Origin of the sequence: Methyloglobulus morosus KoM1 (assembly GCF_000496735.2) — a bacterium.
Lineage (GTDB): Bacteria > Pseudomonadota > Gammaproteobacteria > Methylococcales > Methylomonadaceae > Methyloglobulus > Methyloglobulus morosus.
This window is the reverse complement of record NZ_AYLO01000089.1, coordinates 1-57,671: the sequence shown is the minus strand read 5'-3', so window position 1 is coordinate 57,671 and position 57,671 is coordinate 1. Positions and strand designations below refer to the sequence as shown.

Here is a 57,671-nt window from a genome sequence, read left to right as displayed (position 1 = left end):
AGATCACGCAGGTCTTCAACTAGCATTATCTAATACTGTGGTTTACAGTTGGAAATTTAATTCAGGTCAACCACGTTCAGAAAGATATAAAATAGCAAATTGTGATTTATTAAAAGATGTTTTATTGCCCGCAAAAAAATTAGCTATACCACTGGCAAGAACTGAGCAAATTTTATTTGATAACATTCAAATTATTGGTCATTTTCCAGATATTTATGCTGATAAATACGCTTTTGAACAAGTATTTTTTAATTTAATATCTAATTCGATTAAATATAGAAATAAACAAATAAACGAAAGTTTTACCGTTATTATAAAAGGCTATATTTTAGGTGATTATGAAATAAATAATAATACTGATAATAATCTTTCAATTTCAAGGGGCTATATTATAACTATATCTGATTATGGAATCGGTATTAAAGAGTCTGATAAAAGAAAAATATTTTTATTAGGCTATCGGGGTAAAGAGATAGAAAAATATGATGTAAAAGGATTGGGCATTGGTTTAAATGTTGTATTAAAAATACTAACTGATTTCAATTGTAAGATATGGGTTTCTCACGTTAATTCTCCAACTGAATTTAAAATTTTTATACCAGAAGAATTAACTCAAGATATATACACAAAAGATGAAAAATGGAACTTATTTTAATAACTGGAGACAATAAATGATACTTTGGCTAGATGATGATAACGATAGTTCCCTTATGGGATATTTAGATGAAATTCGTGACAATAATTATTTAGTTAAACGAAGTCAAACTCCAGATGAATTTTTCAATGACTTAAACAAAAATTATAGAAATGTTCAGTTGATTATCATGGATATAATGATTCCAACTGGTAATAAAATAACTCCAGAAGAATCAAAAAGTGGGTTAATTACTGGTCAATGTGTAATCAATAAAATAAAACAAGATAATCTTACAACTAATATACCAATACTTATTTTAACAGTTGTCGAAAGACAAGAGGCAAATACTTGGGCCACTGAAAGAAATATACCGTACCTTATAAAAAGCAAAACTTTTGTAGATGAATTATTAACACAAATTAAACGCATTATTGAAGGGTAGTAAAATGGATAATATATGTACTGCCTTTCTTAACATAGGGATTTCAGATATAACTTCATTATTGGGAGTGCTTGGCACAATAGTTACAGTAATTGGCTTTGCGTTTGGTTGTTATTTTGCAGTATTAGCTATCGATGCGTATAGCCATGTTAAAGCTATCAAAAACATAAAAAATGATGCAGATAACGCATCTAAATCAGCTCAAGATTCTTTGTCTAGTATTATAACATATGAAAAAAGAATCAAAGATGATGAAGTTATTTTAAATGCAATAAAATGTGACATATGTACTGAAATTGATGAAATATTTAGCATTCATATAGGATTGTTTTCGGATTTTAACTTTGCCAATCTTGATGATATATCAAAATTTAGAAAAAGCTTATACAGACGTCGATCACTTCAAGCATTAAAAAATGCGAAAATCATTGATTCAAAGCTATTAAACTCTAGGATATTAGAAATGTATCAATATGGAATTAAGGATGATATCGTAATTTTGGAAGAATTACTTTCTTCAAACTATTTAAATGAAGAAACACGAGTAATTCTTAAGCAAGTAAAGGAATCTATATTAAGTAACGGTGATGTATAACAATATTGCTCATTTATTTTTTTATCAAATATGAAGAATTGTTATACTATTAGTTGTATATAAATTAAGACCATAAGATGCGAATAAGTGTTATTGTAAGAAGGGATGTGTCACATTTCCTCATCTTGAGGTATATTATCTCTTCACTCACTCATAGTCGATTTGGATGTTTTTAAGCCACTTTGCAAGCAGATTAATGCGATCTACGATTTTTTTTCCGAAACGTTTCTCCAAAGCAATATTTGTTGGATGTCCACCAACCTGATTCTGCACAAATTCGGCAAACAAAAATATTAAAATCCCCGGTAGTGGCCAATTTAGAAATGATCGGGAGGTGCTATGGGCTTTTGGTATCCGGGATATGACATCTATTCCATTAATTCGCTGTGTCTGCCTGCTTTGACTACATCATTTAAACTTTAGCCACTACAAAGTGCCCTTTTATATAACATTCACAGCAGGCAACGCCGCCCAACTCGTCGTATAAGCCGGACTTTTCATATTTTGCCGCATCCGCCACTTTGCGCTTAAGTTTTCACTGGCATAGCGAATGGTATGCCTGCCGTGTATCCGGTTGATGTTGTCTATCATCGACATTAATTGGCCGTGTTTGGCATCCATTTCAGGCTCATCGGAAAATAACGACAATTGCTGTGTGCCTGATGGTACTAGATCAGGTAACAGGACACCGGCGCGCTGATAGTGATAACCCGGTTTAAATATTCTTGCTAAGCCAGACAACGCGCAATGGATTAACCAGCCGGTATCTTGGCTGGGTTGGTCGAAACGGATAGTCACCGCATTGGAGTACGCCGGTTTTGATGAGTCAAAGGGACTGGTATGGATAAACACACAAATCGACAGGGCGCAGAGGTTTTGCGTCCTTAACTTTTCGGCAGAACGGGAAGCAAATACCGATACCGCCGCCCGTAGATCCAAAAGCTGAGTCAAGCGTTCCCCAAAGCTGCGAGAGGTCAGGGTTTGCTTGCGTGCTGGCGCAATCATTTCCATCGGAATACATGGCGTTCCGTTGAGTTCCCTGACGATGCGTTCCAGCACCACGCCAAAATGCTGGCGTATCCACTTGGGGTCAGTCTGTTTTAAATCATAAGTATTAGCGATACCCAGTTTGGCTAACCGACTTCCCCAGCCTGATGAAATGCCCCAAACATCCTTGACTGGAAAGTGTTGAAGTACGGCGTTAGTATCTGTCAGCGTGTTCCAGTCCAATACTTGCCGATGACCCGCGATGCCTTTCTTGGCGAGTTTGTTGGCCAATTTCGCCAAGGTCTTCGTCGGTGCGATGCCGATGGATACCGGAATACCCGTGCCTTGCTTGATGGTTTTGGCTATCGTGCTGCCGTAAGCGGTCAAATCTTGGGCAAAGCCGGATAAATCCAGGAATGATTCATCTATCGAGTAGATTTCCATCGTCGGGGTAAATCGTGATAGCACCTGCATGACTCGTCGGGACATATCGGCGTATAAGGCGTAGTTAGAGGACAGTATTTGGATATTATGCTGTTTGATCAGGTCAGGAATCTTGAAATAAGGTGTTCCCATGGCCACCCCGAGTTTTTTTATTTCCTCGCTACGGGCAATAATACAACCGTCATTGTTACTCAAAATCCCGACTGGCTTGCCTTCCAGTTTCGGATTAAACGCTCGTTCGCAACTGACGTAAAAGTTATTGCAATCGACCAGTGCGATCATCCGTTAGCGTTCATCCGGTGGATGGCATGGATGACCACGCCCCAAACATACAATTCAGAACCTTCCTTAATTTGAATGGGCCTATAATCCGGGTTTGCAGGGAGCAACCAAGGCTTACCGTGTTGCACACATAAGCGTTTGACGGTCAGTTCACCACCCACCGCTGCAATCACAATGTCGTTATGCTTGGCTGTTAGGGAACGGTCTACAATCAACAAGTCCTTATCGAATATTCCGGCCTCTAACATGGAGTCGCCCTTTGCCCGGACAAAGAAGGTTTCTGACGGATGGTCGATGAGATATTCATTCAAGTCCAGCTCCGATTCCAGATGATCGTCTGCAGGGGATGGAAAACCAGCGGGAACTTGGCTACCAAACAAGGGTAGTTTTAAGTGAGTGTTGAAGAGTGGCGTAATAAAATGTGGCATAATCGGTCAACGCATTTTACGATGGGAAAATTACTATAACCGACATTGTTCTTTATTTGTTCTGTTTTTTATCGCCCTCATTCAAAGGCCATGATTTAACGAGAATTATTTTTTTATGTGCGGACGCTTTGCCTTATACACTGACCCTTTAGCCCTGGCGAAACGCTTCCAGACCGACAATGTGCCGGATATTAAAGCCAGTTATAACGTCGCACCTTCACAAACCATCTCCATCGTCAGGCAGGAAAACAGCAAACGACATTTTGCTTTCGCCCGTTGGGGCTTGATCCCCTCCTGGGCAAAGGAAATCAATACCGGCTACAGCACCATCAATGCACGGGCAGAAACGGTTGCAGAAAAACCAACCTTCCGGTCAGCGTTCAAGCACAGACGCGCTCTTGTAATTTGCGATGGCTATTTTGAATGGCAGGAACAAGCTAATAACAAAGTCAAACAACCTTGGTTTATCACACTTAAAGATAAACAACCTATGGCCTTGGCAGGACTTTGGGAGCAATGGCGGGGCAGCGATGGCAGTGAAATTGAATCGTGTTCTATCATTGTCACCTCAGGAAATGAGTTAATGCAAAACATTCACGACCGGATGCCGGTGATTTTGCCAAATCAACATTGGGAATCATGGCTTGCGACTGATAATACCGATACGAATGGCTTGCAAACCTTGTTAACCCAATACCCGTCTGAACAAATGACCGCTTGGCCGGTCAGTACGGTGGTGAATAGTCCGAGGCATAATACAGAAGAGTGTATTAAACCTGTTTCCAGCTAAGCAACATCAACTTTTCATAGCCTTGGTACACGAAATTTATATATCAGCCTGAATTCGTGCCAAAATAACAGTAATAAATTAACATCAAGAGGTGGAATATGAACGCAGTCGCTATAAGCAACATGAGCCTGGAAGAAAAGATCGCAACTATGGAACAAATCTGGGACGTCATCTGCCAACACCAAAATGTTAAATCGCCCGACTGGCATGGCGAAGTTTTGCTTAAAAGGGAAGAAAGCCGGTTAGCTGGACACGACCAGCCAATGGATTGGCAAAATGCCAAAAAAGCTATCCGTCAACGGAAGCAATGAATATTTAATCAACGGCTACCATTTTTACTAAGGGCAATCGCCGGGGTTAGGCAGTTATTTTTTGGATTCGTTATTCTCGGATATCGATTCTTTGCTTATCTACTACTGCATCAAATGATTCGTCAAATCCACAAACAGTAACTATTATTCTAAGATCTATAAAACTGATATGTGTATGCGGGTTATGAATGTTAAATCTGCAAAAGTCTGTAACAATAATGAAACCATTAAAGTACATGATTAGAAAATCTCCTATTTCTTAGCCGAATCAGTCCAAAATGAATATTTATTGTGCTTCTTAATTGTGAATACAGAACAACACACCCGTAAAAACATTATCGATAAAGCTCTTGAGTCAGCCGGATGGAAAGTTGATGATCCAACTCAAGTGATAATTGAATTTGACATTTCGGTTCCATTGCCTGATGACATTCGAGAACCTCAAACCCCATTCCAAGGCCACCAATTCAGTGATTATGTACTCTTAGGTCGCGATGCAAAGCCAATAGCGGTAGTTGAAGCAAAAAAAACCAGTAAAGATGCGGCGTTAGGGCGAGAACAAGCCAAACAATATTGCTACAACTTACACAATGATAAAGGAGGCGAGCTTCCTTTTTGCTTTTACACTAATGGCCTTGAAATCTACTTTTGGGATTTGAATAATTACCCACCTCGTAAAATTGTTGGATTTCCAACACTTGATGATTTAGAACGTTTTCGATACATCCGGCGTAATAAAAAACACCTTACACAAGAACTTATTAATACGGATATTGCGGGAAGAGATTATCAAATTAGAGCTATTCGCGCCGTTCTGGAAGCGATTGAACGCAAACAGCGGGATTTTCTATTAGTAATGGCTACAGGTACAGGAAAAACCCGTACTTGTATAGCCTTGGTTGACACTTTGATGCGGGCTAGCCATGTTGAGCGGGTTTTGTTTCTGGTTGATCGTATTGCATTACGCGAACAAGGATTGGCCGCCTTTAAAGAACACCTTCCCAACGAACCGCGCTGGCCAAAGATCGGAGAAAAATTAATTGCCAAAGATAGGCGAATCTATATCTCTACCTATCCAACCATGCTTAACGTCATTCGTGATGAAACCAAACCGTTGTCGCCACATTTCTTTGACTTGATAGTCATTGATGAAAGCCATCGTTCCATATACAACACGTATGGAGAAGTTATCGATTATTTCAAAACGATTAACGTAGGGTTAACGGCAACACCTACCGATGTTATCGATCACAATACCTTCAAGTTGTTTCATTGTGAAGATGGTTTGCCTACATTTGCCTATACATTCGAAGAAGCGGTAAACAACGCACCGCCTTTCTTATGTAATTTTCAAGTCATCAAAATACAAACTAAATTCCAGAAAGAGGGAATTAGTAAACGCACTATAAGCCTGGATGATCAGAAAAAGCTCATACTGGAAGGCAAAGATATTGAAGAAATTAATTTTGAAGGCAGCCAGTTAGAAAAGCAGGTTATTAACAAAGGCACAAATACCCTAATAGTTAAAGAATTCATGGAAGAATCCATTAAAGATGCTAACGGTGTTCTCCCTGGGAAAACCATTTTCTTCTGTGCATCCAAAGCACATGCTCGTCGTATCGAAGAAATCTTTGACAAACTGTTTCCGCAATATCATGGTGAACTGGCTAAAGTATTGGTTTCGGATGATCCAAGAGTGTATGGGAAAGGCGGATTGTTAGACCAATTTACTCACAATGATATGCCTCGCATCGCCATCAGTGTGGACATGTTGGATACCGGAATTGATGTTCGTGAGATTGTTAACTTGGTTTTTGCCAAGCCAGTTTATTCCTATACAAAATTCTGGCAAATGATCGGTCGAGGTACACGCTTACTTGAATCAAAAAAAATAAAACCGTGGTGTACCGAGAAAGATATGTTTCTGATCCTCGATTGTTGGGATAATTTCGAATACTTCAAAGTTACCCCAAAGGGCAAAGAACTTAAAGCACAATTACCTTTGCCAGTTCGATTTGTCGCTATTCGCTTAGATAAAATAGAAAAAGCAATTGAACTTAACCATGACGAAATTGCAGCGAAGGAAATCGACAAATTACGACAGCAGATAAACGAATTACCCAAAAACTCTGTTGTTATCATAGAGGCTGCAACGGCACTTAACAGCATTGCAGATGACAATTATTGGAATACAATCACGACACAAAAATTCGAATTCTTGCGTAATGAGATCAAACCTTTATTTCGTACCGTTTCTCAGGCCGATTTTAAGGCCATGCGTTTTAGTAAAGATGTCTTGGAAATTTCTTTGGCTTTGTTAAATAAAGAAACAGGCATAAAAGAAGAAATAGAAAAATTCGATACCCTAAAAGAAGGGTTGATCGAACAAATCAGTGAACTGCCACTTGCTGTCCCGATGGTGGCAAGAGAAGAGAGCTTGATTACAACCGCCCAAAAAAATAACTATTGGGCAAATTGTACGGATGCAGCACTTGACGAACTGGCTGAAAAACTTGCGCCATTAATGAAATTTCGGGAACAGCAAAATCTAGGTGAAGGAACAATCAAACTAGACCTAACCGATGTCTTGCACAATAAGGAAAAAGTAGAATTCGGCCCACAACACGAAGCAGTCAGCATTACCCGTTATCGTGAAATGGTTGAAGAATTGGTGCTGGAGCTGACCAATAGCAATCCCATATTGCAAAAAATCAAAAATGGCAACGACATCACTGACGAAGAAGCCGATGACTTGGGAAATTTATTGAATGAAGAACATCCCCATATTACTGAAGATTTGCTTCGGAAAGTTTACAAAAATCGCAAAGCAAGGATTATCCAGTTCGTCAGGCACATTCTTGGCATTGAAATTCTGGCCAGTTTTCCAGATACAGTAAGTAAAGCCTTCGATCAGTTTATTGCCCAACACAGCAACCTAAACAGCCGCCAATTGGAGTTTTTGCGACTATTAAAAAACTTCATTATTGAACGGGAAAAGATTGAAAAACGCGATTTGATACAATCTCCATTTACCGTGATACATCCGCAAGGTATTCGCGGTGTTTTCAGCCCTGCTGAAATCAACGAAATTTTAGAACTAACCGAACGCTTAGCAGCTTAGCTAAAAGCACATAATAATGAGAAAAATAAATGCTACAAAATAACCCCACCTTAAAAAGCAAAATCGACCAGCTTTGGAACAAATTCTGGAGCGGAGGTATTTCCAATCCGCTGACGGCTATCGAGCAAATTACCTATTTGCTGTTTATGAAACGATTGGACGACCTGGATTTAAAACAGCAGGCCGATGCCGAATTTACCGGTGATAGCTTCACTTCGCGTTTTTCTGGAGAATGGATTCCGTCTGAGCATAGAGACAAAATACCGGAAGAACAAAAACCCTTTGCCGTGGATAAACACGCATTACGCTGGAGCGAATTCAAACACATGTCGGCTGACCACATGTTGTCGCACGTACAAACCAAAGTCTTCCCATTCTTAAAAGATATAAACGGCCAAGCATCCTGCTTCACCCACCACATGAAAAACGCCGTGTTCATCATCCCCAAGCCAATGCTCTTGGTGGAAGCAGTTAAAACCATCGACGAAATGTATGCCGAGATGGAAAAAGATTCGCAGGACAAAGGTCAAGCGTTTCAGGATATCCAGGGCGATGTTTATGAATACCTTCTGTCGGAAATCGCCAGCGCCGGTAAAAACGGCCAGTTTCGCACACCTCGCCATATCATTAAGTTGATGGCCGAACTGGTACAACCGCAATTAGGCCATCGCATTGCCGATCCAGCCTGTGGTTCCGGCGGTTTTTTGCTGGGTGCCTATCAATACATCGTTACCCAATTGGCGATCAAAGCCGCCAAGAATAACGACAGCAGTGCGGCACACCTGCAAACCGACGAAGACGGCTTTAAACGCACGTCAGTCAGCGCCAGCTTGACCGAAAACGCCAAAAACATCCTTAACGAAAGTTTATGGGGTTATGACATCGACAGTACGATGGTGAGATTGGGCTTGATGAACCTGATGATGCACGGCATCGACGAGCCACACATTGACTACAAAGATACCCTCAGCAAAAGTTTTGACGAGGCCAGCCAGTACGACATCGTTATGGCGAACCCTCCTTTTACCGGCAGTATCGACAAGGGCGACATCAACGAAAGCCTGAAACTAGGCACAACCAAAACCGAGCTGTTATTTATCGAAAATATCTATCGTTTGCTGAAAAAAGGCGGCACGGCGGCCGTGATCGTGCCGCAAGGTGTTTTGTTTGGTTCCGGTAATGCCTTTGTGGCAGCGCGGAAAATTCTGGTGGATAGCTGTGATTTAAAAGCGGTAATCACATTGCCCAGTGGCGTGTTTAGACCTTATGCGGGGGTGAGCACCGCCATTTTGATCTTCACAAAAGTCTATGACCAGTTAGACAAGGTCGATCAACCTACCACACAACAGGTGTGGTTTTATGACATGCAAAGCGATGGCTATTCATTGGATGATAAACGCAACAAGCTAGACGGCCACGGCGATTTGCAAGATATTGTTGCGAACTACCACAGCCGCCAAACTGAGCAAGCCACTGACCGCACACAACGCCACTTTACAGTGCCGCGACAGGAAATTGTCGATGAAAACTACGATCTGAGCTTAAGCCGCTATAAGGAAGATGTGTTTGAGGAAATCCATTACGATAAGCCAGAGGTGATTTTGCATCGCTTATTGGTGAGTGAGGTGGGTGAAGATTTTGATGTGCAGGAGCTGGGTAAAATTCATGGCGGAATAGTCAAGGAGTTATTGACGTTGAAAGGGATGATCAACTAATGGGAGAGAAGCTAGGAAAACTTATTTCAATAACGAAAGGCAATAAACATTCGGTTGCTGACACAATTTCAAATGAATCGAAACGCGTATTAAGCATTGTTGACCTTAGGCATGACATCAACATGGTGTTTACCAACGATTCTAAAGGCACTGAGGTTACTCCTGATGACATCATGATTGCTTGGGATGGTGCAAATGCTGGGACAATCGGTTATGGCAAATCTGGCTATATTGGCAGCACTATTGCACGATTACGATTTAAAGAAAAAGGTAAATTTAATACGGCCTTCGTCGGCATATTTTTAAAAACTCAGTTCGCTTACCTTCGTCAAACGAGCACAGGCGCAACCATCCCGCATATTAGTCGGTCTGCGCTAGAGTCCATCAAGCTTCCACTACTTAAACTCGACGACCAAATCCGCATCGCCACGCTGCTTAGCCGCGTCGAGGTACTGATTGCCACCCGCAAAGATAACCTGCGCCTGCTAGATGAATTTCTAAAAAGCACGTTTTTTGAAATGTTCGGAATTTTAAATGCCGAATACAAAACATGGATGCCTTACAAATTGTCTGATCTTACTGAGATTGTGTCTGGGGCAACAAAAGGGAAAAAATATAACGTCCAGGAAATGATAGAAGCCCCATATATGAGAGTCGCTAATGTCCAAGATGGGCATTTGAATTTGACAGAGATTAAAACAATTTTTGTCTCTGTAGATGAATTTAACCGCTACCAGCTTCAAAAGGGAGATATTTTACTTACAGAAGGAGGAGATCCCGACAAGCTAGGAAGAGGTGCGGTTTGGGAAGGCGAAATAAAAAACTGCATTCATCAAAATCACATCTATCGAGTACGTATTACAAATAATAAATTGTTAAACCCTTATTTTCTTAGTGCGTTGGTTGGATCAATTTACGGCAAGTCCTATTTTCTAAAAGCTGCAAAACAAACAACAGGAATTGCTACAATCAACTCTACCCAGTTAAAAAGCTTTCCGATATTCTTACCTCCCATTGAACTACAAAACCAATTTTCCGCCATCGTCGATAAAACCGAATCCTTAAAAGGCCACTACCAGCATAACCTCACCGAACTGGAAAACCTTTACGGCGCACTCAGCCAAAAAGCCTTTAAAGGCGAGCTGGATTTAAGTCGTGTGCAGTTAATAACTGAGAAATCCACTGAAAATAATTTAAATAAAGAGACAGTAACCATAAATGATAAGGGAAAAGCAGACAATTTAAAGAAAGGTATGAAAGTTACTAAAATTAAAACTTTTCAGGAACTGTTTGATGATTTCATAAGTAAAAGTAAAGGGGTTTTGAATTTAGATGAGTTTTGGAAAGTTGTGTCGGATGATTTTCAACGTTTTTATGATCATGATGAACAATATACGTACCAACCATACAACATTAATGAATATGAGCAAGTTAAAAACTGGTTATTTGAGTTAATAAATAAAGACAAAGTCAGTCAGAGTTTTAATGTAGTAACTAATCAAATCGAACTAAGAGTTAATAAATGAAGTTGGTGCGGCTTAAAATTAACGAGCCGTTTCGTAGCCTGCAGTCAGGCTTTGATTTGCATTTTCTTCGGGAGTGGGATAATCAAGAAGATAGCGATATAGCTGCCTGGGAATTTGCCCCTTACATTTTGGCAGGGCCTAACGGTAGCGGCAAATCCAATGTGTTAGAGGCGTTGGCGGCAATCTTCTATCACATTGAATGCCAGCACTTGTCTTACCGACCTGATTTATTTGCTTATGACGAAGAGACAAATCCCTCCGGCTTTAAGGAAGAATGTGCTCAACCAAACGCCTTTGAACTGGAATATTTGATTGCTACCCCAGATAGGCTACAGGAAGGCGCAGCAGGTCTTATTGCTCATATTAAGATTGTCAAAACACCTGATAGCGGCGCACAAATGTTTTGGCTAAATCATCCAGGGTTTGGCGACGAAAAACCTCTTTCGCGTATAGATGCCTGGGAATTATTGCCAAATTATGTTTTGGCATATTCCTCCGGCGAGAATGAAATCCTTAGCCTGCCTTTTTTTAAAATGCGCTTTATCCAGTTGGATGAATATCTGGATAGCCTAAAAAAAGACGTCTACTATGAAGGTAGACCGGAATCCAGGCAAATATACCTGGATAATGCTTTTAGTCAGGCCATACTTCTTTGTAATTTATTGTTTGAAAAAGATTCAGCGCTTAAACCTTTCCAGCAGGACATGGGCATAGGTACTTTGCAGGAATTTCGCATTATTCTTAAAAAAAGAATTGAAATTTCCGCAGAGCAAGCAAATCACTATCCAGAAGACTTTTTGATTGTTGATGATACTGAGCCAGAAACCAAACGCTATTTTTTACCTATACTAAAAAAATTCGATTCTGCAATCGATACAATGTTTTCGTTTGATCCGGTCATCAATCGATTGCGCCGTTGTGCGACCAGTTATTTTGAAGATACCGAAAATGATTGTTTGTATCTGGATTTTTTGGTCAATGACGCTATAAGAGCAGCTTTTAAAAATAACTTTGCGACTGCTGATAACCTCGTCTCGGGGCTTGAGTTGTTTCAAACTTTCCGCACTTTGCTGACGCTTAATTTGTATTCGATAAGCGACAATTTGAAAAGAGACTTGTATGGTTCTAATAGCTTATATGTAAATGAAACCATCCCCGTATTGCCCTCTGACGAACGAATAATGCGTTTTAAATACGTAAAATTTAACAAATCTGATGTACCGAGTGGCGTTATGCTTAAAGACCTTTCCGACGGAGAGCATCAATTTTTACATAGCTTGGGGCTTTGTCTACTATTTAAAAACACTAACAGTCTGTTCCTGTTGGATGAACCGGAAACCCACTTTAATCCGGATTGGCGCTCCAAGCTCATTTCTCGCTTGCGCGATTGCTTCAAAGAGGCTGATGAGTCTTTCAGCAGAGAAATGCTGATAACTACACATACTCCATTTTTAATTTCTGATAGCAAACCGGAACAAGTGTTGGTGTTTACAAAGGAAGATGGCATCGTTGATGTAAAACGACCAGACTACAATACGCTCGGCGCTTCAATTAATAAAATTACGCTGAAAACTTTCGATAAAAAAGAAACCATTGGCGGCTATGCTGAGCAACAAATGAAAATGCTAAAGGAACGATTTGAACAAGGTAGGGATTCCGATACGGATGGTGAAAAAAAATCTTTGATTGATGAGATCAATCACCAACTGGGCGATTCGGTGGAAAAAATCTTATTGATTAAAACCATTCTTGACACCATGGATAGCAAGTAGGGAGAAAAAGCCGATGTTATTTCCCTACACTTATGTACCGCATGATATGGAGAAAATGCAGACATATGTTGATTTTATTTTTTTTGAAGTATGGAGCAAGGCAAAGGGTAATACATATAGTATCGATACACTTTTTACTGAAAACCAAGAGCTCTATGAAATCGTAACCGAGTTACATTTCAGCGCGGTCAAAGGTGCAGAGTTTTTTTTAACTGGCTTACAGCAAATTTTTGAAGATTTCAAGTTGGTTTCAGATGCAGATATTGCCAAGTTATCGCATTGGTATGAGTCAAATAACAATATAGGTTTGCTCTGTGCCAATGATGCTTCTGCAACACCAGCGACCTACTCCGATATTGAAAGTATTTCAGAAGATTTAAGCAGACATCTGGGGCAGTTTTTTAAAAATTTGTATGCTCAAGATTTCCTATCGCTGAAATCAATTACCAATAGAATTGGTGTTATTGACGATCATTACAAAACTTTTGTGACCATAAATTCAAGCGGTAAATGCCCATTTTGCGGTATCTCAGATATAAAAGGCATCGATCATTCTACGCGTGAAGCTTATGATCATTTTTTACCTAAGGGCATATATCCCTTTAATTCTATAAATTTCAGAAATTTAGCACCAGCCTGCAACAACTGCAATAGTTCCTATAAACTGACCAAAAACCCGCTTTATCAATTCAAAAACCCACTCAAAAAGCAATCAGGTGTTCGACGAAAAAGTTTCTATCCCTATCAGGCCAATGACTATTCACTAAATATTGAAATAGCCATTTGTTGTCAAGATTGGACATCTATTAAACCTGGAGATATTGTTATTAAGGTAGGACCCGATGAGTTCACTGAGGAAATAAACACTTGGTTGGATGTTTATGGCATAGAAGAACGATACAAAGCCATGTGTTGTACTGAAAATGCTGGTAAGTACTGGATTGAACAAGTCTTGGATGAGTGCCAAAATGATGGCAGCAATCCCGAAATGATTTTTATTACCTTAGTTCGACAAGCAAAATTAAAACCATTTGCTGAAGTGAATTTTCTAAAATTACCCTTTTTAGAAGCTTGTAATCAGGCAGGGTTGTTTAATGCAATTTAAGGTAATCCGGTGTATTTAAGAGTCCACATCCCAAAATGTCCAGGTTATATAAAAGGCTCGCAAAACCAAAAATGATCATACCTTATCTGGCAAAATCGATCACATTGGATCATAATGACCCAATTACGTAACCATAGTGACTCACTTATATGGCTATCGCTACCCAAATAAAAGCTTTGCTTAAATCCCATGTTGATGGCGATGATGCTTTGTTTTTGTCTATTGCTATGCAGATGGCGGCTCAAGAAGCAAAACAAGGGCATGGAAAACTCGCTAAGGAAATTCGAGACTTAATCGACGAGGCAAAATCTAATCCTCACAAGAATGATACAACTCCAATACCATTGGTTAAACCGAAAGGTGAGCTTGGTCATTTACTCAATGTTACGTATCCAAAGTTGCGCTTGGTAGATATGGTCTTATCAGCCAACATAGAAACAAAGCTACAAAGGCTAATCAAGGAACATAAACAGGTTCAAAAGTTGCGATCTCACGGTTTAGCTCCCCGTAAAAAGCTGTTGTTGATCGGCCCGCCGGGAACTGGCAAAACCTTAACTGCATCAGTTTTGGCGGGTGAACTCGGTTTACCATTATTTATTGTCAGGCTTGAAAGCCTGATGACAAAATATATGGGAGAGACAGCGGGCAAGCTGCGGTTAATATTTGATGCCATTCAGCAAACCCGTGGCGTTTATTTGTTTGATGAGTTTGATAGTATTGGGTCACAAAGGGGCAATTCTAACGATGTTGGCGAAATACGCCGTGTGCTGAATAGTTTTTTACAGATGATCGAACAGGATACGTCCGACAGCTTGTTATTAGCGGCAACTAATCATTCAGAATTGCTTGATCATGCATTGTTTCGACGTTTCGATGATCTGATCGAATATGATTTACCAGAAAAACAAGAAATCATTGCGGCCTTAAAATCGAAATTGGCAGCTTTTAAGACCTCCAAAATTTTTTGGACTAAAGCGGCTGAAGCGGCGGATACCTTAAGCTATGGCGATATTACCAGAGCTTGCGAAGATGCTATCAGAAATTCGATTATCTCCAACAAAGAGTGTGTTAGTCATTCAGACCTCATGTTCTCAATAAAAGAGCGGTGTTTAGTACGGCAGAAGCAACAATCAAAACCGTAAATGGCTCAGAACAGCAAGGAACACCTTCCGCATCTTTTTGTAAAAAATACTGCCACAAAAAGTCTGTATACGCGACCTAAGAAAGGAGGTGGCGGAGCAGAACTAGAAATTCCCCAGCGGAATAGGAGCATACACGCCCAACAACTGCTCACCCAAATTGAACAAGCTAAAATCCAAGAAACTAGCATCATTCAAGAACAAAAAGCATTCGGATTGGATGTCAATAACGGAATTTATCTGGCTTTTGAAAGCGAAAAAGACTTTGAATTAAAGTTTAAAAGCCTGGAAGTTCAGCGCAGCGGCATTGAGCTTTGTGCCGTTAAAGAAATAGATGGCAAGATCATTGCCACTGTTTTTGTCCCCGAAGGAAAACTAACTTATTTTCTGAAAAGAATTACTCAATACCAAGATGAAAATACGCCAAAAGACAAACCCAAAAACAATGATCTGGTTGCAAACATTGCTGCCATAAAATTGGCCGCTTTGGATGCGCTCTGGACTGATGATACTGCGTTATTGCCTGATGCCGAGGTGTCAATCTGGTGGGAGGTTTGGTTACGTTGTGCCGACAACATTGATTATGAAGCTTTTCTTCGTGAACATGCCGTTCAATTGGAAATGAAGGTCGGTATTGAGTCAATACGGTTTATTGATAGAACGGTAGTGCTTGTTTATGGCACTAAAGATCAGATGAGCCGTTCCATTCATCTATTAGGTTCAATTGCTGAACTTAGAAAAGCAAAAGACACAGCCGATTTTTTTACCGGTATGGATAGGAAAGAACAACATGACTGGATTAGCCAAACATTGGGGCATTTGATGCCTCCGTCTGATGCTGCTCCTTTTGTTTGCATTCTGGATACCGGGATGAATGAAAAACACCCTTTGCTTGAACTGGTTGCGGATTCAAAGGATATGCACACCTATAATCCGGCATGGGGTACTGATGACAGACATGGACACGGTACTGAAATGGCCGGTTTATCAGCTTATGGCGACTTAACCGATGTGTTGGCTTCTGCCTTTCCTATACAACTTACGCACCGTATTGAATCGGTTAAAGTCACACCATCTCCAGGTTTTCATGAGGATAAGCGTTTATATGGTGCGATTACACGCGAAAGTATCGCTCGGGTTGAAATTGTACCAGATCGGCAACGCGTTTATTGCATGGCTTTGACTGCCACTGATGATAGAGATGGAGGGCGGCCTTCATCCTGGTCAGCAACGATTGATGCCATTACATCTGGGTATGAAGACGAACAACAACGATTGATTATTTTATCAGCTGGTAATACAGATTTAGCCATGAGGCACGAATACCCAAACAATAACATGACCGATGAAGTTCATGATCCGGGACAATCATGGAACGCTTTAACAGTTGGGGGCTATACCGAAAAAGTCCGGCTTGATCCTGAAGAAAATCCAGGTTGGTTGCCAATAGCGCCTTTAGGTGATTTATCTCCTTCCAGTTGTACTTCCATGAATTGGCAGAAAATCTGGCCTATTAAGCCGGATATTGTTATGGAAGCAGGCAATATGGCTAAAAATCCAGAATATGAACATGCCGATTATATTGATGATGCCCTGCAATTGTTGACGACTGGGCATAATTTTTTAATGGGTAAGCAACTGGTTTCGTCTGGCGATACCAGTGCTGCAGCAGCATTAGCAGCACATTTAGCGGCAAAAGTACAAGCTCAATATCCTGAATACTGGCCTGAAACAATCCGTGCATTAATGATTCACTCTTCGCAATGGACAGCAGCTATGCAAGCAAGGTTTGCACCATTAAGCACCAAGGATAAATATCGGCAATTATTGCGATATTGCGGTTATGGTGTCCCCGATGAGGAAACGTTATTTTGGAGCAGTCGAAATGAATTAACGTTAATCGCACAAGATGTATTGCAACCTTATGATAAAGAAAAAAGCACAGTAAAAACGAGTGATATAAATTTACATAGTTTGCCATGGCCTAGTGTAGTGTTACGCGATTTACCAGCAGATACCCGCGTTGAAATGAGAGTTACCTTATCTTATTTTATTGAACCGAATCCAGGTTCAAGAGGCTGGGTAAACAAATACCGCTATGCATCCCACGGGTTACGTTTTGATGTGCGCCGATCACTTGAAAGTTTGTCTGAATTTAAACAGCGCATCAATCAAGTTGCGAGGGATGAAGAATACAATCGGCTATCTAAGCCCGAAAGTGGGGAATGGCAATTGGGTGAAAATTTACGCAGTTTGGGTTCCATTCATTCTGATATCTGGTATGGTTCGGCGGCAGAACTTGCAGAACGCGGCTATATAGCTGTTTATCCGGTTATAGGTTGGTGGAAAGAACGAGCAAATTTAGAGCGTTGGGGGAAACACGCTCGCTATGCTTTGATTGTCAGTATTAAAACACCTGGGGTTGAAACGGACATTTACACGCCGGTAGAAAATCAAATATCGCTGCCGGTGGTTGTTTAATTTTTTATAAATTAGGCACTCTTTGTTGGCAAAATTTCAAAATTTTGATTAAGACTCGTACAAATAGCTATTTTGACCAAAACATAGTCAAACTAACCAAACCCATTAATTTTTTAGGACTTATGCCTAACAAAAGAGACAATACCACAAGGTTATGAGCAATTTTTGTGGATTATTCTCTCCAGCAGAGCCGAAATCACTTGACGGATAACCAAAGCATAACAATTGCCGAAACCAGCGCCATTATTGAAGCGGCAAAATTAACATAGAGCATTGACCGCATGGTTTTTAACTGGCTATTTAAAGACCTTAAATGCTTTGAAGCCCTGAGTTGTTGCTCCATGGTGATGTCACCGCTTTTGTCGGCAATTTCCCTGGCAAGGTTTTCAATCTGCTGTTCAATCAGCTCGTTTATAAGATGCCGGTGACTGTTTTCCATATTGCCTAGAATCTCACTGGCTTTACTTTCCATGTTCTTGCTCCACAAATCAGCGGCTGCTTCCAAATTAACATGGAATTCATGGATTAACACTTCTTGCTTGCGGGCGAATTCGTCCAATAATAAACCGTTGATGGTTTGCAAAACCAGGATTGGATCGTTATTGCCAAGAGCAATACCGTGCTTTACAGCAACAGCACGGATGATGGCTTCCATGCCATCGTCTGACCGATCAGTTTTTATCTTAGTTGCTTGATTCGCTTGGCTGCTATCAATGCCCCGACTTAACAATCCCTCGCTCATAAAATTACCGCAGCATCCAGTCTCTTAAAAATATCGTCTTGCATGATTTTTAATCTTTGCCGGGTCATGATTGTTTTGTCAGGATCATTTATCGCTTCATCGAAGGTCAGGTTTTGATTCAGCATGGTGCTTAAATCATGCCCGAATGTTTCATGCTTATGCTCCGGTATTTGGATCAATGCAGTGATGGACTCCTTATTCGCCTTATAGACAGCCATCTGCTCAAATGTTTTACCATCAGACTTCACTTCGCCCCAGTAGGAATTGAGCCAGACAATAAATTTGGTATTTCCCTTTAAGTGGTGCGCCATTTGAGCAAAGCCCACTAAGGTGTCGTTTAGCGCCTGTCCGCCTGTGATGACGGTATGGATGATCAACTCATGGCCGAGGCTTTGTAATATTTCCGGTATGCCCATCTCCTTAATGTAGGTTGATAAGGCAATGAATGAACTCGCACCGTTATCAATTACCGTGTCGCCTTGTGATTGCACTATTAATTCTATAATTTCATCGAATTTACGCTGGTTGATTTCATCGTTCTCGATGATGTCTAGCGACTTAACAGGCAGGTGATCATATCGGCTGAAAGTTTTGTTGATGGGGTCAGTATCAATTAAAGTCAGCGGTTTCTTTGGATCACTGTGCTTATGGATTAGATATTGCGTGAGTAGGCTTGCGATCAATGATTTTCCAACGCCGCCCTTACCTTGGAGAATGACATGTATTTTAGACATTAGATTAAATCCTTTGGGTTGATTTTGGGGTGATGGGACATACCATCGGGTAGATTTAACTTGGTAGGCTCTACCTGATGAATGGACTCAACGCTTTGAGATGCCGAATTCAGCGTACCAGTCTTGATTTTGGGATCATTTGAAGTGGGTTTACCTCCTTGCTCTGCTTTCTCGCTATGCCGAGTTAAATTTTGTTTTCTGAGATACCTGGAAAAAGTCACGTAATGAACCGTGATGATGTTTTCTTCCGTTAAGGCTTCCCAGAGCGCCTTAGCGGTATAGCCTTTCTCTAAATAGGTCTTAATCAGTTCCAGATTCGCCAAAAATTCCACGTAGCTTAGATTATTTGATTGTTTCGCCCGCGCAACCAGGGCTTTTTCAAGGGCATTGGCTTTTGTTGACTCAGACATTTTTTAACCTCATCGGAAATTAGTTCACATCATTCAGGAGTATATTTGGATACTAATCGCAAATATGTGAAACTGTTAGACATTAAGTTATAAATATTTAAACAATCTGTTATTATAAGTAATTAATGTATCTATATGGTTATAATATGAAAATATCATAATATATTGACAAATACAATTATTTTAAGTAATAATATAGCTAAAGTTACACAGAAAAGGCGGGCAGGATAGGTGAAGTTGGCCAACCGTTTCACGGTTGCCAACTTCACAATTCTTATTCGCGCTTGCAGCGCTCAACGAACATCCTGCCCTGCGGGACAACGTTAGAGAAAAGTGAGGTGGAGAATGAAGATTGAGTCAACATCCAACCGGAAAACCACCACACCGATCAAGGTGTGTTGTACGCCTGATGAACGGCAAACCCTCATTGAAAAAGCCGGACAATGCGGGTTATCCGTTTCCAACTTCTTGCGGACAGTTGGCTTAGGGTTTGGCATTGTGAGCTTGGTTGATCACCGCAAAGTCGATGAACTGGTTCGGATCAACGGTGACCTTGGGCGATTGGGCGGCTTGTTAAAGCTTTGTCTTGGTAACGAAGCGAGTTTTCAACACGTCAGTACCCACGGATACAAAGAACAAATCGTGGCCACGATTTCTGACATCAAAGCCAACCAGGCAAGCATGAAAGCTATCATTAAACAGGTGGTTAAGCCATGATTGCCAAGGCCATCCCGATGAAAACGGCAGAGAAAAGCCATTTTGCTAAATTGGTGGCTTATATCACCGATGAGCAAGATACGACATTCCGATTGGGGGTGGTCAATATTACCAACTGTTACAGTGATGAAGCAGAAGATGCTATTTTGGAAGTCCTTAACACTCAGATGCAAAACCGCCGCGCTACATCTGATAAAACCTACCACCTGATCGTCTCATTCCGTGCCGGGGAAGAACCCAGCACAGAAACCTTGAAAACCATCGAGGATGAAATCTGTACTGTCCTTGGCTTTAAAGGCCATCAACGCGTCAGTGCTGTCCACTGTGATACCGAAAACCTGCATATCCATATCGCCATCAATAAAGTCCATCCAGTCAAGCACACCATCCATAATCCCTTCCAAGACTATAATACCTTGGCGAAACTGTGTGCCAATCTCGAACAGCAATACGGCCTGGAAGTTGACAACCACAGCACCCAACGTAACCACAGTGCAGGTAGGGCGCGGGATATGGAAGCCCATGCCGGGGTCGAAAGCCTGATTACCTGGATACAACAAAATGCCCTGGCTCAGATTAAGCAAGCCAATAGTTGGGAAGCATTGCATACTGTATTGCATGAAAATGGTCTTCGTATTAAGGCTAGGGGTAATGGCTTGGCAATTTGTACGCTTGATTCTGAGCTGGGTGTAAAAGCCAGTTCCGTCGCCCGGGAATGCTCCAAGAAACAATTGGAACAACGTTTAGGCAGTTTCCAACCTGCCAATGAACGAAGCCTTGCAGCAATCAAAGTCAAACAAAGCTATGAACGGTCGCCATTGACAAACAATTCAGCAAAAACCGAACAACAATCAGTACGCATTAATAACCAAGCCAAATTATACAGCGCAGAACTGTTCAGCGTTTATCAGTCTCAAATGGTGGAAAAAAGCGTTATCCGAAACGACGCTATGCACAAGGCAAGGGCACAACATAAAGCCCAAATCCAACAAGCCAAAGACAAAGCCGATAATAAGCGCCGTTGGATCAAAGCCCTCATCCAACCCGGTATCAACAAAAAACTGCTGCTTGGGTTGGTCGGTAAATACTTACAAGCCGACATCAAGCAAATAAACGCAGAATACAAACACAAAAGGCAGCGGCTGTACAACCAACATCGGCGACAAACTTGGCTGGATTGGCTGCAAACACAAGCCGTACAGGGCAAACGGGATGCCTTGCAACTGTTACGGCAGCGGCATGTGAATAATGACCAAAGGGGGAATTACCTCGTTAAGTCAAAATACAACGCGGCGGAACAACCAGGCGCAATACCGCATGATCCCCAGTTACCCAAAGTCAAGATCACCAAGAAAGGCACGGTGTTTTATTTGCACGATAAAGCCGTCATTAAAGACGACGGCAACCACTTCCTTGTAGCCGCCGAAGCCAACCAAGACGTGCTGACGACTGCCCTTGTCCATGCCAAACAGCGACATGGATACCAGTTATCCGTACACGGTAACGAACTATTTCAGGAAAACGTCGTTAGGGCTTCCGTCAAAGCCGGACTCAACATCAGCTTCGACCAAGACCACCTGGAACGGCGGCGGGTGCAATTAAGTGCCGAGAAACAAATGTTCGGCGACGGCGCAGTCAAGATATTAACCACCCAACAAAGCATGGGCAGGAGGCGATGATGAAAATCATGTCAATCGTACGATGGGTTTGTTTATTCCCATTTATCGTTTTGTTTGGGGTTTGGTATTTAATCAAATTTATGATGGGTTTGATTGTTCTGGTATTAGTGGCATGGCTAATCCATACACTATTTGGCTTAGCCGGAGATGTCGTGCTTACTCTGCCAGTTATTTATGTCTTGTCATATTTATTGCCCAATCCTCGACTTGGTGATATCGCCAACAAAATAAAATTCAAGATTAAAGCGAATAGAAAAGACAAGGTTATGCAAAGAGCCCAGGTTGTGGATTTTAAAGCCTATCGGCGCGGTGCAAAGCCATGAAGGATAAGTTTAACAATTCGATTGGCCCATTGGCGCATAAATCGGGTAGCAGTTCAAATAAGGGGTTACGGGCTTTTGTTGCACTCATGGCTCTATGGTTAGGATTACAAACCGCAACCCAGGTATTTGCCTTTGAATTTCAATTTCACCCTTTGCTTGGTTTGAATGTGTTCCATATCTACGCACCTTGGGCAATTATTGTCTGGGCTGTAAATTGGGGAGAAACCTATTCTTCCTATCTGCTACGCGCCGGTAATTTCGGAATTTTAGTGGCTGGCGTAGGATTGCTATTGCAGACCGTTGTTATTATGGTCTTGGATAACTCGGCAAAAGCCAGCCTTTATATGCACGGTTCGGCACGGTGGGCGAACTTGAAAGACATCCGACTTTCCGGATTGTTGCCTCGTCCAAGAAGATTATTTTTTTGGCTATTGGGTAAGCAACAACTAAAAAGTAGTGGTGTTTTTGTGGGGGCTTGGCAAGATAAACGCGGACAAACCCATTATTTACGGCACAGTGGCGGCGAGCATGTGTTGTGTATCGCTCCTACTGGTTCCGGCAAAGGCGTGGGCTTGGTGATCCCGACGCTTTTGACCTGGCCGCAAAGCACGGTCATCACCGATTTAAAGGGCGAATTATGGGGGGCGACCGCAGGTTGGCGACAACAACGTGCCAACAATAAAGTGTTACGCTTCGAACCTGCGACTAAAGATTCAGTACGCTGGAACCCCTTGGATGAAATCCGCTTAGGGACACAATTTGAAGTCGGCGACGTGCAGAACCTGGTTAACTTAATTGTAGACCCAGATGGTCGTGGCTTAGAAACGCATTGGCAAAAGACTTCCCATGCCTTGCTGGTCGGGGTCATGATCCATGCCTTATACCTTGCCAAAAAAACAGGAGAAAAGGCCACCTTACAACACATTGACCGGATGTTGTCCGATCCGCAAAAATCTTTAAACGATTTATGGCAAGAGATGCGCTACAACTTGCATCGAAACGGAAGCTCACATGAATTGGTATCGTCAGCCGCCATGGACATGATCAGCCGGCCCATTGAGGAAGCCGGGTCGGTACTGTCAACTGCCAAATCGTATTTATCTCTCTATCGTGATCCGGTCGTGGCTGAAAATATTTGCAGCTCGGATTTTTGCATTAACGACTTGATGAACAACGACTCACCCGTGAGTCTGTATATTGTTACGCAACCGAATGATAAAACCCGGCTACGTCCACTAGTTCGTATACTTATCAACATGGTTATCCGTTTATCCGCGCAGGGCTTGACCATTAGCGACGGGATACCCAAAGCGTCTTATAAGCATCGTCTGTTATTGATGCTGGATGAGTTTCCGGCCTTGGGCAAACTGGATATTTTGCAGGAATCTTTGGCCTTTTTAAGGGGCTATGGTATCAAGTGTTATTTGATCTGCCAGGACATTACCCAACTTAAAAGCCGTGAATACGGTTATGGCCCGGATGAATCGATCAGTTCGAATTGCGCCGTGGTCAATGCCTTTGCCCCCAACCGCATTGAAACCGCTGAACACTTGTCGAAATTGACCGGGCAGACCACGATTGTCAAAGAGCAGATCACTACCAGCGGTCATCGCGCCAGCATGTTATTGGGCAATGTATCGCGCACCACGCATGAAGTGCAGCGGCCTTTGTTGACCCCCGACGAATGTATGCGGATGCAAGGGGCAATCAAAGACAATCACGGCATGATCGAAAAACCCGGAGATATGTTGGTGTTTATGGCGGGTTACCCGGCTATCTACGGTGTCCAGCCCCTGTATTTTAAAGACCCGGCATTAATGGCGCGGTCACGTATATCGCCACCGGAAAAAAGCGATACCTTAAAAACAAGGTTTAAACCCAGCTCTTCCATTTGTAACGATGCCAAACGGTTACCTATAGAAGAAGCTGGAGCGACAGGTCGGCTAGACACAGGGCATGAACATTCCATACAAAGAGGGGCAACAACCCATGTACGCTCATCCAGTCGATAAATTTAATCCTCCGGCGACATCTTTGCGGGAGCAATCGCGTTATCACCGGACAATTAATGTGTTAACAACTTTTTTGTTATTGGGCTTCTCAATCCTATTCGTAAGCGATTGGTTGGGCTTACGGTTAAACACGACACATAGTGTTGACCCAGGCTTTTATTGGGTGGTCAATAAACAACCGGAAAAAGGGGATTTCGTTTCGTTTTGTCCTGCAAAAAATTCACTGACCCAGATGGCGCATGAGCGTGGCTATATTGGTTTTGGCAATTGTCCAGGCCACTACGAGCGTTTATTAAAAATCGTTGTAGGCGTAACAGGCGACAAGGTAGAACTACATAAACAAGGTGTTTATATAAACGGAACATTACTGCCGCAAAGTGCCGTTTTGTCTCAAGATGGTTTAGGCAGGGCTTTGCTGCCGTTTAGTAAAAAGGCCATTGTACTAAAACCCGATGAACTCTGGGTGATGACAAACCGCAGTCCCTTATCGTTTGACAGCCGATATTTCGGTCCGATCCGATTAGCCCAAATTAGTGATGTGGTTAAACCCTTATGGACTTGGCGGTAAGTCTACTGCGCCCGTTAAGTTACTTAATCCGAATACGGAGATAGACATGAAACAATTAGATGACAATTCGATACAAAAAATAAATCCCAATGCTTCGGATGATAATGCTAATGCCGATGAAATATTAAACGACAAATTGACCGATGCCATGACACCGGGATTTGCACCCGAATTTGACCCAGATGAGGCTGAACGTGCTGGTGCTTTTGAAGAAGATGCCTTAAGCGAAGCCGATGCCTTAGACAGTTGCATTGATTCCCCGGATGAAGGTTAGCCGTCATGGCGAAAACCCCTAATCCAGATCAAGTTGATTTATTTGATGATTGGCTTGTTGTCGAGGACGTCGTATCACCTTCAAATAACTCGACCCAAACCATAGAAAACGAAGATGAAACAGGAATAGTAGATTTTGACAAAGCCCGTTATCAACTCGCGCTAAGTTTGGCAGATCAGTTGGACAAAGATGGTGAAATCACCATGAAGTCCTTAACTGAGGAAGCCAACCTCGCATTCGGCGGCACCCAGCCGGAAGGCGTGTACTCGACAAAAGATGCTTATGATGCCATGGAAGCCGCTTTTAACATCCATCTTATCCGAACTGAAAACGCTGATTTCACCCGTCAAAATGCGGCATGGGCAAATAATAAGGCTGCCGAACTAACAATCCGTATCCAAAAATTACCTACGCAAACCAAGCGCGACGAAGAAATGGACGAGTTCCAGCAATTCAGCACACCACCCGCCTTAGCGTTTGTGGCCAATTGGGTGGCGAATGTCAAATCGACCGATGCTGTACTTGAACCTTCTGCCGGTACGGGCGATTTGGCGGTATGGTCTCAGGTTGTCGGCGCTGAAGTCATTTTGAATGAATTGTCTCCTCGGCGACAAACCTTACTTGCTGAACTCTTTCCAAAGTCCTTGCTGTATAAGGAAAACGCCGAGCAACTGGATAATGTCCTGCCAAGCGAAATAGTGCCATCAGTTGTGGTGATGAATCCACCCTTTTCATCGACCGCTGGGCGTGTGCAAGGCCAGCGTGATACCTCAAACGGCGCAAGGCATATAGAACAAGCTTTAAAACGGTTGCAAGACGGTGGCCGCTTGGTTGCCATTGTCGGCCAGGGCATGGCAGCTGACCGTCCCGCGTTCAAGGCGTGGTGGAGTGCCATCGAGAAGAAATACACAGTCCGGGCAAACATAGGCATCTCCGGCAAGGACTATGCGAAGTATGGGACGACGTTTGATAACCAAATTTTGGTCATCGACAAAACCGGGGCTACGACCCAACCGATTTTGACAGGCTATGTCGAGTCGGTCGCTGAACTACCACAATTATTGGAGGGTATAAAAAATGACCATCAACAACTACAACCAAGCAACAATAAACCAACAAGCGATGAAGATACTCAAAACGTATCAGATTCCCTTCAACCCGACAACCGAATTGGCGGCGTTGGTACTGATTCGGGCAGCATTGGATCAGTACCTGTTGGACACGGGGGAGATAACCGAACCCGAGCTATTGATAGCCAAACTGTGGGCGAACCCCCAATTAGCGATGTCGTTAATGACGGAAGCGGAATCGGGGGTGACGTTCGAACTCGACCTGCCGGACTCATTGGAGGAAGCGGCAGCAATACTACTGGAGGAAATAGGGGCCTCATTGAAAGCAATGAACTCACCAGCATAACCATAGAAGCAAAGCAAGGTGAAGTCACCGAGTTCTCTGATGCCGTGTTTTCCAATTACACCCCACAGCGGCTGACCATTCCCGGCGCACAAAAGCACCCTGGAAAACTGGTGCAGTCTGCGGCAATGTCGGCAGTAGAGCCGCCGCCACCCACCTATGCACCAAAACTACCGGCTGACCTTATACAAGACGGTTTGCTGTCGATTGCCCAACTTGAATGCCTGGTTTATGCCGGACAAGCGCATTCCGAGCTATTGCCCAATGGCTCACGGAAAGGTTTTTTTATTGGTGATGGGACTGGGGTAGGAAAAGGCCGGGAAATTTCCGGCATCATTTTGGAAAACTTGATGCAGGGACGTAAAAAAGCCGTATGGGTTTCCTTTAACGAAGGCTTGATTGAAGATGCCAAACGGGACTTTGCAGGTATCGGCGGCAATCCTTTGAAGCTATTCTTTCAAGGCAAAACCAAGGCTGGCAACTCAATCACTCAGCATGACGGCATCCTTTTTACGACTTATTCGACCTTGCGTGGCGGGGAAAAGAAGCAAGCCAATGACCTGGGGCAGACAAAGGGTAAAACCCGCGCCCAACAGATCATAGATTGGTTGGGTGATGGTTTTGACGGAGTGATCGCTTTTGATGAAGCGCACAGCATGGGCAACGCCATTGGGGTAAAAGGCAAACGCGGCAATAGAAAACCCTCGCAGCAAGCCTTGGCAGGGATCAATTTGCAACGCAAGTTACCCAATGCGCGGGTTGTGTATGTATCAGCAACCGGCGCAACAGAAATCAGCAATCTGAGCTATGCCGACCGCTTGGGCTTATGGGGAGAAGGCACACCGTTTGCCGATGTGAATACTTTCATTGCCGATGTTTCCAAAGGTGGTATCGCTTCAATGGAATTGATAAGCCGCGATATGAAAGCGATGGGTATGTATATCGCCCGTTCCCTGTCTTATGACGGCGTGAGTTACGAACGGTTGGAACACAAGTTATCTGAATTCCAGGAAGATATTTACAATGAATTGGCAGGGGCTTGGCAAATTGTCTTAAACAATGTCGATGCGGCACTTGAAATTACCCAAGCGGGTAGCAACGGCAACGCAAAAAGTGCGGCATTAGCGCAGTTTTGGGGAACACATCAACGCTTTTTTAACCAAGTCATCACGTCCTTGCAAACGCCCCGTGTCATCGAGGACATAAGGCGACAACTGGAAGTTGGCAATGTCGCTATTATCCAGTTGGTCAATACCAATGAGGCTGCTCAAGAGCGCATCATTGCTGATGCGACTGCCCAGGATGCAGCGTTAGAAGACCTGGATTTCACGCCGCGCCAAATGTTGATGGATTACGTTAGGAACGGATTTCCGGTCGCTGCTTATCAAGAGTCCACTGACGACAACGGTAATAAAATATATGTGCCAGTGTTGGATTCAGATGGCAATCAGGTTTTTGACCGTGAAGCGATTGGCTTGCGTGATTCCTTGTTAGAAACGTTAAATCAAATTCGTGTCCCTGAAAATCCATTAGATTCCATCATAAACTCCTTCGGTACAGATGTGGTGGCGGAAGTCACTGGCCGCAGCCGCCGTTTTGTCCAGACTCGTGATGATGACGGCAACTTGAAGGTCGTTGAAGAAAAACGAGGCAAACATTCATCAAGGGCGGATGCCGAGGCCTTCCAGAACGACAAAAAGAAAATACTGGTGTTTTCAGGCGCAGGCGGCACGGGATACAGCTTCCATGCCGACAATACCGCTGAAAATAAGCGTAAGCGCATCCATTACATTTTGCAACCGGGATGGCGGGCAGATTCGGCGGTACAAGGCTTCGGTCGCACCCATCGGACGAACCAAGCCCAAGAACCACATTATGTCTTGCCAACGACCAACCTGAAAGCGCAAAAGCGTTTTGTATCGTCCATTGCACGGCGACTGGACCAGTTGGGTGCATTGACGCGGGGTCAACGGGAAGCAACCGGCCAGGGTATGTTTACGGCGGCGGACAACCTTGAAAGTGAGTATGCAACCACGGCGTTAAACATTTTCTTTGGCGACCTGTACCGAGGTGCGACCGGTTTGTCCTTCCAGGAGGTGACCAAACAGATGGGCTTGAATCTATTTGATTCGAACGGTTCGTTCTGTGAGACCAAAATCCCGGCCATTCCTCAGTTTTTGAACCGTTTGCTGTCGCTTAAAACTGGCCAGCAAAACGCGGTATTCGATGAATTCGAGAAAAGGTTGATAGAGGCTGTCGAATATGCCAAGCAACATGGCTTGTATGACAGCGGCTTGCAGACCTTGAAAGCCGTAAGCATCCAGAAAACCCGCGACGATGTGGCTTATGAAGACAAAGCATCTGGCGCTCAAACGCGCTATGTCGAACTGGCCGTTACCACTGAACTTTATTATTACGATTGGGCAGAAGCACTTCGGTTAGCCAATAAACGGTTGCAATTTACAAATGATATAAGCGGATGGTTTGTATCGGAGTACGGTAAGCATCAAGGTGATGTCTTCTATTTGAAAGATATTGGTGAGCGGATCAATACTGATGGCAAATCTGTAAGACGCGGTGTCATTTATGCCATCAAAAAAGACGGCCATAGCTATATCGATAATGCCGATGTGATCCACCGGGGTTGGGATTACCGGACAGTTTCGGTAAATAACGTAAACAGTTATCAGAAAGTCACCCTGTCCAGGGCGATTGATGAGGCCGAAGCAGAAGAGCTTTGGACGGCACAAGTTGCGAGAGCACCTAAGACGGAAACCAAGACCACAAGAATGATTGTCGGCGTGATCCTGCCTATCTGGGATCGGGTCGAGGGTTCTGAAAAGATTTACAGACTACAGACCGAAGACGGCGAAATGCTGCTGGGACGGTTTGTCAGTTCAAAATCAGCCAAGCAGACGCTTAAAAACCTGGGGCTTGAATCCAACTTGTCCAATATGACGGCTTATGAACTATTCATTGCCATTAAGGATGGCAACAAGGCCATTCTGTCCAACGGCTGGGAAATCTCAACTGCAAAAGTCAGCCAAGAAAACCGCATCGAAATTAAAGGCCGCAGCTACCTGGCCGAAGCCGAAAAAAGGGTGCTGAAAGACCAAGGTGCGTTCATTGAGCGTATCAATTGGCAAGAACGGGTTTTTATTCCCACAGGCGGCAAAGGCTTGGAGACATTCGAGCGCATCACTCAATCTAAACCGGTTGTCGATTTAATTGAGAAAAACCGCAATCAAGAAGCCAATTCGGTTGAGCAAGAATACGGCGTTCCAAAACCACCAACAACCGAAACCATATATTCCCAAGCCAATGGCAAATCATCCACTGACATCGTAAGCATTTTCAAATCATACCGTGATAACCCACAGGAGGTTATGCCAATGAATGAAAACAAGAAAGCCTTTCATGAAACCGTCGCCGAAAACTTAATCAGGCAACTTGAACAAGGCACTGCCCCCTGGCAACGGCCTTGGGAAGCAGGGGAATCCGGCTCATTTGTGCCATTTAACCCACTCACCGGCAACCGCTATAAAGGCATCAATGCCTTACAGCTTATGTCACAGGAGCGTGGCGATCAACGCTGGATGACTTACAAGCAAGCCAGTGAACTGGGCGGACAAGTCCGCCGGGGTGAAAAAGGGACAACTATCCAATATTGGAAGTTTACTGAACAACACATCAAGAAAGACGAAGACGGCAAAACGGTATTGGATGACGAAGGGAATCCGGTGAAGATAACGGTCAAGCTGGAAAGGCCACGGGTGTTTTATGCCACCGTGTTTAATGCCGATCAGATTGATGGATTGCCACCCCTACAGAAGAAAGAACAAACCTGGGATGCTATTGAGCGTGCTGAAGCCATTTTATCGGCATCAGGTGCATTGATAAACCATAGTGCGGGTGGTAGGGCATTTTACCGGCCATCGTCCGACAGTATTTATTTGCCCGAAAAAGGCCAATTCCTCAGTGCGGATAAATATTATGTTACGGCACTTCATGAACTCGGCCATTGGACAGGCCATGAGTCACGGTTGAACCGTGACTTGGCGCATCCGTTCGGCAGTGAAGGTTATGCCACAGAAGAATTACGCGCCGAAATCTCCAGCATGTTGCTTGGCGATACTTTAGGCATCGGTCATGATCCAGAGCAACATACCGCTTATGTGGGTTCTTGGATTAAGACGCTAAGGGACGATCCTCTTGAAATCTTTCGGGCGGCGGCTGATGCTGAAAAAATCCAGGCGTTTGTGTTGGGTCTTGAACAAGAGCAAATGCAAACACAAAAGGAAACAGCTAACCAAGCGCATGATCAACAACAAAACGAGATAGAAGCCAATCTTACACAGGTTACAGAATCTATCTTTACGACATTACCGAAAGACTTGTCACTATTATCCAGTGCGACCGCAGCCGATTATGAAGAAGCCGTTAACAAAGCAAGGATTGAGAATAGAACCTATCTTCAAGTGCCTTACCAGGAAAGAAATCAAGCTAAGGAATTGGGTGCCAAGTGGGATCGCGAAATCCAGTCATGGTATGCTCCCGCTAATGTCGATATAAGCCTATTTAGCCAATGGCCGCAAACCGACAATAAAACCAAAACAGACCGCCAATACCTTGCCGTACCCTATACTGACCGGAACATTGCCAAGGAAGCTGGGGCAATGTGGGATAAAAATGCCAAATCCTGGTATATCGGTGACAATGCGAATATGGGCACCTTGTCGCAGTGGTTGCCGGCTTACATAGAAGACCAACAAACGCCCGCACTGACACCGCAACAAGAATTTACCGACGCATTGGCTTCATTGGGATGCCTTATAACGGGCGAGCATCCTATCATGGATGGTCAAACCCACCGAATTGCAACCGAAGGCGATAAGCCAGGGGAACGCGCTGGCTTTTATGTCGCCTACCTCGATGGCCACCCCGCCGGTTATATCCAAAACAACAGAACGGGCGATTCGTTAAAATGGAAAGCGAAGGGTTATACCTTGAGCGAAACGGAAAAAGCGCAGTTGCAAGCCAATAATGCCGTTAAGTTACAAGAGCGCGAAGCCGCACTAAAGGCCAAACAAGATGCGGTTGCCCACGCTGTAAGAAGATTGTTGGTAATTGCACCGCCTGCACCTGCCGATCATCCTTATTTACAACTGAAGCAAGTAAGACCGGGCAATTTGCGGGTTGTGCCAGAAGCTAACACTGAATTACCGATAGATATTAATATCCTTATTGGTAAAAACCGCAAAGAGTCACAGAAATTGCGGAAATCCAACCCTGAAAAATTAGTTTTTACCGCCGGGGATTTGCTGTTGCCAGCGATAGACAGCGACGGTGATATCCGGTCTTTGCAATCCATTCAAGGCAATGGCATCAAGCGGTTTGCACCAGGTGGCGAAAAACAAAACACCTTCCATGTTGCCGGAGGTCAAGGGCTTTATGCTCTCGCTCTTTCTCCCACAATAATTATAGGCGAAGGTTATGCAACAGTGGACACTTTATCACAAGCACTCGGCTTTCCAACCATTGCCGCCTTTGATTCCGGCAATCTCCCAAATGTTGCAAGATTATTGCGCGAAAAATTCCCAAACAAGCCAATTATTATCGCTGGCGATAACGATCTGCACCTGGAATTGACGGAAGGACGTAATCCAGGGAAAGAAAAAGCACACCAAGCCGCAACTTTGGTCAATGGTACAGCTATTTTTCCTATTTTCGCACAGGGCGAACAGACTTATCCAGCAACCCTAAGCCCAGTCACACCAGAAAAAGCACGAAAAGGTGAATTATCCGATGACCAGAAAACAGCGATAGCCAAAATGAAAAATTTTACAGATTTCAATGACCTCGCAACCAAGAGTGCCTATGGTATGGGCGGTGTAGAACAGCAAGTAATCAATCTTGTAAACCGCATCATTGCACACAATCTTGAGCAGATCGAATTTAAGCATCAACAAACGTATAACGATAAGATTGAACAACAACATGTGAAGCGAAGAGCCATGTGAATATGAGTATCTGATCCTTAACTAGCGAATACAATTTCGTTGTCGTTGATTACGGACAATAGTGACTTAATAAGACCTTACAAAATTACCCATATATAATGGATCATCCATAAAACTCCTAACCAATGAGTCAAAATAGGGGTTATTTCTATAAATTTTGGGAAAAGGATGTCAAAATATAGCCTGTTCCCGATTTTCCCAGACCTGCACACACTCTGCTCATCATGGAAAAACACCTTATGAAATGTTAAAAAGTAAACTTGGTAGGTAAAATCCTCGTTCCCCGAAGTTCTGAGTCGCACAATTTAAACAATTCATCAGTTTAAGATAGTGATTCAATTTTTTCAATTTTGGTAATGTATTCTTGGCTCAATTGATGCTCTCTTGCGCCATCCAAAATTTTATCTAAATAATCTTTTGAAGGCTTTAGACCTTCGCGAGTTGATTCTGCTATATATACTTGAATCTTAATCTCTTTATTCTCTGCATTTGTTACAGTTAATTCTTTACGGATATAACCAATTTCCTCTTTATCGAGATAATCCAAGGCTGACCTATCTAATTTATATACGACACCCTCGACTATTCCATTTTCTACCGAGACAATATTAGCATGGCCGTGAATTGTATCGTTCTCAATGGGTTTGTTGAAAACCAATTCGAACCCTTTGAGGGTGCACTTCACGGGATTAACTTGTTGCCTAAATTTTGTTTCTTCTAGGTTTTGCCAGCCCAACCTTAAACGAAATTCTTTGCCACACATCATAGAACTATAAGCCATGCATTCAACTTCCTTAGATTGAAACATAGATGCTAGCTCTGCTGTTATTGATGTTTCTTCCTTTATTGGGGCTCGGAATTTCCATTCAGATGGAGCTTTATCAAATATTGCAGAAACAAAATTTTCCCCCATTTTTAAAAGACTAAACCCCAGCAAGAATGATTTTTGTTGTGTGGAATAATCTTTATCTTTGTTCAATTTATCAATTTCTTCATTAATTTCTTTTAAAACATCTTTATTGCCTTGAGAAGCGTTTAAGAGTGCTTCACAGTGTTTAGAAACTTTATCATAATCTATATCTTTAAGTTTTTCAGTTACAAAGCGTAACCTCGATAAAGATCGAACTCTGTCTATTGAAGTTTCCATAAAATCTAGAAAAACTGTCATGATTTGGTCAGGACCAACTGCAATATCCTTATCACCAACTTTTATGTTGAATAATTTGGAACGCATAATCAGCATAGAGCCTAATCCAGCAATTAGAATAATTTTTATTCTGTCTAATTCGGTTGAATGTTGAACACCATTGACAATCATCAACTTTAAGGCGAATACCGCAATTAGACCATTAAAAACATGATAACAAACAGCGTAACAAGATTTTAGCGTCTTAATTGGTTCATCCCGAAACTTTCCAATAATTTCAGCAAAAGCTGTTAACATACCTAAAGCAAAGACATAGAAATACATCTGTTGGTCAACACCAAAAGCAATTAAATAAGACAAAATTAAAACTATCAAATACCAGCTATAAAACTCCAAATAAAAACATAGTGAAATAAATAAAAGTAAGAATGTTGTGCTTAAAGATTTATTATTTGTTACAAATGAAAAAACCGTATCTGTTATATTCATATTTAAGTCTCCAAATAAGAGTTAACCACTATAAAATGCGGAAATTAGTGTTTTAGATTTACCAATTGTTTATTAAAAAAGGAAAATCATATAAATTTTTGGGTAAAAGATTTTTAATAATTTTATCGAAATCGTTAGTTAAGAGTAATTAAGCTATTTAACTCATTATTTTAATAGTGTTTTAAACCAAAAGCAGCTTTTAGTTTTTCTGTACTTTCCCTGGAAAATTCTATCATTTCGTTTTGAGATGTAATTTCTTTGAGTTTATCGAAATCATTTTGTTTGAGTTTTGGTAATTGTTCAAAAATCAAAGACCCACCGATTTGTAAATGATTAATTTTTTGAATTTCAGGTAATTTGCTATTTTGAAAGTTCCAGGGATATACAATTGCCTTAAGCGGGATGTCCTGCTCTAACAAAATTCGAACTGCTTCTTTAATTGCGTTTATTGGTACGCCTTCGCCAACAAATATTGCATTCGTTTCGCTTGAACGGCCTCTTGGCGCAGGGCTAATAGAAACGATAAATCCAAATTCAGCAAGCTTATTTTTTAGAGTTTCATTTTTGTTAGCAATTAAATCTGTCGAAAATATCGATAATGGGAAAGTAATTCCATTCAGGAGTCCACTAATCATTTTCTCATCGAAGCGATACAAAATCCAGTATGTAATTGAGGGTTTATTGGTGTCGAAAAAGACATCTTTTTCTTCGATCATTTTTACAAATGAGTTCTGTATATTCTCTCCTAGAGATTTATAAATAGGCTTTGAAAAAGACTTATCTAGTAAAATTCTTATGGCGTTAGAAATTTTAATAGTACCATCTCGTTCAGCATTTTTTTTTGCCTCGCTTATTGATAATCCTTCCCCTTTAGATACAATCCAACCTTGTTGTTGTGGCGCAAGAACCCAATCGGGAAAGTCAGGAGATGCCTTTGCTGTTTTTATAAAATAATCAAAAAGATGCGGAATATCAGAGGAATGTGTTGAATTTAAGTCTTGCAGAGCTTTGACTTTTACACAAATATGTCTGATATATACCTTAAGATCATCTGTTGTTATCCCTTCTGTATTGGCAAGCATAAATCCCTGATCAATCTCGCCTTCAATGACTTTTGACTTACTTTTAGCCTGTTGAAATGTTTTGAATGAACCATCAGGTAAAGTATCTTTAAAATAGGTAGTGATTGCTATTAATATTCCAATTATTGCAACTAACCATTTTTTCCATGAAGTATCTGGCATGGATTGTAATACTGATACTGTTGCGCCAAGAATTGTCACAAATAGAGTGAGATTAAAAAGCAGATCGGCTATTTTTTGCCAATTATTAGATTCTTCTTTTAGCTTGGAATATTCTGCTTTGTAAGAATCAAGGAAGGTCTTATAGGTTGCCGTTGGCATTGGTATAGAATCATCACAGCTACTTTGATCAGAATAGGCATTTGAGGAAAGTAAGACAGCAATAAATATGGTCAAAACACAGCGTAACATATACATATTCTCCATTTCATAAAGGAAAGACTATTTCCTGAAAATATTTAAAAACATATATCTGAACTTAATTTCTATAGAATTTTTCGGTTCGCGGTTATCTATAGCTGCTCCACATTTCTACAAAGAGATAAATTAAACTTTCATGATCAAATTGCCCAGCATTAAGTAATCAAACCATAAATCAATACATCAATTCAGAAATAATCTCATAGTTACCAGCGGCTTTAGCTTTATCAAGTGCTGTCTGGCCTTGCGCGTTTTTCGCATTTCGATCCACTCCATGCGCTAATGCGAGCCGAACCACATCTATTGCTCCTTGTTTTTCTACTGCGTAATGTAATAGCGTATTCCCTGTGGAATCTTTAACCAGAGCGTTTGCTCCATAATTGAGTAGTATCTGCATAGTTTTTGCATCGCCGCTCGCTGCAGACAACATAAGTGCCGTAATACCCTCATTAACATGGCTCACGCCTACCGCAACCGCTGCTGTTATGTTTGGATCAGATCCATCTGTAAGCAATTCCTTAACTAAGCGTGAATTTCCATTTCTAGCTGCTAACATAAGCACTGTCAAGTTTGACCCCTCACTTCTCTTAGCATTGGGATCCGCACCCTTATCTAACAGGGTAATTGCCATTTCCAAGTTATCAGCTTCAACTGCTTCTAGTAGTGCTTCGTTCTGATCGTAACTTATTTCACTACGTCCAGAAGTGAAATGACAACCGAGCAGGGAAACTAAAAACAACACTGTAAAAAAAACCCGAAACATTCTAACTGTGACAAGTATTCTTATCATGCCAAGGATGATTTATATTTCGTTTCAATTTCAGATAAGGTTCGCGCTGGTTGTCCACCGAAAAAGCTACCACCACTTTGTGTAGGTAAGCTAGCCCATTCCTGTGAACCCCTAAACACGGCCGAATGCAGATCACCAGATAACAACGGCTGAATCATTTTTCGTTTTTTCATCAATTTGACCGCTGCAATATCTTGGCTTTTTGGCTGAAAATCGGGCATTTCAAGTTTATCCCATGTTTTTTTAAGGAACTGGTAACGCCCCGCAGCCGAACTTTTGAGATTTGCATTCACTTGAACCAAAATGTTCGGATGTTGGCTAAGATCGGTAACTGAAACGTTCTTCTTACCTACAAGTTCTGGATGAAGGGGTGAACTGATCACAGTACCTTCAACTATTTTTCCATAGTCGTTACCAGTGCCCTCAGTAAAAGCTAATACCTCCAGCATGGCTTTAATTTTCTGATGTAGCACTAATTCTTCAGCCGTGGATGAAGATGATATTGAGTCATCCCCTGTTTTACTGTTAGTTGTGGAGCCAGTAGATTCCACAGTTGGTAAACTTAGCTGTTTTCGGGTGGATGTTGGCTCTTTTTTCGAAGAAGGGTCATCAAATATTGCTATGATGGTAAAATTTCCATCAGGTTGAAGAATTTTTTCGATCGATTTCGCACCACTTGCTTTGTTCAGTGCTATTTTATTATCAACCTTATTACTTGGTACATCGCGCTCTATTTCTGTAGTCGTCATGTTTTAATAACTCCTTTTTCAAATATTATTTCAATAACTTTTCCAGTTGAAGAATCTTTATTTTAGTGTTTCTAGTTGTTTAAATAGGCCAGCGGTATGATAGTTTTCGACTTTTCTTCTGAGGTGATATGCTAATTCTGTCGCCCTGATTGCCTCCAAGAAGTTCTATATTGCTACCGTCTTCAGCAACAAAAAAACCGACGTGCCCAGCATTTGGCCCACCTGAAGGACGCTCAAACACAACCACACAACCTTTTCTTGGTATATCAAGCTCTTGCCCCCACTTTAGCCAAGATTTTGCTAAGGCTGATTTTGTTCGCTCAACTCCAACCTGCTGCATACAGAAATTGACAAATGAAGAACACCAAGCTATTTCATCTTTACTGGCATCTATTTCGTCTAAGTCGTCGGTGCTTTTATGATACTCAAGGATTCTGGGGTTTTGTTTAGCACCTTTTATTTCCCTAACATCACGTGCCAGTTCTTCCTTAGCCTGTTCAAACCAAGGAGCATCACTAATAGTCATTCCTTTGTCCGTAACATCTTTAACTGTAGATGGAGGCTTTGTAGCAATATTTTCAGACGCGTCAAAAAAAATTGCTCTTAACGTGAATTTACCGTTGGCTTGTGGCACAACTGAAACAATCCCGCCGCTAGCTTGAGCTATAGCTACCTTGCCGTTGATTTTTTGTTTTGGGATATCGGTTTCTTCTTCGATTGTACTCATTTGCACACCTCATAATTTATATTTTAAAGTAACAATTATTTGACTGCTTAATGTGGAATTTTCAGCTCTGGATCTTGAATAGCCCGTTGCCTTTCAATCTCCATTTTTGGGTCATCGCTATTCATAAACATGCTAGAGTGCATCCCAATATTATTTTTTTTCAACCACGTATCCATTTGTTTCACATGATCACTATTAACTTCCCCATTGGGATCAAACAACCAGCGCTCCAAAATTAAACTAGTTCTAGTTTCAGTGAAGCGAGACGTTATGACATTTTCTAAATTTTTACTGGCTATGTTTGCCTTTACACCTGCTGATTCCGTAATTCCGACAAAGGCACTTAGCAATGTGCCAGCATTGTAGTAGGCTTCAATATCGGTGATTGCCAAGGCCAATGGATAGCTTGCTATATCTTGTTGCATTCCACCCCGCAATCGAACAGCAGCAACGTCTCTTTGTGCTCTCATTTGGGTGTGAATGGCTAAAATCGCCCGATCTAACAGCACTTGACTATCAAATGCCGATTTTGCGCCAATCAAACCAGTTGATATAGCAGACAATACTGCTGTACCAGTCATCGCACCAGCGGTGGTAAGTCCTAATGTAGTTATTGTTGTTAGAAAAGACGCTTCTCGATTTTCTTGGAATAATTTTTTTTCAAACTCTGAAAAGTTGATATCAATACCTAACATTCCCGCTGCAATAATCTTATTTCGGCATGTTATGGTTTCAGATCCCATACAGGACTCTACTTGTATTCGAGTGAGGGTAGGCTTTATTTCTTCAAGGGCTTCACTTTGAGGGATTAATCGATCTGGATAGCCACTAAACGATGCGCAGCCAGTCATGTATTCAAGCATAAGGCATTGACATAATAGGTAAGCCAACCATCTAGAATACTTCATGATTGTTGATTCCTTATTCATAGAATAGACCTCGTTAAATGTAATTGATTATGATAAGTAAAAATGCACAACAGATTTAAAACCTTAAATGAAGTGCGTATTCTTACTCCGCTACCCTTAGAGATGGAGGATTTAATAAATAGTTACAAGTTCTTACTCAGTAGTAGTTTAGAAACTATATTTCACCAACAGCACTAATTCTTCAAGACTCTTTAAATCAGGCGGATTAACTGATAATTTAAATTCAGAATCAAGCGTTATATCTTCATTTTTTTCACTACGTAATAATTTCCATTCTTCATCAATTTTTGTTAAAGGAGTAGCGTTATCGTCAATGTTAATGGAATAGGAAGGTGGATTGTCCTTGACTTGGGTAAAGAACATAACATCCTCAATCTTTGTAGTTGGTAAAAATTGCGCCAGATAAGGCAATCTGGATTTGCCTATTGTTAATTTCACCGAACCGTCACCGTCTTTTCTTGTAAGTAAGTTCCATTCATTCGGTAAATCATGTTTCAGGCTCAAGGCTACATGTAAGCCCGTTTCATTTAGTTCTTGTTCAATATTATCAAACAATTTTGATAAGGAGCTTGTGGCTGCGGATTTAAGCCGCTCCCCACCTTCACTTGATGTATATTTCAGATGAAAAATAACATCGGAAATGGATTGGTAATCAAACTGCCTGTACTTAGGTGGCAATTCCAAACGCCATTTACTAATAACCCCTGCGCCTTCAAACGGTAAATATCTTTCGTCTTTAAAGTTAAGTTCAAACATGCCGCTATCATTTTGGGCAGTGCTGGCTGCTATAGCATCAATCGGAATGATGTAAGTGCTAAACCGCTCATCCGACTCTTCAGTTTTTTCTACGTAAGCATTACCGCCAATTGCCGTATTTCGGAATTTATTTTCCAAAAGGGTAAGCGTGGCGTTGATGCTTGTATACGGACCCACAATACATGGAATTGAAACCGATAGCGATTTTATGCGGCGTTTGTAATGACCCGGATAATCCATGTCGAATAATACTTCCGGCAATACAAACTCACATTTACCTGTTTGCTTGAGCTGTATCACAGCCAAAGGATTGATCTGGCTTAACGAGAGATGTTTGGTAATTTCGTAATCATAGCCGCGTTCATTTTGGTAAGCAGCTTCGAGTTGCTTTAGCCCCACATAAAGCTGTTCACCCGCTAGCAAACCCTCCCTGCCAGCATCAAAATACCCAGATTGGATAAATGCAGCGCTGGTTAATCCCCTTTCAAAGCAATAGGTTCTTTCTGCTTTTTTAGCAAGTTCATAAGCAACGCTATAAACTTGATGATAGAGAGTTTTTAAATAACCCCTCATCCAGGAATATAACTCTTCATTAGAAAATTTGTCCTTTAAAAACTCTTCTACATCATTTGCATTGTCTATCGCTTTTTGTTGATTCGAAATTTCCTTATTGGCGATATTGATACGTATCTCCTGTGCAGTAATTTGCTTGTCGATTTGCTTTAGCTCATAACCGGCAGCATTGGCTTGGAAAATACGTTCTTGCAGGGCGCGGGTAAAGCCACCTTTCTTGCCTGCGCTTGTACTTGCAAAAGAAAGATCACTTGCGTGTACTTGAAGACCTCTTGCTACGGCTTGTGCAGCATTACCAAACATCTGTCCGTGAATTGCCACACCTGCACCAATACCTATAGGCTTTACATCTGCACTAGCTACTGGAATTATATGAAGAATACTTGCTAATGTTTCAATAATCCCTATTCCTCTTTGCCATTCCTGTGCCTCGCTTGCCTTTTCTAAATCCTCTTTTTCAAAAGATATCAGTTTTAATCCGCTATCCCCATCAACTGTAACAATATCATTAGGTATCCCATTGAATTCAGTTGTATCAACAGGCACTAAACTATCATCCAGACCACTTAGCTTCAGATAGTATTTCATCCGTGCTTCTGGCGTCTTTCGGTTTTGAAGGAGGCTTTCAATATTTTTTTGTGCTTCTTCCAATTGTTTTGTTTTGATCTCCATCATCAAATTCTGCATAACGCCTTCATGTTTTGCGCGAATAAGGGCGATGGATTCATTATCCTTTTTCTCTATGGCAGAAAGCATGGCTCCGCCCAAAGATTTCAATTCATTGCATAATTCCAGTGCTTTTTGGAGTAAGTAATAGAACCGATAATTCGGCATGGGCGTATTGAGGTCATTCAATAAAGAAGCGATACTTAAACCTTGTGCCGCCGCTTTAACTAACAAAGCCGGATCAATCGGCGGCTCAAATAAAGGCAGTTTTCGAAAAATCCCTTCGATATTAAGACAGTGGCGGATTTTATATAATCTGTCGGCTAATGTATCCCAGTAACCCATGAGTTTTGGATTATTCGGAATGCAAAAATAGAGCGATGAAGCGATGCCAAAGATATTAGCATGGGCGATTTCACTGTTGACAACCCCAACAGGCAGAGGGGTTTGATTGCTAAACGGGGCTACTAACTCCAGTTCCACCATCGCATTCCCGAAAGCATCCCATTTATCCAATAAACCAAAGTAGGTTTGTGGTTTTATTTTACCCCGTTTGGGTATCATCATTGGCTTAGGACCAAGAATATGTCCTGCCAATACATAGAGCTGGGTGGCCTGATTCAGTGTCTCAATCGTATCCTGACGGAATAGGTAATCACCCCACGCAAGGAGGTTGTCGATGTATTTCATTACCACCCACTTCATATAAGCGGCGGGTCTGCTGCGAGCTACAACATGGGGCATAAAGGGTTTATTCCGCCACTCGTTAATAGCGTCATCGCTCGCATTAGGTGTGAGATTATTAAAAATGCTGTCTAAAATCCGTTGGCTATTAGTTTCCCTGAACGGCTTGAACTGCCAAAAACGTTTATCAATTTTTTCTTTTGTTAGATCTTTTCCATCGGCAATGGGGTTAAACACATAGTGAAACCACTTCATTGCTTCTTCATATTGCTGCGCTTTGCTTAATGAGTCGGCCAATAGTATGGGTGTATGAAAAAAAAGTTCCCAGTTGTAAAGTGAATATGGGCGTTTTAACTCATGATAAATACTATTTATTGTCAAAGAGTTATTATCAGGATCAAATAGGCCAAAGGCATCGCCGGTCATAGCTCCATCAGGAATCTTCGTTGAATTCAAGTTAAATCCAAAAAACTCCTTCAAATCGCCAGTTAAATTGACTATGCCAAGCAGATCATGCGTATAAGGATGATAAAAATTCAATGAATTAATATTAGCATTTGAATAATTTATTGAAACTTTATTACTTTCTACGGTAAAAACAGCATCATCATTTCCCCATCCACTGTTAGTCAACTGTAGCGATTGGATTTTTGATTTTGTTGAAAATTTTTGAAATACGGTTGCCCCAGTCCCAAATTCTGAACTAACACTTGTAGGTAAATCATACGTACTAGCTGTCTGATTATCATCGTTAAAAAAGCTCCCAGAAAAAGTAAATCCTAAGAAAGTATGTAAATCACTGTCATCTTGGTCTTCAATATGGATAGTTATGCTTTTGTCTGATATTTCTGGAATAAAAATTAACTGGTCTATTCTTCTTTTTGGCGTTAACCCAAAAATTAGTACATTGTTTGAAAGTTGCTTTTGCGTCCATTTCCCATTTCTATACTCACTCCAGGCCATTTTAATCTCATAGTAATTAATCGGTTGGTTACTCTCTGGAGGCTGATCTGCCATTTCTCTTATGGTTGCATCATGAGTACCTTTACTAGGATCGTTAGGATCGTTCAATATTTTTTTGACTTCCGCAGGTTTTGTTTTTTTTATTATTTGCGGAAAAAAGATCAGTAATCGTTCGTTCCAAACCACCGGAGTTAGATAACATCCATTGTCTGATACCTCTTGAGTTGTTTGATTGACTACATCGTAACTAGGAATGTCTATCTGCATCTTTTCCCAGGGATACCAGTTCATTTCATCCAGTGCAAGATAGCGGTAGTAGAAAAAGTAAGGTGCGTTTCGAGTCCGGGAGAAAACATGTAACTTGGGATTTTTTTTATCCCATTGAATTTTACCTCCAACTTTCGATTTTATGGTGCCTTCAATGTATAGCCCAACAACCTCCATATTCGCCACTTCATCTACTTTATATAGATAAGATTTCAAGGCATCTGTGACGTTTTGTTTATTGATGTCCTTCTGCAATAACTCGCTCTCAAGCTCTTTAAAAAAAGGACTTTTATCATCACGGAGACTACTTTCGATCCAGTTTTCTGGATAGAGGAATACTTTTCGGTTTGCTTCCCACACCCGGTATCGCTGCATCCAATCCCAACGATTTCTATCCAAAATATTATTGGCTACGCCTAGCTCTTTTCCCTTGTCATCAATTTTTGATTCTAGTCCCAAGAAACAGCGTTGCACATAGAGTTGCACGGAAGATAACGCCTGCTTTATGCGCGAGGTTTCCATGCAGGCATCCATTTGTACATCTATCAGGAAGTATTCAAACAAACCGTCTGCATCGGTAACGTTCCATTCGATCAACTTTTTTTGCTGCAATAAATAGGCAGTCAACGCATCTCTCTGATGATTCCTGAGTTGGTCATGCAGTGGTTTAACGACTTGTTCCCAGTCGGTTTGGTTGTATTTAGCCCGAATAGCATGCTTTATACTGTCGGCTATTTTTCGGGATTTATTGAATTGAGAAGTTGGAATAGCCCAATTAAATAGCAGTCCTATGTCCATACCGATTTTATCTGCTACTTTCAAGGCTTCTTGCAGTTTGAGCAAATTTATCTCGTTACGGTAATCAGCCAATGTACCAATATTGAAATGATCGGCTGCCATCAATTTCTCGATTCGTTCCTGTTTCCAGGTAGTCAGATCATAAATTTTATTACTGAGTTGCGTTACATCTGACTCTTTCTTAAAAGTCCAACCCCAAAAATCTAGTATGTTGAATTGGGTTTGAGGTAAGGAATTTCGCAAACGGGTATAGGCTTCTAACCTTAACCAGTGGGGCAGAGTTAACGCATTGAAATCTAGTTTGTCAAAATTGATATTGTTATCGTTTAAAAATTTAATCTCATCAGCACTTAAATTAAAACCGGATACAAACATCGCTGCTTTTTTTAAAGCAATCAATGCGGGCTTACATTGCGTGGAAGCAAAATCAGGGATCAATGCAGACGACGGAATTGCAGTGATAGCAGAAGCAGGTGTTTTCCAGAAAATATTTTTTAGTTCTACACCTGTCGTAGCCAGTTTATATAATTTTCCAGCCTGCAATGGTTTTGCATCACTCCACCATTCCAGATTGTCAGGGTCATCTTTATCGTTTTGGTCTCCTTGAGACTTAGGATTCAAATCAATACCATCAAGGCTTATTGTTGGTTGCTCAATGCTGTTTTTTATTACAAAGGTAAAGATTGCATCAGCAGAGGGTATTAAATATCCCTTCCAATTATTTTCGGACGGTATCTTGCTGTCTTTAATATTTTCAAAAATACTGTAGATGGGGTCAGAGGATGTTTCCAGCTTCAAAATATCCGACACCAAAAGATCAGTAACATTGGGTTCGATTGCAGCAAAATTTGCCAGGGTATCAATAACGAAACGGTGAGTTAATTGTTGGCGCAAATAAGGTAAAAAGATTTCCAAGAATGCAACGCGTTTTGGAGGCGCGGTATTGGGGTCTGATTGTCCATCGGGAATTTTATTCAGTGGAACAGTGATGTCGCCTGCTTTGATAATTTCTTTTAAATGTTTTATCTGATCCGCAGTTTTAGTTTTTTCGTTTTCAAATATTCCCAATAGTAGTTCTTTAAATAATTTATCTTGTTGTTTTTGTATAAATTTAACCGATTTTTTCCATTGGGAATCATTCGAGAGTGCTTGGTATTCATCTATTTCAGATGCAGTTAAAATACCAGTAACTTGGACAGAGCCAAGGGTCATATCGTGTTTCAGCTTCGCCTTTAATTTTGAAGTGTCCGATAACATTGTAAGGACTAAGTTTTGAGGTACGGTTGTTATGAAGACGTTGGTGCCTTCCAAGAAGCCGACAATTTTTTCAACTATATCGGTTTCAAAAAGTAAGCTGGCTTTGGCTCTTACCACAGCAGTGTTTGCTTGCTCCTGAATGTTGATTATTTTTAGCTTTTCTTCGGCAATGGTTGGATCGGCTGTTAAATCTTTATGCGCTTCGTCTATGGCATTCAAACCATCAAACAAAGTTTTGCTTAACTGCAAAACGTCCCTTTGTGTTGGGGCAAATGGTTTCTTCTCATCGTCTTTATCTTTGATGATGTAATTCATTTGCTGATAGGTAAATCCTGCTTCTTCCATCTTTGCCCAGCGTTCTATGAACGCTAAAGTTAAATGGGCATCAAGAAAAATATCGTCAAACAAATGATAGACGCTGACAAAGGCAGGGATTCGTATGCTTAATATTTTCGCCAATAAGCGGTAACGATAAAAAACAGACAAGTTTTCCAGATTTAACTTATCCTCCATCCCACTTTCTATCATGATGGTTTCAATATCATCAGCAGAAAGATTGAATGCCGCCATTACAACGGGTAGATGGTCACGTAACTTGACATCACCAGTCAGGTAATTGCCCTTTTCATCCGCCTTAAAGACCTTATCAATCCCCAATAAGTTATGGGTTAGAAATATTCGTTGATATAACGATTTTGTCCCGCTAGTGCTAATTTCCTTCCAAAAGCTGAGCAGCTTAATGACTTCCAGCCCTGTTAAGTCCAACAGTTTTTTTACGGCGACAAGCTGGTGAATAAGATGTGGATTAATGTCGAAATTAACTTTACTAATATCTTCTGCACAGTCCTCACAATCACTTTTGGTATCAGTGCAGTCTTCTGCACTATCATCGCAGATAGTTTCGTTAGTCGTGTTTGTGCCTGGGATAGGTTGGGTTTGTTGCACACTAAGACCGATGATAGCCTTATCGATTTCATCAATCGTCCAACCTAACTTACGCCATAGGCGGAGAAAGCGATGAATACGGTCGTATTCCTCAACGGTTAATGGTGACCCATCTAAATGTTGCAACAAGGCGTTATCAAGGTCGCAACTATCTTTTTGTTCGACAATAACCAAATACAAGACATGGTTAATATCCAAGAATATCCCTTTCTCGCCCCTGTCGCCAGTAAAGGCATAACTAGCATTAAATTCTTGCTGTGCACTATTGAACTTAACTTCGCCGGTTTTTTTATCAATACTTCCAATTTCTACAGGTGAACTTCGTAGAGGTTCAGAATAGATTTTACAATCCTTAACAGTAAATTCTTTTCTAGTAATAACCCCTTCTGCTTTTACTATTCTGGCATCAATAAACTTATAAACTCCACCATTTACACACCCCGTTCCGCTCTCAATCACAATCATCTGGCCAATTTTTTCAAAATAGCATTTCACCCAGCAGATGATGTCTTTCTCAGTATGCTCCATTCTTTGTGTTGAATCACAAATCAAATTTTTTCTGTTAAGCAAAAGATTAATTTGTTCTTTTAGTGCTGCGAGGTAAATAATCCAAGCATCGGTAGATTTTTCCAATCCAACCAAAAATTTCGCCATCTTATCGATGTCATTACCGAACGCTTTAAGGATGTTCTGCAAAAACCGATAGCTAAAACGCAGACTTTCCATGATCGTTTTCGCTCTTCCCTTTGGCATACAAGGGTTGATCGTTTCAGTTAGCAATAAATCGACCAGATTGTAATAGTCGATTCCGGTGCGCCGCAGAAACTCCTTTTTAATAAGTGTTAACCCATTGTCTCCACGCATCGTGGCATCATCATCGTAGCCGTAATATTTATGAACGGATTTAACACCAATTAGGCTTTCATAGTCTGTTTTGCTAAGCGACGGATCATTTTTCTGTATTCTAATCAACGCTATGCTTTCAAAGCATTCTTTGGTAAGAATCACATATTCTTCCTTGGTCATCTCCAAAAATTCAGCATCAGCCGCCCTGTCCAACACTTCATCTTTTAAACGGGTTAGTTCAGCATCATCGCCTGCATTATTTTTCCTGAAAGTATCAATCAACTCATAACGGCTGGTGTCCAGAAATTTTAGGTAAATTCGCGCCGCATCAATCGGCTGGTGATAAGGCAAAGTGAAGGGGTAAACTTCTTTTTTAAGGATGCAGTAGGCTTGATATTCGGTATGCTGTGGTTCGGCTAAAAGTTCGCCGCTGGTTTCATCGTCCACATTAAAGGGTTTGAGGTGTTGAAATGCCACATAGTTTTCCATGACCTCATTCACAAGGTCTACATAGGGGATCAGCGTGTTGGTGTTTTGGCAGGTGAGTTCCAGGCAACCCAAGTCGGGCCGTCGGTTAAAGAGCTTTTCGAGTGGCGTGTTGGAAATGTCAAAACGGTCATTCTTCCTAATGGCCATCGTACCTGGGGCGTTAGGATCAAGATTATTGTTTCGCAGATAGTTTAGCAACTCCACAAAATACGCCGCCGCGCTGTATACGGAGTTACACTCGCCGCATTCGCACATATCAGCATCGCCAAACAATAAATCCCAGGATAGGTTGTGTTTTATGAGGGCCTTATTTAACTCTGCCCTTACTGCTGATTGTGATGCTGCCATATTCGTTCTCCCGCTTTTTATTGTTTGCTGTTATTTGGTGAACCCGCCCAAGCCTTTATCAATCATGGCAATGCCCGTGCCTCGTTCTACTTCCATTAAACTCATTATTGTTTGCTGGTTTCTGGCGCGTACTTGTTGGGAGTGGTTATGAATCTGCATGATGGTATCGTCGTCCAATCCTTTATTGCCCATCATTGCCTTAAATTGTGCTGGCGGCATTTCGGAAATATGAAAAGCCGCGAGAAAACCCGCATTGTAAAGCGCAGGCACAGCATCAGGTATCGGGCTTACCGCAACCACACGTTGTAAATTTTTAAGTTGGGTTGTCACTGCTTCGTGTGATTCGATGGGGATGTCCTTAAGTGTGTCTTCCTTTTTAAGAATTTCATAAATAGACTTGATTTTAATGTTGAAATCGTCCTGCTTTTGCTTTTCCAGAACCTTTGCTATATTGACACCAACTGCATCGTTAAAGAACGGCACTTCGGGGTCTTTAACCATATTTACCAACATGGCAGTTGGTTGTAGGTGGAATAGTTGGCTGTGCAAATTGATCGCAAAGGCTTTTCTCTCGTCCTCTGTTTTTGCTGGGGCAACGGCTTTTACTTTTTCGATGAATGCTGTTTTGGTCAAATTCAACGCCATATCCCACATGGAATTGATGTGGTTGTCTTTTTGGAAAACCGTAATTAAAGCTTTATCGTTATTGCTCCACTCTGCCAAGTTGTGCGTAAATTTCAGATTGCTGATGACCGTAGGGGTAAAACCTTCCTTACCTTTTAATTCACGTTCAATATCAAACCAATTGCCGTTATGTTTATTGAAAATTTCTGCAAATTTTTCTTGTTGCTTTTCGGCGCGTAAATCGAATTTAAAAAAGTCGATTTTAGGGTTTAATTTTACAGTTTCGTTAATTTCGGCCATCGTATCCTCCTTAATGGGGAAGGGTTAATCCAATACAAATTATTGTTATACTTCCGTTATAGATTCATATTATTAAAGGGTATTTCATTCTCGTTCGATAACGTCCAACTGGGATTCCAAACCGCCCGCCCAATCTTCTGGATAGATTCCATCCCTCACATAACGATGAAAGCTGGAATAAGGCCAGTCCGCTACTTTTTGTACCAAGCCATGTTTCATCGGATTCCAATGCACGTAATCCACATGGCGCATATAGTCGTTTTCATCACGGATCACATGTTCCCAGAACCGTCTTTGCCAGATGCCCCGTTCACCTTTAGCGATTCTTACTTTTGACCGCCGTTCGGTACGCGGCAACTTTTGTACAAACCGAATCTTGATGCTCTTCCAGCGATTGGAAAAATCGTCATCGCCAGGCGGTAATGTCCACACCGTGTGCATGTGGTCGGGCAACACCACCCAAGCATCGATATGAAAAGGCCGTTCACGCTTGGTCATCCGCACCGCCTCGCGCAAATCGTCAATATGCCGCACCAATAAATCCTTTTTTCTTTCCAGTAAATTCACCGTAAAAAAATATGTTCCGCCCGGCACCCGGTAACGTCGATAATCCGGCATATCAATCCTTTGTATCAATCATCGTAGGGCGGATGCCCGATAGGGTGATCCGCCATATCCAATCAATCAACAACGTCAAACATTCAAACCCCAATCGTGCGCCTCATGTGGCGGAACGCCTATCGGCTTCCGCCTTACGGACTTACGGACTTAATTTCCCCGAACTGCCCCTAGCTCCAATCTCCAGTTGTTGAAATCAGGTGTGAGACCGTTCCCCTGAATAGGGACCACAAAACTTCCACCCCATCCTATTGATGGTGGTGATTGTCTTCCCAAAGGAACATTATCCTGAAATATGTTTGGCGGTGGAGGGTAGGTTGGTAATTGAGTTGGAAAAAGATTGATATCGATATGCGCCAATATATCAAAACTGCCAATTGAAGAATCGATTTCAGCAGATGTCCATACTGTTGGAATTAACTTTTTATCATCTGTTGCAGTAGAATTATAATCCACCCAGTTTGCATATGATTGAAACTTAGTTCCATTAACACTGGGCTTATCATCTACAAATGCGCTTACCTTTTCCTTTGAATCTGCAGCAATAACTTTTTTCATTGCTTTTTCTGCCGCGGCATCATCAAACTTAACATCCGAGCCATTGTAAGCTTTGGAGGCATCCTTTAGAAGCGCATACAGTTTTTGAAATTCTTTTTTATTGGCTGCCGGATCACTTGGAGCCTGGTCAGCCAGGTGATTCCAAGGTCTGCTGATTCCTCCTTTGAAAGTTGTATAACTGGAATGACCAAAAATTCCGAAAACGCCTGGTACCTCCCTTCTATGAGGACCTGGCGCATCTGCAAATCCTACGTCTTCTAATGTGTGAAATGCTGTTCCAAAGCTTGTTAGGTTCATACCTGACCCTTTACTGATGTTGGAATTTACTTTATCCAATGCCTCCTGGTATGGTAAAAAGTGATACTCATTTGTAACACCAGACAATATGTGAGGAAGGGTTGTAGGTTCAGTAGCCTTGTTATGGTCAACTCCGGCAGTTGCCAGCGCTATATGCGCAGCATCTCGTTCCAAAAAACCGGCAGCTAATGCTAATTGATAGGTAAGTGCTCCATGTACAGGTTCTTCAAAGTTCCCAGATGGATCTTTATTAATATTTGGATTATTTTTAACGTAACAATATAAATTCAAACAATCCTTTATTCCAATTGGATCACAACTCCCCCACCTCCCCAACCAAGGCAAATAATACCTAGCCGAGTGATACTCCAACCCGCTCTCCTCATCCCGCTCCATCCCCGTATACCGATACCGCTTGGCCGCCGCCTTAATTCCCGCATTCTTTGCCTGAAACGATGTCGTGCCGTAGGGATGGTATTCCTCATAACTAATCACCTGCGCTAAATCATCCAACTCCAACGCCGCCGAACCCAAATGATTGTGCAGTTGATAACGTACAGTTTGCACAGGGCTTGTTTTCCCTATTGTCAAGCCTATTAACACCCTGGGCTTGGTTTCCGCGTCTATCATCACAAAGCGATGTTGCTTGTCCATCAGGCTTAGGCTGGTGCGCTCCAGTCCGGCATCCGTGCCACTGTGTTGTTTATAAATTTCAAATCCGTCAATATAAATACGTTCATCTTTTTTGCTTGGCTCATCACCTGCATTGGCAGTATTTTCGGTAATCTTTCGGATACGTTGGCCTTGCCCGTCATATTGGTAATATGTGCTTTCTGGTGTGCCACCGTCAGTACGCCGTTGGCGGATGGTCTTGACCAATTCTTCTTTGAAGTTCCAGCCCATCTCTTCCAGGTGCGGCATGGAGGTCATAAAACCATGCTGCGCGTGGTGCGGATAAGAATACGTATTCGCACCGATTTGGGTGCTGTTCAAACGATTGTTAGCAGCCTGATATTGGTAATCCCGTGTCCAGGCGTTACCTGATGCCTGATGGCGCATTTGCTGAATATTGCCGACTGAATCGTATTTGAAGGTTTGCGTGTAATTACGCATCGCCATCGGGTCACCAGGGCTTAATTGCTTAAGGTAAGACGCATCATTCCAATTGTCTTTGCTATCAAACGCAAGCGGTGTGTCGTTTTCCCTGCCCGTCGCTTCTGCCAAACGATACAGGGCATCATAAGCGTAGGTAGAAACTCCGGTGATTTTCTGGTTATCAAAAAACACCACCGGGATGTTTTTATCTTCGATGTGAGTGATGTTGCCCACCGGGTCAAAGGTATAATGCCAATCCTGCAACGGATCGTTGTTCTGCCGTTTGGTTTCTAAACGGTTAAGCCGGAAGGTTTCCTTATCATAGGTAAATAAGCTGATAACATTGTTGCCATAAATGATCTTATTGCGCTGGCCTTTTTCGTTGTAATCAATGTTTTTTATATAAATAGTGGGGCTAGCTAGATTTGCATGTTTGACGGTTTCGGCATTCAGTAATCCGGCTTCATTGTAAGATGGTGTAATGACACTGCCATCCGGCGCGGTTTGCTTAGTGATTCGTCCTAGGGCATCGGTTTCGGTTTTAAAGATGAACTCTTCGGTTTCCAGATCAACCGAAAGATTTGCATCTGTCCAGTTGGGTACGCCTTTATAATCTTTAAATAACTGACGCGTAGTGGATGGAGGCTGTCCTTTAAAGTCGTATTTTGGGGTTTTTATCAATCCGCCAGTATCGTAATGGCGATAAACTTGACCCAGCAGGTTTAAGCCCTGAATTTCTGCAAGATTAGAACGATCTGGCAATACCAAGCTTTCACCGTAAATAATCTTATCAAAGAAATTGTTGAGTGCGGTAACACCATCACCGCCGATGACTTTACTGTGGGTGGGGCGGTGCAGCGCATCATAAAAATATTGAAATTCGTGATTGCGTTCGTCCCAGGTGCGGAGCGGATTGCCGATCACATTAATCAGCAGCCAGCGTTGTCCGGCATCCATACTCTTTTGGTAAACCTTATTGCCAAGCATGTCGTACTTGTATTGCATCACGACATTGCCACGCGCATCGATGACTTTGCGTAGATTGCCTTCAATATCGACGTTGACGCGGGTCAGGTAGAATTCATCGGCATCATTAGCTGGGTTTTTATTATGGTCAATCGACAAAACCGGCCTGCCCAAGGTATCAAAATGCTGAACCGTGGGCGTGTTGGCATGTTTGGCGGCTTTGTCGGCAGCCATCTTTTCTCTGTTGGGGTCTTTGCCTGCTTTAATGAGTTGGGGGTCGATCAGATGATTAGTGCGGTTTTGATACCAGGTCGATTCTAAAATGGTATCGTTGGGGTCATATACGGCTTGTTTCCAGGAATCAAATTTTGTCCGTGATAACGTGCCATCGGGTAATTCGGTTTTGATGAGCCGCCCCATCGCATCGTAATAAAGGATGGGGGTAACGCCAGTTTCAACCAGTTCTTTCAGTGTTTCATATTTGTGTGTTACCGAGAAGTACGGCTCGTATTGCTTGACAGCATTGCCTTTGTTATTCAGTACCGTCCTACCACTGCCAATCCAGCGCAATTGTTTGGGGTCAGTCACGTCTTTAATGGAGTAAGTGCCTTCAATCTCATTAACTTTGACTTGCTTGGCGAGACCTGGTTCGGCTTGCGCCTTTTTCATCACGACTTGCCCAAGACCGCCGGAATATTCAAAACTGATTTGAACATCTGTGATATTGGTATTATTAGGCTGGAAAGATAGTTGGTTGGTTACTTCAAAATGTTCTTCTCGGAGAATTGATGCGACGACTACTGGCTGAGGGTTTTCCTTTTTAGAATTTTTATAAGCATCGAGGTCATAGACAAATCGTGCGGTAGCATTTTGCAACAGGTTTTTCCCATGCGTAACTAATACATCGGATGCTGGTGCATTGAAGAAATCATTAACCAAAGTATTTTGAGCATCATCGCTATATTCGTTTAGGCCATTCAGGTAATCGGCTTCATTGCCTTTGCCGAACACCGCCAATGCTTTGACCATCCCCAGTTCATCTACCATGACTTCTGAAAAATTGCCATTAGCATCTTTCATTCTTTTAGGTGACAAGGTACGGAAATTAAACAATTCTACTTTGTGCTTATTACCTATAGCATCTTCGGTTTCTTCAATAAACAGGAAGTAGTCGCTGTAATACTTGACCTTGGTTTTAGCGCCATAAGGATCGATATAAGAAACGGGTACATAGAAATGGTTTTGGGCATCGGTTAAATTTTCCGTGCTTTCCATAAATTGCGTAGTACCCGAACGTATCCACCAGTTGCCATCACCCCCGCTATCGGTAAATTTGCCTTCCATCATCAGGGAAGCATCCACCTTTACTCCAAAAATATCGGTAATCAGGCTCGGGGTGTAGGCCAATTGGTAACTTTCAAACGGTAATGCCAAGGATTCAATGCTATGCAGAGGCAACGGTGAAGTGAGATTGTTGCCGCGATAAAGTGTGCGAACGTGTTCGATAAGTCTTTTCTGCGTCGCTCCTGGTGGCGGGCTGTTATCAATTTGATGGTATTCCACTTCGCCGGCTGTGGTTAGGGTATCTTCAAAATCTTTGATTGAATATAAGGCGCTAGTTTTGGCGATACCTTTTAACTCGTATGTTTTTACCTCTGACGGCAGTCTCAGCCGATAGGCTTTGTCGGTAACAATATCGTTGGTAAAACTATTTTGGATATACGTAATCAGGGCTTTGTTCTGTGCCTCTTGGGTTTCGGTAGGCAAGGAAGCATCCGCTTTTAATCTAGGATAGACGACTGATGCAGATTCCAAGACATTACCGAGTTCATCCAACTTGATGTTTAGGGTATGGGCAATACGCGGGTCATCCGTGTTACGCTCATAGCTGTAGGTAATTGCCTCGCTTTCTTTTACCACGAAAATGGCATGTTGGTTTTGACCTTTAGGCTGCAGCAATTCAATCATGCAATTGTGTGTCGCAACAGAATAAGGGGTTAATTCCTTCTGACGTTGTTCAGGCGTTGCACCATCAGGAGCATCCTTGGCAAACAATTCAGAGCGTAGCCCCATGCCTTTACATGCCCGTAGGACTTGTTGCCATTCCTCAAAGCTAAGACTGCCGATGAGAGATCCATCCAATCCTGGTGCTAGAATCAACCGAGCATCGGGTAATGGTGTTTCATGGTTAACTACCGAAAAACCCTGGCGGTGCATTTCCTCATACCAATATTCGTGGGCATATCGGTTGAGAATTTTTTCCCTACTTAAAAATGCACCTGTATGGAACCAGGATTTAGTGATGACAGGTTCTTGATGCAGGGTTTTATCGACAATTTTAGTGGCATCACCTTTTATCCAATTGTCAAAATCTTCGGTATCAGTTTGTTCCACCATACCAAAGCCCCTGAACTCACGTTCTGCGTGGTCGTAATAGCCATGATGGTATTTATAAGTTGTAACAAAGTGATAGCCCGTAATTAAGTCCCTTATTTCAGTTCTTGATACGCAATGTACCGGAAAATGCAGTTTGGTAACCCAAGGTGTGCCTGCAAGTTTATCGTCAATGTAAAACTTGGTGGAAGGCGTATATTCCAAGGTAACTTCTTTACCCAGATTATTTTTATAAGAAACCATGATGTGCGGTTTCTTACTTTTCATTAGGTCAATGTACTTCAAAGGCGATTGAGTATCTTTAGCCAACCGACTAGACCAAACAATACAAGCAACGCCATTGGCTAATAGATCGGTTACCGTAATTTTTGCCTGATTGTGTATTTCTGGAAAACTGTCTATTTCAAATGGTATTTTGCTAAAACCGTTGCCACTTAGGTTTTTCCAGCAACTGAACTTATTCTTTCCCAGGTAAATAATGTCAGTCGTGCCAGAGCCATCTATGTCTGCCAAACGCAAAAAAGATGGATTGAATACGTCTGGATAGTGAATATTAGGGGCATTATCCATTCCAATTTTTTTACCAAATCTTCCATAACCCAGATTAGGCCAATAACAAACCTCGCTATTACGAATTCGGACGATATCTGATAAACCATCACCTGACATATCAGCCAGGAATATAGTTTGTTTCTCATCAGCAAAAACAAGGTGCGGTCCGGCTTCTTCATCGAATGGTTTCGCTGTTCTTTGTGCGGCTTTAAAACCTTTCCTTCCGAGAGATTCGTACCAGGTAAAAACTTGGTCTTCAGTAATTAAAACATCCGGCTTTCCATCACCATTCAAATCAAGCATACGGGTGTTTGGATCGACCATATTGATATTGGGAATATGCTCAAAAGTCCGAAATGCTTGCCATTCTTCTTCGTCATCTAATTCAAAGTAACCTTTGGGTTCATTATTTAGATTGACCAATTGTTTGCCACCGTCGGCATCCAAATCCATTAATTGCAATTGTGAGCCTAGACCCATAAAAGAAGGCTTTGGGGATACCAATTTAGCCCGTTCAAACGTACCATTTCCTAGATTGTATTTGTAATACCAACCTCCAGCTTGTTCCGTTAAAATGCCAGATAGTCCTTCGTTGAATAAATCAGTGAACTGATAATCTAATTCATCCAAACCAACAGGATCATTCACCAAATCCTCTTGTGATATTGAATTAACCTCCTTGTCCCAAACATGAGGTTCATAATTGAATTCAGTTGCAGGAAGATTTTTTGATGTGTATGTACCATCCGGCTTTTTAATATACCCAAACGCGGTAATGGATTTCAAGAAAGTAAAATCTTGTTCAGTGGACGTATCGTAGTCGAAATTCAGCGATTTAATTAAGGCAGAACCGCCTGTTAATTCACTAAAATAATGGTACAGCAATACCCTTTTGCAGAGTCTTGTGGTTCTTATTTCAAAGCCGGATTTGTATTCTGAAAACGCATCTGGCCTAAAATCCCAATCCTTAATTATGGCAAATGGTGCGTTAGCATCGTACTCTCCATAATCAAACACTGTCTGGAACAAATAATCGCTAGAAATCGGGTAAGGGTCGCTAAAGCTTTTGTAGGGCGTTTTGTTACCGTAAAGTACCTTTTCTAAATAGCGGTTGGTGTAGGTAATATCTCCATTTTCAACGCGGTTTTTGTTGTGCAAAAATAAAGTTTTGACCCCTTTGTTGTCTTCTTTTTTGTAAATATAGTGAGAGCAATTGCCTTTGTCATCAAAAACAAATTCTGGCAGCCACTCATAGATTTTATTTGCATTTTTGGGGTCAGGGTCAGCTATTCTCGATTCCGCACTCCAACCGAAAAGAGTAGTTACATTTTCTTTGGTAATTACCCGCCATTTAATTACAGTGGATGTTTTTTGTGACCACCTTTCTATCCGCGCAAATAAGCCCTCAATTCTGGGTTTATAAAAGCGTATGGTAAAAATGCCGTCTTCTGAGTCTGTTTCTTTGATGATGTAATTACCATCAGAATCCTTGCTAAAATTACCGTTAGATTCTTTTTTGAACTCTGGAACCAAGTCCTCAGCTTCTGAAAACAGAAAAATATCTGAATCTACATCATCAAAATATTGCGGGAGTCTTTTATCACTTTTACGTTTTATGGAGGGTAGACTAAGATTCCAACCCAATCCAAAAATACTATTTCCTGATCCAGAGTTGTAAGATAAGGCTAAAGCAGGGGAAGCTCCTCGGGCTTGTGAAAAAGGAAGGGGGATGGAGAATGAGGCAGTGCCATTCACTGCATTTACTGAAAATTTCTCATCGATGCCTTTTATAGCACCTCCACCTTTTGGCAAAGCAATGGATGGCGTTTCAATCGCATTGGATTTTGTTTTGCCCCCATCCGTCTTTAGGAATTGGGTAGATGATTTTTGATTTTCCGCGTCTTTTTTCATTTTTATTTTTTTTGCCTTCTGTAAAAAGGTTTCTGTGTCAGTTTTGCGGAAACACAGTTTTGGAGACTTAGCTAATTAGCTCTGGATACTACCTAGCCTGAAATCAGAGAGCTTTTTCGGTCGTTGATCGTATGATCGGGTCATTATTAAGTGCGAGCGCTTTATAGAAATAAAGTAATTCTGAAAGGACTTGAAAATGGGAGCGCGACAGAGGTATGAACTAAGAAATGTAGAATTTTTATGAGATTTGGTTAGAAAAAAATTCAGGGAATCGCCGCTTGAGGCACAACCCTTCTCTAGCCTTAAGACATAGCTGATTATTGCCTCCCCACGATTTTCTGACATCTCCCCCCACTTATAGCCTGATTTTAATACAGGTCTTTTTTTTAAGTTAGATTGAACCAGCTATAGGTAACAATGCCAACAATAGAGTTGCTTGTATTTAGTTGTTGACAACGACTCTGACTATGCTCCTGAAATTAGAAAAATGTCAATCTTTTTTTTCTACAACATCAAGAAGATAACGATGTTGCAATCATCTGGCTTAAAATCTTGAGAGATGCTATTAAATTCCTTGACCTAACCAGAAGATAACAAAATCCATGACGACTTTAGGCAACAACTGGAACGATACTACTTTAGCCGATCACTGTTTTATCTTTGTTATTGTCTTATCGTAAGCATCCTATGTTTCTGCTAATATATCCCCGTAAAACTTTCAATCCTACGACAAAAATTCATTTCACTGTTAGGAGATACGACAT

The 57,671-nt window shown here is 41.7% G+C and carries 34 protein-coding genes (1 of these 34 running past the window's edge); 19 read left to right on the top strand and 15 right to left on the bottom strand.

Features of this window, described 5'->3' with window-relative positions:
• The 3 genes in view from MGMO_RS11815 to MGMO_RS11805 are tightly spaced (at most 16 nt apart) and all read left to right on the top strand, a layout consistent with a single transcriptional unit that may run on beyond the window.
• On the top strand, nt 1-655 hold the 3' end of the coding sequence (locus tag MGMO_RS11815) for a GAF domain-containing sensor histidine kinase (protein WP_023495286.1). It extends 1,244 nt beyond the left edge of the window; only the last 655 of its 1,899 coding nucleotides appear in the window; its start codon lies off the left edge, out of view; it ends in the stop codon at nt 653-655.
• A 16-nt stretch (nt 656-671) separates the two neighbouring features.
• Nucleotides 672-1,079 carry a response regulator gene (locus MGMO_RS11810; RefSeq protein ID WP_023495285.1) on the top strand — a complete coding sequence of 136 codons (408 nt, stop codon included), beginning with the start codon at nt 672-674 and terminating at the stop codon, nt 1,077-1,079.
• A gap of 4 nt (nt 1,080-1,083) precedes the next feature.
• Entirely contained in the window at nt 1,084-1,674 is a 591-nt protein-coding gene (locus tag MGMO_RS11805; RefSeq protein WP_023495284.1) for a hypothetical protein, read from the top strand.
• 441 nt (nt 1,675-2,115) lie between these two features.
• Here MGMO_RS11805 and MGMO_RS11800 read toward each other — a convergent pair whose 3' ends face one another.
• Nucleotides 2,116-3,387 carry a Y-family DNA polymerase gene (locus MGMO_RS11800; protein WP_023495283.1) on the bottom strand — a complete coding sequence of 424 codons (1,272 nt, stop codon included), beginning with the start codon at nt 3,385-3,387 and terminating at the stop codon, nt 2,116-2,118.
• Nucleotides 3,384-3,815, bottom strand: a complete 432-nt coding sequence (locus MGMO_RS11795) for a LexA family protein (RefSeq protein ID WP_023495282.1) — start codon at nt 3,813-3,815, stop codon at nt 3,384-3,386. Before MGMO_RS11795 ends, MGMO_RS11800 begins: the two co-directional genes overlap by 4 nt.
• Before the next feature lie 115 nt (nt 3,816-3,930).
• Here MGMO_RS11795 and MGMO_RS11790 point away from each other — a divergent pair, with 115 nt between their 5' ends.
• The 9 genes from MGMO_RS11790 to MGMO_RS11750 all read left to right on the top strand — a co-directional run bounded on the left by MGMO_RS11790 (nt 3,931) and on the right by MGMO_RS11750 (nt 17,775).
• Entirely contained in the window at nt 3,931-4,605 is a 675-nt protein-coding gene (locus MGMO_RS11790) for an SOS response-associated peptidase (protein WP_023495281.1), read from the top strand.
• Nucleotides 4,606-4,703: 98 nt separating this feature from the next.
• On the top strand, nt 4,704-4,916 hold the full coding sequence (locus tag MGMO_RS11785) for an addiction module protein (protein WP_023495280.1): 213 nt from the start codon (nt 4,704-4,706) through the stop codon (nt 4,914-4,916).
• A 304-nt stretch (nt 4,917-5,220) separates the two neighbouring features.
• Nucleotides 5,221-8,037: a type I restriction endonuclease subunit R gene (locus tag MGMO_RS11780; protein WP_023495278.1), complete on the top strand. Its 2,817-nt coding sequence runs from the start codon at nt 5,221-5,223 to the stop codon at nt 8,035-8,037.
• 29 nt (nt 8,038-8,066) lie between these two features.
• Nucleotides 8,067-9,752, top strand: coding sequence for a type I restriction-modification system subunit M (locus tag MGMO_RS11775; protein WP_023495277.1), 1,686 nt, complete (start codon nt 8,067-8,069; stop codon nt 9,750-9,752).
• A complete protein-coding gene (locus MGMO_RS11770; protein ID WP_023495276.1) occupies nt 9,752-11,278 on the top strand; it encodes a restriction endonuclease subunit S in 1,527 nt (508 codons plus the stop codon). Before MGMO_RS11775 ends, MGMO_RS11770 begins: the two co-directional genes overlap by 1 nt.
• Nucleotides 11,275-13,050 carry a restriction system-associated AAA family ATPase gene (locus tag MGMO_RS11765; protein WP_023495275.1) on the top strand — a complete coding sequence of 592 codons (1,776 nt, stop codon included), beginning with the start codon at nt 11,275-11,277 and terminating at the stop codon, nt 13,048-13,050. The genes MGMO_RS11770 and MGMO_RS11765 overlap by 4 nt, the downstream gene beginning before the upstream one ends.
• Nucleotides 13,051-13,063: 13 nt before the next feature.
• The gene (locus MGMO_RS11760) at nt 13,064-14,155 is read left to right on the top strand and encodes a hypothetical protein (RefSeq protein ID WP_023495274.1); all 1,092 of its coding nucleotides are present in this window, start codon (nt 13,064-13,066) and stop codon (nt 14,153-14,155) included.
• A gap of 149 nt (nt 14,156-14,304) precedes the next feature.
• Nucleotides 14,305-15,297 carry an AAA family ATPase gene (locus MGMO_RS11755; RefSeq protein ID WP_023495273.1) on the top strand — a complete coding sequence of 331 codons (993 nt, stop codon included), beginning with the start codon at nt 14,305-14,307 and terminating at the stop codon, nt 15,295-15,297.
• The gene (locus MGMO_RS11750; protein ID WP_023495272.1) at nt 15,298-17,775 is read left to right on the top strand and encodes a S8 family peptidase; all 2,478 of its coding nucleotides are present in this window, start codon (nt 15,298-15,300) and stop codon (nt 17,773-17,775) included.
• A gap of 196 nt (nt 17,776-17,971) precedes the next feature.
• Here MGMO_RS11750 and MGMO_RS11745 read toward each other — a convergent pair whose 3' ends face one another.
• From MGMO_RS11745 to MGMO_RS11735, 3 genes are read right to left on the bottom strand one after another with little or no spacing between them, the layout of a single operon-like run.
• On the bottom strand, nt 17,972-18,517 hold the full coding sequence (locus tag MGMO_RS11745) for a transcriptional activator TraM (RefSeq protein ID WP_023495271.1): 546 nt from the start codon (nt 18,515-18,517) through the stop codon (nt 17,972-17,974).
• Nucleotides 18,514-19,251 carry a P-loop NTPase family protein gene (locus tag MGMO_RS11740; RefSeq protein ID WP_023495270.1) on the bottom strand — a complete coding sequence of 246 codons (738 nt, stop codon included), beginning with the start codon at nt 19,249-19,251 and terminating at the stop codon, nt 18,514-18,516. The genes MGMO_RS11745 and MGMO_RS11740 overlap by 4 nt, the downstream gene beginning before the upstream one ends.
• Nucleotides 19,251-19,661, bottom strand: a complete 411-nt coding sequence (locus tag MGMO_RS11735; protein WP_023495269.1) for a TraK family protein — start codon at nt 19,659-19,661, stop codon at nt 19,251-19,253. The genes MGMO_RS11740 and MGMO_RS11735 overlap by 1 nt, the downstream gene beginning before the upstream one ends.
• Nucleotides 19,662-20,006: 345 nt before the next feature.
• On the opposite strand from MGMO_RS11735, the gene MGMO_RS11730 reads away from it, so the two are divergent.
• The 7 genes from MGMO_RS11730 to MGMO_RS11700 are packed head-to-tail and all read left to right on the top strand — an operon-like array spanning nt 20,007 to nt 32,667.
• On the top strand, nt 20,007-20,378 hold the full coding sequence (locus MGMO_RS11730) for a plasmid mobilization protein (protein ID WP_023495268.1): 372 nt from the start codon (nt 20,007-20,009) through the stop codon (nt 20,376-20,378).
• The gene (traI, locus tag MGMO_RS11725; RefSeq protein ID WP_023495267.1) at nt 20,375-22,057 is read left to right on the top strand and encodes a TraI/MobA(P) family conjugative relaxase; all 1,683 of its coding nucleotides are present in this window, start codon (nt 20,375-20,377) and stop codon (nt 22,055-22,057) included. The genes MGMO_RS11730 and traI overlap by 4 nt, the downstream gene beginning before the upstream one ends.
• Complete coding sequence (locus MGMO_RS11720; RefSeq protein WP_152976352.1) at nt 22,054-22,380, top strand: hypothetical protein; 327 nt, start codon at nt 22,054-22,056, stop codon at nt 22,378-22,380. The genes traI and MGMO_RS11720 overlap by 4 nt, the downstream gene beginning before the upstream one ends.
• Nucleotides 22,377-24,392 carry a type IV secretory system conjugative DNA transfer family protein gene (locus tag MGMO_RS11715; RefSeq protein WP_023495265.1) on the top strand — a complete coding sequence of 672 codons (2,016 nt, stop codon included), beginning with the start codon at nt 22,377-22,379 and terminating at the stop codon, nt 24,390-24,392. Before MGMO_RS11720 ends, MGMO_RS11715 begins: the two co-directional genes overlap by 4 nt.
• On the top strand, nt 24,370-24,960 hold the full coding sequence (traF, locus tag MGMO_RS11710) for a conjugative transfer signal peptidase TraF (RefSeq protein ID WP_023495264.1): 591 nt from the start codon (nt 24,370-24,372) through the stop codon (nt 24,958-24,960). The genes MGMO_RS11715 and traF overlap by 23 nt, the downstream gene beginning before the upstream one ends.
• Before the next feature lie 46 nt (nt 24,961-25,006).
• Nucleotides 25,007-25,234, top strand: coding sequence for a hypothetical protein (locus MGMO_RS19645; protein WP_023495263.1), 228 nt, complete (start codon nt 25,007-25,009; stop codon nt 25,232-25,234).
• A 5-nt stretch (nt 25,235-25,239) separates the two neighbouring features.
• Nucleotides 25,240-32,667 carry a strawberry notch-like NTP hydrolase domain-containing protein gene (locus MGMO_RS11700; protein ID WP_023495262.1) on the top strand — a complete coding sequence of 2,476 codons (7,428 nt, stop codon included), beginning with the start codon at nt 25,240-25,242 and terminating at the stop codon, nt 32,665-32,667.
• Between the two features lie 322 nt (nt 32,668-32,989).
• Here MGMO_RS11700 and MGMO_RS11695 read toward each other — a convergent pair whose 3' ends face one another.
• The 10 genes from MGMO_RS11695 to MGMO_RS11650 form a co-directional block, all read right to left on the bottom strand.
• Nucleotides 32,990-34,303 carry a gamma-glutamylcyclotransferase family protein gene (locus MGMO_RS11695; protein WP_023495261.1) on the bottom strand — a complete coding sequence of 438 codons (1,314 nt, stop codon included), beginning with the start codon at nt 34,301-34,303 and terminating at the stop codon, nt 32,990-32,992.
• 170 nt (nt 34,304-34,473) lie between these two features.
• A complete protein-coding gene (locus MGMO_RS11690) occupies nt 34,474-35,796 on the bottom strand; it encodes a hypothetical protein (protein WP_023495260.1) in 1,323 nt (440 codons plus the stop codon).
• 184 nt (nt 35,797-35,980) lie between these two features.
• Complete coding sequence (locus MGMO_RS11685; protein ID WP_023495259.1) at nt 35,981-36,595, bottom strand: ankyrin repeat domain-containing protein; 615 nt, start codon at nt 36,593-36,595, stop codon at nt 35,981-35,983.
• Nucleotides 36,592-37,344, bottom strand: coding sequence for a glycoside hydrolase family 24 protein (locus MGMO_RS11680; RefSeq protein WP_023495258.1), 753 nt, complete (start codon nt 37,342-37,344; stop codon nt 36,592-36,594). The genes MGMO_RS11685 and MGMO_RS11680 overlap by 4 nt, the downstream gene beginning before the upstream one ends.
• Nucleotides 37,345-37,423: 79 nt before the next feature.
• Nucleotides 37,424-38,071, bottom strand: a complete 648-nt coding sequence (locus MGMO_RS11675; protein WP_023495257.1) for a TIGR02594 family protein — start codon at nt 38,069-38,071, stop codon at nt 37,424-37,426.
• A gap of 47 nt (nt 38,072-38,118) precedes the next feature.
• On the bottom strand, nt 38,119-39,000 hold the full coding sequence (locus MGMO_RS11670) for a hypothetical protein (protein WP_023495256.1): 882 nt from the start codon (nt 38,998-39,000) through the stop codon (nt 38,119-38,121).
• 147 nt (nt 39,001-39,147) lie between these two features.
• On the bottom strand, nt 39,148-47,592 hold the full coding sequence (locus MGMO_RS11665) for a Tc toxin subunit A-related protein (protein ID WP_023495255.1): 8,445 nt from the start codon (nt 47,590-47,592) through the stop codon (nt 39,148-39,150).
• A 30-nt stretch (nt 47,593-47,622) separates the two neighbouring features.
• Nucleotides 47,623-48,516, bottom strand: coding sequence for a hypothetical protein (locus MGMO_RS11660; RefSeq protein WP_023495254.1), 894 nt, complete (start codon nt 48,514-48,516; stop codon nt 47,623-47,625).
• Between the two features lie 84 nt (nt 48,517-48,600).
• Nucleotides 48,601-49,134 carry an REP-associated tyrosine transposase gene (locus MGMO_RS11655; protein WP_023495253.1) on the bottom strand — a complete coding sequence of 178 codons (534 nt, stop codon included), beginning with the start codon at nt 49,132-49,134 and terminating at the stop codon, nt 48,601-48,603.
• Between the two features lie 150 nt (nt 49,135-49,284).
• On the bottom strand, nt 49,285-56,907 hold the full coding sequence (locus MGMO_RS11650) for a SpvB/TcaC N-terminal domain-containing protein (protein ID WP_023495252.1): 7,623 nt from the start codon (nt 56,905-56,907) through the stop codon (nt 49,285-49,287).
• Between the last annotated feature and the right edge of the window lie 764 nt (nt 56,908-57,671).

Excerpts from the sequence above, each read along its gene's own strand:
- MGMO_RS11810 (WP_023495285.1), top strand. The coding sequence starts at position 672 with ATGATACTTTGGCTAGATGATGATAACGATAGTTCCCTTATGGGATAT.
- MGMO_RS11805 (WP_023495284.1), top strand. The coding sequence starts at position 1,084 with ATGGATAATATATGTACTGCCTTTCTTAACATAGGGATTTCAGATATA.
- MGMO_RS11800 (WP_023495283.1), bottom strand. The coding sequence starts at position 3,387 with ATGATCGCACTGGTCGATTGCAATAACTTTTACGTCAGTTGCGAACGA.
- MGMO_RS11795 (WP_023495282.1), bottom strand. The coding sequence starts at position 3,815 with ATGCCACATTTTATTACGCCACTCTTCAACACTCACTTAAAACTACCC.
- MGMO_RS11790 (WP_023495281.1), top strand. The coding sequence starts at position 3,931 with ATGTGCGGACGCTTTGCCTTATACACTGACCCTTTAGCCCTGGCGAAA.
- MGMO_RS11785 (WP_023495280.1), top strand. The coding sequence starts at position 4,704 with ATGAACGCAGTCGCTATAAGCAACATGAGCCTGGAAGAAAAGATCGCA.
- MGMO_RS11775 (WP_023495277.1), top strand. The coding sequence starts at position 8,067 with ATGCTACAAAATAACCCCACCTTAAAAAGCAAAATCGACCAGCTTTGG.
- MGMO_RS11770 (WP_023495276.1), top strand. The coding sequence starts at position 9,752 with ATGGGAGAGAAGCTAGGAAAACTTATTTCAATAACGAAAGGCAATAAA.
- MGMO_RS11765 (WP_023495275.1), top strand. The coding sequence starts at position 11,275 with ATGAAGTTGGTGCGGCTTAAAATTAACGAGCCGTTTCGTAGCCTGCAG.
- MGMO_RS11760 (WP_023495274.1), top strand. The coding sequence starts at position 13,064 with ATGTTATTTCCCTACACTTATGTACCGCATGATATGGAGAAAATGCAG.
- MGMO_RS11755 (WP_023495273.1), top strand. The coding sequence starts at position 14,305 with ATGGCTATCGCTACCCAAATAAAAGCTTTGCTTAAATCCCATGTTGAT.
- MGMO_RS11750 (WP_023495272.1), top strand. The coding sequence starts at position 15,298 with ATGGCTCAGAACAGCAAGGAACACCTTCCGCATCTTTTTGTAAAAAAT.
- MGMO_RS11745 (WP_023495271.1), bottom strand. The coding sequence starts at position 18,517 with ATGAGCGAGGGATTGTTAAGTCGGGGCATTGATAGCAGCCAAGCGAAT.
- MGMO_RS11740 (WP_023495270.1), bottom strand. The coding sequence starts at position 19,251 with ATGTCTAAAATACATGTCATTCTCCAAGGTAAGGGCGGCGTTGGAAAA.
- MGMO_RS11735 (WP_023495269.1), bottom strand. The coding sequence starts at position 19,661 with ATGTCTGAGTCAACAAAAGCCAATGCCCTTGAAAAAGCCCTGGTTGCG.
- MGMO_RS11730 (WP_023495268.1), top strand. The coding sequence starts at position 20,007 with ATGAAGATTGAGTCAACATCCAACCGGAAAACCACCACACCGATCAAG.
- traI (WP_023495267.1), top strand. The coding sequence starts at position 20,375 with ATGATTGCCAAGGCCATCCCGATGAAAACGGCAGAGAAAAGCCATTTT.
- MGMO_RS11720 (WP_152976352.1), top strand. The coding sequence starts at position 22,054 with ATGATGAAAATCATGTCAATCGTACGATGGGTTTGTTTATTCCCATTT.
- MGMO_RS11715 (WP_023495265.1), top strand. The coding sequence starts at position 22,377 with ATGAAGGATAAGTTTAACAATTCGATTGGCCCATTGGCGCATAAATCG.
- traF (WP_023495264.1), top strand. The coding sequence starts at position 24,370 with ATGTACGCTCATCCAGTCGATAAATTTAATCCTCCGGCGACATCTTTG.
- MGMO_RS19645 (WP_023495263.1), top strand. The coding sequence starts at position 25,007 with ATGAAACAATTAGATGACAATTCGATACAAAAAATAAATCCCAATGCT.
- MGMO_RS11700 (WP_023495262.1), top strand. The coding sequence starts at position 25,240 with ATGGCGAAAACCCCTAATCCAGATCAAGTTGATTTATTTGATGATTGG.
- MGMO_RS11695 (WP_023495261.1), bottom strand. The coding sequence starts at position 34,303 with ATGAATATAACAGATACGGTTTTTTCATTTGTAACAAATAATAAATCT.
- MGMO_RS11690 (WP_023495260.1), bottom strand. The coding sequence starts at position 35,796 with ATGTTACGCTGTGTTTTGACCATATTTATTGCTGTCTTACTTTCCTCA.
- MGMO_RS11685 (WP_023495259.1), bottom strand. The coding sequence starts at position 36,595 with ATGATAAGAATACTTGTCACAGTTAGAATGTTTCGGGTTTTTTTTACA.
- MGMO_RS11680 (WP_023495258.1), bottom strand. The coding sequence starts at position 37,344 with ATGACGACTACAGAAATAGAGCGCGATGTACCAAGTAATAAGGTTGAT.
- MGMO_RS11675 (WP_023495257.1), bottom strand. The coding sequence starts at position 38,071 with ATGAGTACAATCGAAGAAGAAACCGATATCCCAAAACAAAAAATCAAC.
- MGMO_RS11670 (WP_023495256.1), bottom strand. The coding sequence starts at position 39,000 with ATGAATAAGGAATCAACAATCATGAAGTATTCTAGATGGTTGGCTTAC.
- MGMO_RS11665 (WP_023495255.1), bottom strand. The coding sequence starts at position 47,592 with ATGGCAGCATCACAATCAGCAGTAAGGGCAGAGTTAAATAAGGCCCTC.
- MGMO_RS11660 (WP_023495254.1), bottom strand. The coding sequence starts at position 48,516 with ATGGCCGAAATTAACGAAACTGTAAAATTAAACCCTAAAATCGACTTT.
- MGMO_RS11655 (WP_023495253.1), bottom strand. The coding sequence starts at position 49,134 with ATGCCGGATTATCGACGTTACCGGGTGCCGGGCGGAACATATTTTTTT.
- MGMO_RS11650 (WP_023495252.1), bottom strand. The coding sequence starts at position 56,907 with ATGAAAAAAGACGCGGAAAATCAAAAATCATCTACCCAATTCCTAAAG.